A 57,671-nucleotide genomic window follows, 5' to 3' on the forward strand; every position below is an offset into this window, starting at 1 on the left:
GTTAAAGAGCTGTGCTTTTCAAGAAACTTTCTCTCAAAGCGGAGGTGCATTCTAGCGAGATAATTTGAAGAGTCAAACACTTTTTCAAACTTATTTTCTCAGAAGTTTTTTCACCTCTCCAACACTGCTGAAGCCTTGTGGCGTCTGCCGTGTCAGTGGGTGCGCATTATAGATAGGCGAGGAAAGAAGGCAAGCACAAAAATCGTTTTTTAGATAAAAAAACGCTTGAATGCCTATTAATCATTCAAGCGCTTATTTAGTACCAATTTATCATCACCTTATTGGCAATATACCCACAGAAGGCTGTGGATAACTAGTCATCAGTATCGAAGAAATAAGAGATCCTTGAGCGAGGATTTAAATACTCACGAACTTTATCTGGCAGTTTATTTGGCAAAATAGCATTGACTATCTTTATCTCTTTCTCTGCCAAATCGATGATGGGGGCTTGCGTTCTCGGAACGGAAGGATCATAAATAAGGACGTTTGGGAAAAGAATGTTACGTGCATTCACCGATATCACTAACCCCACCATATCGTTGGACAGTTGCACCACCGTTCCCGGAGGGTAGATACCCATGAACTTAATTAGGATATTTAGGTTCTCGTTGTTGTATAGGTTCTTACAGTTCTTATATAAATGAGAAAGTGCCACATAGGGTATCTTTTGCTCTGAAGGAACGTTGCTGTGGCACAGATTATCGTAAGCATTAGCTACCGAGATAATTTGCGTCAGCTCATCGATTTGCTCCCCTTTCAAGCCTTCTGGATAACCCGAGCCATCATTCAATTCATGGTGCTGGGCGATGACCGTTCGCGCACTTTCAGGAAAACTCTCCATATTATTCGCGATATCCAAACCGTATTTAGTATGCAGTTTAAGATAGTTCTTTTCTGGTTCACTTAAAGGGGTCTGCTTACGTACAATTGCAGAAGGGACTTTGACTTTTCCCATATCGTGGAAAAGAGCAGCAAAAGCGACTTCTTTAATTTTCTGCGCTTCAAGCTTCTTAGCTTGGGCTATCATCATGGCGATGACAGAAACATTGAGGCAATGGAAATAAATATCTTCAAATTCACTTTTACCGTTCATCAAGTGTAAAGTGACATGATCATCACTAAGCAGCTTATCAACGATATCATCAACCAACTGCGCAGCTTCATCCACAGCCTGTTCTGGTCGGTTGCGAATTTTATTCATGACCGCCCGCATTCTCGATAGTGAGCGCTCAAACTCTTTTTCGCAATTGATCACTCTACGCCGATACGCACTGAGCTTTTCAATCCGATCTTGTTTCTCTTTCCATAATTTCTGCGCTTCAAGATCGATCTCCTCTGCAGAGGTATCATCCTTTTTCTCAGTCTCAGTCGAAGGGGGAAGAGGTTGAGTATCACTTTGATTCGGATTCATAAAGACATGCTTAATGCCTAAGTGACGAATCAGACGGATCTGTTCCTCGTCTTTAATCTTAAAGCTATTAAACAAAAACGGGTGCTCATTCCATTTGACCGGGAGTCGGATATGCAACCCTGGCTGAAGTCTGTCTACTGTAATTTTGATACTAGCCACGATCTATATACAACTTAATCTTTATTAACCAATTTATAATTTTAGATGATTCAAAACCTGAATTCATCACTCGTAAGCTTTAGTGAGGTACGCGTGTGATCCGCTTAAACTTTGCATGTCATTTAACCAGATCGCAATGCAGCATCCAACGAATACCAAACTGGTCTTCAACTTTGCCAAAGCGTCCTCCCCAAAAGGTGTCAGCAAGAGGCATCATGATATGACCACCGTGTGATAGCTTATCGAACACTCTGGCCTGTTCATCGAGGTCGTCCAATACCAAAGATAATGCCATATGATTCCCAGAGCGCTCTTTTGCCACTAAACCATCTGAAAGCATCAGCTTCATCCCAAACGCTTCACATTCTGCATGCATGATCCAATCAGGATCAGCGCCCTCTATTTGTTGCGGTGCGTCCTTAAAATACTGCTTGGTGACAACAACCCCGCCAAAAGCTTTGCAATAAAACTCCAGAGCTTCATCACAACGTCCGGCGAAAAATAAATAGGGGGTGAGTTGATACATTAGTTTGGGTCCTTTCAGATAGTATTCCTCTCTAAAAGATAGACAACAATTGCTTAACTAGCAGAAAAAATTAAAGATTTTTGATATTTATGGGTACAACTGAAAGCACTAACAAAATAAATGAGACGGTAAAAATGCACGAATACAAGAAGGAAACGCTATGAGACGACTGCCTCCTCCGCATTGTTACTGGAATAGAAATCATAAACACCAGAAACAACAAAGCCCCGACTTTCGTCGAGGCTTTGTTGTTTAAATATGGTACCGGTGGGCGGACTTGAACCGCCACGCCCGAAGGCAACGGATTTTGAATCCGTCGTGTATACCAATTTCACCACACCGGCATCTTTGGGCTCTTGCCCTTTGATGTCTGGCATTATACGTAAGCAAAGTATTCGTGCAAGTGCAAAAGACTGAATTGATTGCCGTTTGCTGATAAAATCGCCACAAATTATTAAGCTGTGCGCAAAGTCTCTTTTCAGACTCACAGTGAAGCTATATTCTGACGCCTTCTAAAATTTGGGTAAGTTATTACTATGTCGACAACAGATACCCTGCCACCAGCAGGATTGATGCGCCGCCTCGGTGCGTTATTTTATGATGCTCTGATCGTGATTGCGATTGAAATGATGGCTGCAGGCATCGTGATTGCAGTTTTGCATGCGCTGGTTGCCATGGGTGGATTTAATGCTGCTCCGTATGCAGATGTCAGCGACTTTCTCACCAATCACCCGATATGGGGACCAGTTTATACTTTGTATCTCGCCGCCGTTTGGATCTACTTCTTTGTATTCTTCTGGACTCGCGCAGGGCAAACGCTGGGCATGAGAGCATGGAAAATACAGGTTCGCAATGCTGATGGTAGCGCAATTTCTGTGACTCAGGCATTAATCCGCATCGCGACATCAGGCTTTGGGCTGGCCAACCTTACTGTCCCCATTGACCCGAAAAAACGTGGCTTCCATGATATTTGGGCCAAGACACAAGTTGTTGTCTTACCTAAAGCTCAATAAAGAAGAGGAAGGCATTGCCTTCCTCTTGTTCTATCTATATCTGATTTAATCGACTTTCAGCTCTTTAAGCATTGACTCAGGTAAAGCTAACTCGTCATTGAGGTTAACTTTGATGCCTGCGTCAATGATAGCTTGAGCAATCTGTTTAGCTTCTTCAAGAGAGTGCATCGCAGCAGTGCCACATTGATATTCGTTTAGTTCAGGGATCTTGTTTTGGCTTTCAACTTTTAGCACATCTTGCATCGATGACAACCAAGACTGAGCTACCTGCTCTTCTGTTGGTGTGCCAATCAGGCTCATGTAAAAGCCAGTACGGCAGCCCATTGGTGAAATATCGATAATTTCTACGCTATCACCGTTTAAGTGACTGCGCATGAAACCTGCGTATAAGTGTTCCAGTGTGTGAATGCCTTTCTCAGAAAGAATGTCTTTGTTTGGCGCAGTAAAACGCAGGTCAAACACAGTAATGGTATCACCTTTCGGCGTGGTCATTGTCTTAGCCACTCTCACCGCTGGCGCATTCATACGAGTGTGATCCACAGTAAAGCTATCTAATAATGGCATTGTCCTTTTCTCCTTCATTCCGGGCTAGAACAGCCAGCTCCGGTTGCTTTCCAGTTCTTGTTGGCACTGTTTGAGTTGCCAACCATAATCCTTTGCCTGCTGCTCAACTTTACGAGCAACTTTGATCAATGAAGGTTTGGATTGATAAGATTTACGCTTATAACCACCACGTCCTTCATGATAGGCCAAATATTGATTGTAAGGATCCCATTTGGAGATTCCTAATTGCTTCTGGGTTTCACTGGTGTACCAACCAATAAACATCAATGAATCATCAAAGTTGGTTCTCGAACCACCATGGCTTGTCGCTTTTTGAAAATCTTCCCATGCTGGGTCTTGCGCCTGAGCGTACCCGTAAGCGCTACTGACTCTCCCCCAAGGAATGATTCCCAACAAGTAATCTTTCGGCGGACGTGCGTCATGGCGAAAACTACTTTCTTGCTTTACAAACGCCATCGCAACCTGAATAGGCGTACCCCACTCTTCCTGCATATCTGCCGCATCATCATACCAATCTTGATGCTCACGAAAAATCTCACACAGATTGCTTTGATTCTTAGGTGGCGCCGTCGAACAACCACCTAAAACCATCATACTGATTAGCAGTAAAGTCCTTTTCACAGCTTTTTCCTATGACTTTAAATAAGCAAAATAGTCATCTAGGAATTCATCGAAACTGAGAATATCAGCTTGCTCTGTGTCTACTTGTGCAGCACGGGAACGTTCAACTTCTTGCTCCATCACATGCGCACTGTACACTTGGAACGCATGGTTCAAATGTTTTTCGCGGTACTGTAAGCCGAATTCACAGCCAACTTTGCCCAGACCACCCAAGCGCTTAGTATCTTCCAAAAGCTGGCCAGAAATTGTCAGCTCTGGGTTATTTATCCAAGTCATCAGCTTATAACAAACCGACTGATAGGCTTCACCGCCAACTGCGGCATCCATCTTCTCTGCAATCAGAGCAATCTCATCGAATACACGTTGTGCCCAATCTTGCAGAGACAAGATTTCGCCTTTACAACCAATCTGCAGCTCTAGCCCCGGCTTACGCCCCGACTCGATCACTTTATTCCAGTTTTCACGCCAACATGCTTGCTCACAGAAATCCATCGGCTCTGATTCAGTGATCGTCGCCCAAGTCAGGAATAGGTCTAAGAAGCGAATCTGGTCTTCGTCGATTCCAATTGGGCTATATGGGTTAACATCTAATGCTCGCACTTCGATGTACTCAACACCTCCTCGCGATAAAGCCTCCGATGGTTTCTCACCACCTTTCGCTACGCGTTTAGGGCGAATCGGTGCGTACAGCTCATTTTCAATCTGCAGTACATTACTGTTTAGCTGGCGATATTCACCGTCAACCTTAACCCCAATTTCAGCAAACTCAGCAGACGGCGTGCGAATCGCTGCGTTAAGGCCATCCAAGTACTCTTCCAAGCTGTTGAAGCCAATTTTCAACACACTCTGAGCACTATTGGTGTAGCCCAAGTCACTCATACGTAAAGAAGTCGCATGAGGAAGATACAAAGTTTCACCAATATTTTCGAAAGGCAGCTTAGTATCTCTTCCTTGGATAAAGGAAGAACACAGCGCTGGCGAAGCACCAAAGAAATAAGGGATCAGCCAACCAAAACGGTAGTAGTTACGGATAAGTCCAAAGTATGCTTCAGACTTAGTTGTCTGGCGCTCTTGTTCAGATTGCTGACCGTGCAGCGCATCCCAGAAAGACTCTGGAAAAGAGAAATTGAAGTGTACACCAGAGATGATTTGCATCAGGCTACCGTAACGGCGCTTCAAACCTTCTCGATAGAGGGTTTTCATTTTGCCTGAATTGGAGCTTCCGTATTGTGCAAGATTGATGTCATCTTCTTGGCCGACATAACATGGCATGGAAAGCGGCCACATTTTCTCTTCACCCAATTTAGTTTGAGTAAAGTGATGAATGTCCTCTAACTGCGCAGTGAGAGTTTTGATGTCATTGGATACAGGCGTGATGAACTCCAGCAGCGACTCCGAAAAGTCTGTCGTAATCCAGTCATTCGCGTAAGCAGAGCCTAGCTCTTGTGGGTGAGGAGTCGTAGCCAGCCTGCCATCCTTTTTATAGCGCAGAGTTTCTCGCTCCACACCACGACCAAAGGATTGAAATACGTCAGGGGTTTGTGCAACTCGCTCCAGTCGCGCAGCAAAATCAGTCAAAATGATGGTTCGCTTATAGTCCTGGCCCAACTACTTCTGGACCGTTTGAATTATCAGAGGGCAGGAACTTCCCCAAACCCTCTCTCATGCTCTAATTTATGTGTACTCTAGCGGACGATTTCAAGCTCTTCTACTGGGATTTGCAAACTTTCTAGCTGAGGCTTTAGCGATTTTGCATCCCCTACTACAATGATCTGATATGCATCAGGGCTAAACCATTTGGCTGCCATTTGATTCAAGGTATCTTTACTCACCGTATCGACAATTTCATTGCGCTGCTTGAGGTAGTCTTCGTCCAGACTGTAAGCCAGAATACTACTTAACAGCTGTGCTTTCTGTGAAGGCGTTTCATACTTCAGAGCATCTTGTTGACCGACTGCTAAGCGTAAAAATTTCATTTCCTCATCTGTCATGCCTTTTTCACTGTACTGACTCAACTCTTTTTCTATCTCTTTGATAGAAGCAATCGTTGAGTCGGCACGAACTTGAGCAGAGAAAACAATGGCGCCAACTTCTCGGTTCGCCGCGAAGTAGCCACTTGCACCGTAGGTATAGCCTTTATCTTCGCGCAGATTCTGATTTATTCGACTATTAAAGTTGCCAGCCAAATTAAAATTCGCCAATTGCGTTAAATACACTTCGCCCGTCGCATCAAAAGGCAAGCCCTGACGTACAAAACGAACAATGCTTTGTGGTGAGCTTGGCTTGTCAATCAAGTAAATTTTCTGCGGGCCCTTTTCATTCACGAGCTGAGGTCGTAGTAGAGGCGCCTCCTGCCCTTGCCAGTTTTCCAAAAAGGCCAATTCATTCTTCACTTGGCGTTTGGTTATATCGCCGACCACGACAATCTGAGCGCCATGGGGGGTGTAATGTTGACGATAAAATGCTTTAACGTCATCCAAAGTTAATGTTTCAACAGACTCTTTCGTTCCATCGCTAGGGCGTTGGTAGATAGAGCCAGAGAACAGTACTTGTCTAGTGGCTTGAGACGCTAACCAACTTGGTTTCTGATGCTGGTAAACAATACCTTCTAGCATCTGTTGCTTATTACGTTCAAAGTCTGATTCATTAAACGCAGGTTTAAACAACACCTCTTCAACAATAGCCAAGGTTTGAGGTAAGTTTTTCTCAAGACTAGAAACGGAAATGCTGGTCGTGTAGTTCGCGGCACTGATAGATACAGTACTACCCAGTTTATCGAGCCTAGCCTGCAGCTGTTCAACCGTTGAATCTAGCGTCCCTTCTTCCATCATCGCAGCCGTTAGGTTTGCTAACCCTTCTTTGCCTTGCTGAACATAACGCTCACCAGCTGGGAAGCGAATTTCCAGTTGAACTGTAGGCGTTTCGCTACTTTGGGTACCCAATAGCTCAGCGCCATTATCGAAGTATAGTTTGTACAACTTAGGCATTTGCGCCTTCACGGCTTCAGCCACTTCAGGCATCACTGAACGATCAAAGTTATCGACTGGACGACGATAAGCGAGATCTTGATCTTTGATCTTCTTATGCTCAGGTAGTGTTCTTTCTGGTGTGACGAAAGTCGCGGGTTTAACGACGTAATCGAGCTTACCTTTAGGTACCACACTCAACGTCACTTTGTGATGACCGTTAACGAAGTCTTCATAAGCTTTCATGACAGATTCTGGCGAAACCGCACGTATTTGTTCTAGCTGAGTTTGCAGTCGATCAGGCTGTCCAAAGAAAGTCTGATTAGCAGCGAGTTGAGACACTTTGCCTCTCACGCTTTGCAGCGCAAATACAGCACTCGCTTCCACCATGCCAGTGATTTGATCTAGGCGAGCCTGATCTACCCCTTGGTCTTCAAACTTCTGCAACGTCTGCATCAGCTCTTCATAAAGCGGTTTCAGTTTGCCTTTCTCTCCTGATGGAGCCATCGCATACACATAGAAGTTACATGACAACTCAGAACATTCCTGGAAAGCACCTGCATCGACGGCTTTTTGAGTTTTCACCAATTCTTGATAAAGCAGGCTATTGGCACCTTTTCCTAGCACGTTGGCTAATGCGTTCAGAGACGCTTCTGTCTTCTCACCGCGGTAAGTTGTTGGCCACCCCAGCAAAACCATAGGTTGCTGAATACGGTCTTCCAAGGTGATGTATTTATCTTCCTTCAGCACCGCTGGCTGTTTTGGTGCCTGCTTAACCTCTGGGCCTTTCGGAATGGAACCAAAGTATTTGTTCACCCACTGCAGCGTTTGTTCGACATCGATATCACCACCAATCGTCAGTACGGCATTGTTTGGCCCATACCAGCGTAAGAAGAACGCTTTGAGGTCGTTGACATCAACACGATCTAAATCTTCCACATAACCAATTGTCTGCCAAGAGTACGGGTGACCTTCTGGGTAGAGCGCTTCACCCATCCTTTCCCACATCAGGCCATATGGTCGGTTATCAAAGTTTTGTGCACGTTCGTTTTTCACCGTATCACGCTGGATCTCAAACTTACGTTGTGAAACGGCATCAAGCAGGAAGCCCATTCGATCCGACTCCAGCCACAGCATTTTTTCCAGCTGATTTGAAGGCACGGTTTCAAAATAGTTGGTTCTGTCGCGGTTCGTAGTCCCGTTAAGGGTTCCCCCAGCTTCAGTAATGATCTTGAAATGCTCCTGATCACCAACGTGTTCGCTGCCTTGGAACATCATATGCTCAAAGAAATGGGCAAAGCCTGATTTACCAATTTCTTCACGTGCTGAACCCACATGGTAGGTCACATCCACGTGAACCAAAGGATCAGAATCATCGGGAGAAAGAATAACCGTCAGGCCATTATCAAGCTGATACTTAGAGTAAGGGATCATCGCCTTACCCGGTTCTGCTTTTACTTCCTCAATCAAAGAGACACCTTGAGGAAGCGAAGATAAATGAGAATCAGAAGAGAGTGGATTGTTTGCACAACCATAAAGAGCAACGAGAGAAAATGCACCTAGCCAGATTTTTCTCATGACATCTCCTAGAAAAAACCATAATAAAGGGCTGCCAACAGGCTGTATCGCAATGCTTTACCAATCATGATAAGCCACAAACAGGGCCAGAAGCGCATGCGTAACCAACCCGCAGCCAAACAAAGCGGGTCACCAATTACGGGCAACCAACTAAATAAAAGGGACCAATAGCCGTATTTGCTCAACCACTGTAGTGCTTTATGACCATGCTTTTCATTTTGAGTTCGATTTGGCAGCCATAAACCCAGCCAATAGTTAGTTAAACCACCGAGAGTATTACCCGCAGTAGCCACAGCGATGGTAGAAAGGGTAGAAAATGGATTGAGGCTCAGAGTAGCGATCAGTCCAGCTTCTGAGCCTCCGGGTAGTAGCGTTGCACTCAGGAAACCAGAAAGAAATAAAACCCAGAGTGCAGAATCAGAAAACCACAGAGCGATACTTTCAAACGCGGCGTTAAACGCCTCTAGCATTGCATATCAAGCAAGATCTTGCCTCGCGTATGCCCTGTTTCAATCTGTTTATGCGCGTCCATCACTTGATCCATAGGGTAGATATGCTGGATCTCAGTTTTCAGCAGCCCAACGCTGACCATATAAATCAACGCATCTAACTGCTCAGGGTTCGGATCAACTAGCATGCCGGTCGCCTCAAAACCAAGCAATTTGGCTTTTTCACAGATCAGCTCTGCTGTAATAGTCGGCACAGTGACCACTTTAGCACCATCTTTCAGACACTTGAGCGCATCCAGTGCAGCATCCCCACCCACTAAATCAATCAGTACGTCTGCTTCCTCAACACGTTCTGAAACAGGAGAGAATTGATAGTTCACGGCGTGAGCACCTAACGTCGCCATGTAATCAAGGTTTGTTTCGCTACAAGTCGTGAACACTTCGGCTTTAGCTGCCACAGCAACCTGAATAGCAATATGACCAACGCCGCCAGCGCCGGCGAGAATCAGCACTCTTTGTCCTTCCTGAACACTGGCTTTATCCAAAGCCTGAACCGCAGTTTGCCCAGCCAAAGGTAGCACCGCCGCGGCTTCTAGAGTGATCGACTCAGGCACTAAGCTAAGTTCGGCCTCCGGTACACATACGTACTGACTGTAACCGCCACCTTGGAGTGGGAAGCCAATAAAGCCAGCCACTTTGTCACCCGCAACAAATCGCTTTGCTTGCTCTCCACATGTCACCACTTCACCAGAAATATCGTACCCCGGCACCCAAGGTAGATTATCTTTGTTCTGTGAAGCCGCCCAGCCGAGGCCCGCGCGCGTTTTAACATCGATAGGGTTAACGCCTGCAAAGGCCACTTTCACTAACACCTCACCTTGTTGAGGTTCTGGTACCGCATTAGTTTGAACGGCTAAAACGTCAGGATCACCAAATTGAGTTATCGCGATTTGTTTATTTTCCATTTCATCATTTCCCTATCGATACGAAAAAGGGATGCGAAAGCATCCCTTTGAATATATACCATTTATTGCCAGCAAGTTAACTGCCTATTCTCAAATTGACTAATAACTTACGTTAATTCACCAATGCTAAGAGAATACCCGCTGCGACGGCAGAGCCTAAAACGCCAGCAACGTTAGGCCCCATTGCATGCATTAAGAGGAAGTTTTGCGGATTCGCATCCAAGCCAACCTTGTTCACCACACGCGCCGCCATAGGTACCGCAGATACTCCAGCTGCACCGATCAGTGGGTTAATATCTTCTTTGGAGAACTTATTGAGCAGCTTAGCCATTAAGACACCGCCCGCAGTTCCAATACTGAAAGCAACGGCACCTAAGGCAAGAATGCCCAAGGTCTCAACATTGAGGAATTCTTCTGCCTGAAGCTTGGAGCCAACGCCTAAACCAAGGAAGATGGTGACAATATTGATTAACTCGTTCTGCGCTGTTTTCGATAACCTATCCACCACACCAGCTTCACGCATCAAGTTACCAAGACAGAACATACCAACCAGCGGGGTCGCGGAAGGTAGGAACAAGATCGTCATCAACAGTACAGCAAGTGGGAAGAGAATTTTTTCAGCTTTGCCGACATGGCGCAGCTGAGCCATCTTCACCTTACGTTCCTCAGGTGTTGTCAGCGCTTTCATGATTGGCGGCTGAATGATAGGCACCAGTGCCATATAGCTGTATGCTGCTACCGCAATCGCACCGAGAAGATCCGGTGACAACTTGCTTGCTAAGAAAATAGCGGTTGGGCCATCAGCACCACCAATGATGGCAATCGAAGCCGCATCAGGCATGCTGAATTCCATACCCGGCACGTAGTTGAGCAGAATCGCGCCAAACAACGTAGCAAAGATACCAAATTGTGCAGCGGCTCCTAGCCATAAGGTTTTCGGGTTAGCGATCAATGCGCCAAAGTCGGTCATCGCTCCTACGCCCATGAAAATCAGTAACGGGAAGATCCCCGATTCAATCCCCACATAGTAGACGTAGTAAAGCAAGCCACCTTCATCGGTAAAACCCGCATTAGGTATATTCGCCAAGATGGCACCAAAACCAATTGGCAATAAAAGTAAGGGCTCAAAGCCTTTACGAATGGCCAAAAACAACAGGATACAACCGACCAGAATCATACATATCTGGCCAAACTCGAAGTTAGCAATCCCTGTTTCTGACCATAAGGTCATTAATCCGTCCATGATACTCCCTTACGCCAGACTCAATAGCGGTGCGCCGACCGTCACTGAATCACCTTCCTTAACGTGAAGATCTTGAACGATACCGCCACGGGCTGCGCGAACTTCAGTTTCCATCTTCATCGCTTCGAGGATCAGAAGTACTTCACCTTCTTCCACTTGAGCTCCACTTTGAACATTCACTTTGAAAATGTTCCCTGCCAATGGCGCAGGTACCATCTCTGAATTACCTGACTGAGCAGCAGGAGCTGGCGAAGCCTGTTGAGGCGTTGAGTTAGCCGGAGCAACCGATGTCAATTGACCTTGTGGGCCCACTTCTACGTCGTAAACCTGCCCATCGACTTTCACACTGTAAGTCTCAATCCCACCCTGAGTAGCTTGAGGAGCAGGTGCCGCCACTGGCTCTTCTTTACATGGAGCAGGCTCGAAAGCATCAGGATTATGGCGATTCTTAAGGAACTTCAGACCAACCTGAGGGAATAGTGCGTAGGTTAAGACATCATCGACCGTATCTTCAGCCAATGAAATACCATCTTGTTTCGCTTTAGCGAGCAAATCTTCGGTGAGAGTATCCAATTCAGCTTCCAGCAGATCCGCAGGGCGACAAGTGATGGCTTCAGCACCATCCAGTACTTTTGCTTGTAGTTCCGCATTTACTTCTGCCGGAGCTGCACCGTACTCCCCTTTTAGGACACCCGCCGTCTCTTTGGTGATGCTCTTGTAACGCTCACCCGTTAGCACGTTAATCACAGCTTGCGTGCCAACAATCTGCGACGTTGGTGTCACGAGAGGAATGAAGCCCAAATCTTCACGCACGCGCGGGATTTCGTCCAATACTTCATCAATACGATCTGCCGCACCCTGTTCTTTAAGTTGGCTTTCCATATTAGTCAGCATGCCACCTGGCACCTGAGCGATAAGAATGCGCGAATCGACCCCTTTTAATTGACCTTCAAATTTCGCATATTTTTTACGAACTTCGCGGAAGTAAGCGGCTATTGGTTCAATCTGGTCCAACTTAAGGTTGGTGTCACGCTCTGTACCTTGGAGCATCGCAACCACAGTTTCCGTCGGAGTGTGACCGTATGTACAGCTCATTGAGGAGATCGCAGTATCAAGAATATCGACCCCCGCTTCGACCGCTTTGACTGCTGTCGCAGTAGATAAGCCAGTCGTTGCGTGACAGTGAAGTGCTAAAGGAATATCGGTCGATGATTTGATACGAGAGATCAGCTCTTCCGCTTCATATGGCTTAAGCAAACCTGACATATCTTTAATGCATAAAGAGTGGCAACCAAGATCTTCAAGGCGCTTCGCCAGATCAACCCAAGTCTCGGTATTGTGAACTGGGCTAGTAGTATAAGAAAGCGTACCTTGTGCGTGAGCGCCTACATCGACTGCTGCCTTGACCGCTTTCTGGAAATTGCGCACATCGTTCATTGCATCAAAGATGCGGAACACATCCATACCATTGGCGTGCGCACGTTCGACAAATTTTTCAACCACATCATCTGCGTAGTGGCGGTAACCTAGCAGGTTTTGGCCACGAAGTAGCATTTGCATGGGTGTATTGGGCATCGCTTTTTTAAGCGCGCGTAGACGTTCCCAAGGGTCTTCTCCTAGAAAACGGATACATGCATCAAAGGTGGCACCGCCCCAGGTTTCTAAAGACCAGTACCCCACTTTATCGAGCTCCGCTGCGATAGGTAACATATCTTCAAGACGCATACGAGTAGCAAACAGCGACTGATGGGCATCACGAAGCACCACGTCGGTTAAAGCTAGTGGTTTAGACATGCTCATTAACTCCTTTTAATCCATTTAAATGCTACTTAGCAGTAGAAGTGCGATGTTGATGCACCGCAGCAGAAATCGCTGCAACTACCTTGGGGCTAATAGCAGAAGAGGTTGGTTGAATTTTATTATTTTGTTTCGGTGTAGCGATCGGCTCTGGCACTTCTTCTGGCACCAGCTTAGACATTAGCCGAACGAGATAGACGAGAATAGTTAGGAATATAAATACTACGGCCATCCCTGTAAGCATCAGGGTTGCAGCATCTACTAGCAGGCTTCCAATATTTTCCATTTTAAGCATCCTTTCTTTGTCATCCTGACAAGATATTGGCCATTTAATAATTGGGACTTCGTGTCCTAAATGACCTTTTTGACGTCAGTTCTGTGCTGACGTTTTCTTTCAGGAAAAGTAGTCAAATATCCTGATAAGAGGTCTAGGATTATCTCGATTGGTTAAACTTTGTCAATTTTGTTTAAAGCAGTCTTGATGATATTGCACATTTCTAGGGATGATTGCGTCATACAAATCACATAAATCTGCAATATGAGACGATATAAGGATAAATAACTGCCGATTTTATGACGTTATTAGATAAATCGGATGATTACTGCGATAGGGATAATGTTTCCCAAAAAAGTTCTTAGAAAACATTAACTTGTAAAAATAAAGTTAATAGAATGATAATGAAATGTTAACAAAAAAGCCCTACTATTTCTAGCAGGGCTTCTATATGATGGCGCGCTCGGAAGGATTCGAACCTTCGACCGCCTGGTTCGTAGCCAGGTACTCTATCCAGCTGAGCTACGAGCGCGCAATGTTTGATATCAATATAATCAATATCAGGTCAGTGACCTTAATGAGTGGCGCGTCCTGGAGGATTCGAACCTCCGACCGCCTGGTTCGTAGCCAGGTACTCTATCCAGCTGAGCTAAGGACGCACGGGGTGTTCAACAAGTTTTAAACTTACTAAACGAAGTAGTGGCGCGCTCGGAAGGATTCGAACCTTCGACCGCCTGGTTCGTAGCCAGGTACTCTATCCAGCTGAGCTACGAGCGCGCAATGTTCTCTCAAAAGAGAGTTGTGAAGTATATCACACTAATTTTTCTTTAAAACAAAAAAATTGACCATAGGCCAATTAATGGCGGTGAGGGAGGGATTCGAACCCTCGATGCGGCTACAAACCGCATACTCCCTTAGCAGGGGAGCGCCTTCAGCCTCTCGGCCACCTCACCGTTTTATTCCCTGGTAAGGAAATATGGCGCGCTCGGAAGGATTCGAACCTTCGACCGCCTGGTTCGTAGCCAGGTACTCTATCCAGCTGAGCTACGAGCGCGCAATGCTTGTTTTAAAGCAGCTCCGAAGAGCAATGCAAGAATGGCGGTGAGGGAGGGATTCGAACCCTCGATGCGGCTACAAACCGCATACTCCCTTAGCAGGGGAGCGCCTTCAGCCTCTCGGCCACCTCACCGTCTTGCGGAGGCACATATTACGATTTACCGAAAATATGTCAAACATTTTCTTGGCAAAATCAGCAAAAAGTTGGCCAACCGTTGGCTATTTAATCAAAGCGATGCTAATTCGCTCTTTTTGCTATAAATATGCCTATCAACAATACAAAAAAGGCTGACATAATGTCAGCCTTCTCGTGTAATTAGTAGTTGCCTGATGCAGTGTTACCATTACCTTTTTCTGCCTGAATGCGCATGTAGATTTCTTCACGGTGAACAGACACTTCTTTCGGCGCATTAACACCGATACGTACTTGGTTACCTTTCACGCCCAGTACTGTGACTGTGACTTCATCACCGATCATTAGAGTTTCGCCAACGCGGCGAGTTAAAATTAGCATTCTGTGCTCCTTGAGTAATCTCTGATTTTTCTTGCTACGAGGCTATTATCCAACAAAATTTATATTTTCGTAAACTCTATTCTCGAGCCTAATTAACCTAAAAAGGCATGTTTTTGCTGGCAGTCGAGCGCCTCTGCAGAAGTAATGTAAGCATCATGCAGTATGTTTGCCGCTTTGTCGACGTATTCTGGTTGCAACACCAACATCAACGACTGTGAATTCACTGCATAATGCATCACATCTATCCCCTGTTCAGACAACAAGGCATAAGACTGTTCAACCAATCCTTCGACCTGAAGACCTACTGCTGTGAGCAGGCTAACCTCTTCACTATTACGGATTTTGTCACCGAACACCAGTTCCAGCTTGGCATAAGCATCGTGTTTTATCACCGCACCTACCCATTCTGCATGGTCGATCACATTCCAAATCGTGACACCCAGCATCTGACACTGTTTCTCTAAGCCGCAGAATGCATCACGGTCAACCTTCAGCATTGTCAGTTCACGCTGGATTGCGACCCCACAGATCGCCTTTTGGCATTCACTGCCCTTGACCAGACTGCCTGTATTGCTATCAAACGTGGAGAGAACACGCAGTGGCACATTATGTCGCCAAGCGTACTGAACCGAAGGAAGGTGGAGCACTTTCGCTCCTTTACGTGCCATTTCCTCCATGGAAGGAAAATCAATCACATCCAACTTCTTGGCACTAGGAACCGTGCGAGGATCGCAAGTATAGATACCGTCGACGTCAGTAAAAATTTGGCACTCTTCTGCTTGCAGAGAGCCCGCCAAAGTGACGGCACTGGTATCAGAGCCCCCTCGGCCTAACGTGGTGATATCCCCATTCTCATTCATACCCTGAAAACCCGCGACAATGACAATATTGTCTTGCGCCAGCCATGATTCAATTGTTGAGGTATCAATGTGTTTAATCGTCGCGTCATTGTGTTGATTGTCCGTCACAATGTTCGCTTGTGCTCCGGTAAGTGAGCGTGCGGCATAACCTAGTTTATTCAGAGTCATTGCCAGCAGTGCCATCGACACCTGCTCACCAGCAGAGAGCAAAACATCAAGTTCTCGGGCAGTTGGCACGCTGTCTACCTGCTTTGCCAAATCCAATAGTCGGTTTGTCTCTCCAGACATAGCAGACACAACGACTACAACTTGATTACCATCATTTTTCGCCTTAATGATGTGCTCAGCGACTTTGTGGATCCTTTCAATTGAACCCACAGAGGTTCCACCAAACTTTTGCACGATAAGGGGCTTTTTCACCAGTCTTCACCTTCCCAAGACCAAAGTCTCATTAGGCCACATTCAATCAATTGAATATTGTTTGCAGCATTAATAACAAAAACCAAGCTGCTTAATCAGCACAGAGTAACTGAGCTATTAAACCACTTGGTTAGTAGAAAAAAATTACGCCCAATCAAACAATTGATTGAGCGTATTTATATACAAATCAGATTTTACAGGCGCTCTTCAAGCCATGGCTGAACAGACTTAATTGCGTCAGGAAGCGCTTCAACGTCTGTGCCGCCAGCCTGAGCCATGTCAGGTCGACCGCCACCTTTACCGCCGACTTGCTCAGCAACCATTTTCACTAAGTCGCCCGCTTTAACTTTGCCGATAAGATCTTTTGTGACACCCGCAATCAAACCAATCTTCTCACCATTGATGTTCGCCAGCATGACTACACCACTGCCCAGTTGGTTCTTGATGTCATCAACCATAGTACGCAGGTTCTTAGGATCAGCATCTTGCATCGCAGCGATAAGGACTTTAACGCCGTTGATTTCCTGAGCTTTGCCCATGATGTTCGCACTTTCCGCAGCCGCCATCTTGTCTTTCAGCTTTTGGATCTCTTTCTCAAGAACTTTCGCTTTAGATGCAGACTCTGCAAGCTTCTCTTCGTACTTAGCTTGTTGCTGCTCGATTGCGTCTAGCGCAGCTTCTCCAGTGACGGCTTCAATACGACGAATACCTGCGGCAATACCACCTTCAGATGTGATCTTGAATAGACCGATGTCGCCGGTGTTCTCTGCATGGATGCCACCACAAAGCTCGGTTGAGAACTCACCCATAGACAGTACGCGAACTTCATCGTCGTACTTCTCACCGAACAGTGCCATTGCACCTTTCTGCTTGGCAGATTCGATGTCCATGATGTTGGTTTCGATGTTGTGGTTGCGACGCACTTGTGCGTTAACCAGACGCTCAACTTCTTTCAATTCAGCTGGTGTTACCGCTTCTAGATGAGAGAAGTCAAAACGTAAGTTTTCAGGCTTAACAAGCGAGCCTTTCTGCGTTACGTGCTCACCTAGCACCTTACGCAATGCAGCGTGCAATAGGTGCGTAGCAGAGTGGTTTAGTGAAATAGCCGCGCGACGCTCAGCATCCACGACAGCTTCTACATCATCACCTTTCGCTAAAACGCCTTCGGCAAGAACACCATGATGTGCGATGGCGTTACCAAGCTTCTGGGTATCTTGTACGTTGAACACTCCAGATTCAGTCTTCAGTACACCGGCATCCCCACATTGACCACCTGACTCGGCATAGAATGGCGTTTCACCTAGGATAAGAATGGCTTGATCGCCTGCTGATAAAGACTCCGCTGCTTCACCTTCAACGAAGATTTCTACAACTTTACTCTTACCTTCAGTAGCGGTGTAGCCACAGAACTCAGAATCTACATCAGACTTGATGGTCGCGTTGTAGTCAGTGCCGAACTGGCCTGCTTCACGAGCGCGTTGACGCTGCGCTTCCATCGCCTTCTCGAAACCCGCCTCATCGATAGTGAACTCACGCTCACGAGCCACATCGTTAGTAAGGTCTGCTGGGAAACCGTAAGTATCGTACAGCTTGAAGACGGTTTCGCCATCTAGCACTTTACCGTCTAGATTATCGAGAGCTTCAGACAGAATTGTCATACCACGTTCAAGCGTACGTCCGAAGTTCTCTTCTTCGATACGTAGTACTTTTTCAACAACCGCTTGTTGCTTTTTAAGCTCTTCGCCTGCAGTGCCCATCACTTCAGCAAGCACACCAACCAGTTTATGGAAGAATACGCCTTTCGCACCTAGTTTGTTACCGTGACGAACTGCACGACGAATAATACGACGTAGTACGTAGCCACGACCTTCGTTCGAAGGCATAACGCCGTCAACGATAAGGAATGAACAGGAACGGATGTGGTCAGCGATAACGCGTAGCGATTGATTTGATAGGTCTTCGTAACCGATGGTTTCTGCCGCAGCTTTGATTAGCTTTTGGAATACATCGATTTCGTAGTTTGAATGAACACCTTGCATGATTGCAGAGATGCGCTCAATACCCATACCTGTATCAACAGCAGGCTTAGGAAGCGGTTCCATTGTGCCGTCAGCATGGCGGTTGAACTGCATGAATACGTTGTTCCAGATCTCAATGAAGCGGTCACCGTCTTCTTCAGGTGTGCCCGGGCGGCCGCCCCAAATGTGTTCACCGTGATCATAGAAAATCTCAGTACATGGACCACAAGGACCTGTGTCACCCATTGTCCAGAAGTTGTCAGACTCGAACTTCTTGCCGCCTTCTTTATCACCGATGCGGACAATTTTGTCTGCTGGAATACCGACTTTTTTGTTCCAGATATCGAATGCTTCGTCATCAGTCTCGTAAACCGTGACCAGTAGGCGATCTTTTGGCAGCTGTAGTGTTTCTGTCAGGAATTCCCAAGCGAATGCGATTGCATCTTCTTTGAAATAGTCCCCAAAACTGAAGTTACCCAACATTTCGAAGAAAGTATGGTGACGAGCGGTAAAGCCAACATTTTCAAGGTCATTGTGTTTACCACCTGCACGTACACAACGCTGAGCCGTAGTTGCTCGCGTGTAGGCTCGCTTTTCGGCGCCTAAGAAGCAATCTTTGAATTGGTTCATACCTGCGTTAGTAAATAGCAGGGTTGGATCGTTATGTGGAACCAACGATGAACTGTCTACGATTTGGTGTCCTTTGCTTTCAAAGAACTTGAGGAACGAATTACGAACCTCATCAGTGCTCATGTACATGCAGCTCTTCCTGAAAATAGTCGAGTTAGAATTTTGCCGTATTGTAGATCAAGCAATCAGCCACGACTAGCTTTCTTGTAGAAAAGAGCCTTTTCAACGCGATTTTCGCAACAAATCAAAAAATGAGCGCATAAGCACTGTTTATGATCCGTCTTCATTACTCAGGGCATAGCTGATTTGTTCAAAGCTGTAGCCGCGATATTGAAGAAATCGCACCTGTTTTGCATACTCTTTCTGATCGTTCGCTTTGACGCCTTTGAACTTTTTTTTGGCAGCCTGTTTCGCCAACTCAAACCAGTCTTGAGGCTCCTCTTCAAATGCCTTTTCAATAACGGACTCACTGACACGTTTCTGATTAAGCTCCTGACGAATACGTCGTTCACCATGACCTTTGTATACATGCTGTCGGATCTGGCTTTTGGCGTAACGTAGGTCGTCTAAGTAATTGTGATCAAGACAGAAGTTAACCGCTTCTTGAATCGCCTCTTCTTCATAGCCTTTCATCGCAAGCTTCTGGTACAGCTCATACTCACCATGATCACGCCGACTAAGCAGTTGAATGGCAGCTTCTTTACTGGATAAAGTGGGAGGTTTGCGTTGAAACATAAGCACTCAAACATTATTCGGTTACGCTAAATACAACAAAGCCCCGCAATTGCAGGGCTTCAAAACTCTGAGCAATGAGTACTTACAACTCTTCTTGCTCTGGCATTTCACCTAGCTCAGCGTCGTCTGGCTGGATTTCTGCCGGTGTTAACAACAACTCACGCAGTTTCGTATCGATTTGCTGAGCCGCCGCTGGATTTTCACGCAGGTACTTACACGCATTTGCTTTACCCTGGCCAATCTTATCACCATTGTAGCTATACCAAGCACCCGCTTTTTCAACCAGCTTATTCTTCACGCCTAGGTCAATCAACTCACCTTCACGGTTAAAGCCTGCGCCGTACATGATTTGCGTTTCCGCTTGTTTGAACGGTGCCGCGATCTTGTTCTTAACCACTTTAATGCGAGTTTCGTTACCTACCACTTCGTCGCCTTCCTTGATAGAGCCTGTGCGGCGAATATCAAGACGAACAGAAGCGTAGAATTTTAGTGCATTACCACCTGTGGTCGTTTCAGGGTTACCAAACATCACACCGATCTTCATACGGATCTGGTTGATGAAGATACACATACAGTTTGACTGCTTCAGGTTACCCGTCAGCTTACGCATTGCTTGAGAAAGCATACGCGCCTGAAGCCCCATGTGGCTATCGCCCATTTCGCCTTCGATTTCCGCTTTCGGTGTCAATGCAGCCACAGAGTCGACAACCATAACGTCAATCGCACCTGAGCGCGCCAGAGCGTCACAAATTTCTAATGCTTGCTCACCCGTGTCCGGCTGAGAAACCAATAGTGCATCAATATCTACACCTAGCTTCTTAGCGTAGACAGGATCAAGAGCGTGTTCTGCATCAATAAAGGCACAAGTTTTACCTTCACGTTGTGCAGCAGCAATCAGCTCAAGAGTTAATGTCGTCTTACCTGATGACTCTGGGCCATAAACTTCAACGATACGACCCATTGGCAGACCACCAGCACCCAATGCGATATCAAGAGAAAGTGAGCCTGTAGAGATGGTTTCAACATCCATAGCGCGGTTATCACCAAGACGCATAATAGAGCCTTTACCGAATTGCTTTTCAATCTGACCGAGCGCAGCGGCGAGCGCTTTCTGTTTGTTATCGTCCATCACTTTCTCCGATTTGTTCATCAACGCATTGATGATCTTTGAATTCTTCTCTTCTTCCCCAGAATCCTCTGAGGCAATCAATGAAAATCATTATACTGTTGATTCATACAGTGTCTATAGCTGTGTGAATTTTTTTTAGATTTAGATCATATCTCTTTAATTTTATTAACTTTTAAATTATCAGCCAGAATATGTACTGCGTTGTTCCAACTCTTCGTACAGTACTTTCATCGCCACTTCAACGGCCTTCTGACGAACCTCAGCTCGATCACCATCAAAGTGATAAGTGGCGACTTTCAGCCAACTGTTTTCATCGGCCCAAGCAAAACAAACCGTTCCTACTGGCTTTTCAGCGCTACCACCTCCTGGCCCCGCAATACCACTGATTGAAACACCAATATTGGCACTGGAATGTTCAATCGCACCTCGCACCATTTCAATCACCGTCTCTTCGCTGACAGCGCCATGAGAAACAAGCGTCGATTCTGCTACGCCTAACATCTCCATTTTCGCTTCATTACTGTATGTAATAAAAGCACGGTCAAACCAGGCCGAACTGCCCGCAATATCGGTAATTGCGGCTGATACACCACCACCTGTGCAAGACTCTGCTGTGGTAAGGATTAAATTATGATGATTTAGGTGTTCACCTAGTTTTTGAGATAGTTTTTGCAATGCCTTCATATCTAAAACTCTCATTGTGACTTTTCGCCAATCAGTGATTCACGTATCCTAAGCCGCAATAGAAATAAACAAAAGATCTTAACCGTGAAAGCTGAACAAAAACACACTCCCATGATGCAGCAGTACCTCAAATTGAAGGCTGAAAATCCGGATATATTGCTGTTCTATCGAATGGGAGATTTCTATGAGCTTTTTTATGACGATGCCAAGCGTGCATCTCAGTTGCTTGATATCTCGCTGACCAAACGTGGTGCCTCCGCTGGTGAACCCATTCCTATGGCAGGTGTCCCATTTCATGCGGTAGAAGGGTATCTGGCTAAGCTCGTTCAGCTCGGTGAATCAGTGGCTATCTGTGAGCAGATTGGCGACCCGGCCACCAGTAAAGGACCGGTGGAACGACAAGTCGTTCGTATCGTGACGCCAGGTACAGTCACTGACGAAGCACTGCTCTCGGAACGGATTGATAACCTCATTGCGGCGATTTATCACCACGATGGTAAGTTTGGCTATGCCACGCTGGATGTGACCTCTGGCCGCTTCCAACTGATGGAACCGGAAACCGAAGAAGCGATGGCGGCAGAACTGCAACGTACAGCACCTCGTGAACTGCTCTTTCCAGAAGACTTCGAGCCTGTAGAATTGATGGCCGCGCGTAACGGTAATCGTCGTCGTCCGGTGTGGGAGTTCGAACTGGATACCGCTAAACAGCAGTTAAACCAGCAGTTTGGTACTCGTGATTTGGTCGGGTTCGGCGTGGAACAAGCACACCTCGGGCTATGCGCCGCTGGCTGTCTGATCCAGTACGTGAAAGACACACAACGTACCGCTCTGCCTCATATCCGCTCCCTAACTTATGATCGTCAGGATCACTCCGTTATTCTCGATGCGGCCACTCGTCGCAATCTGGAAATCACTCAAAACTTAGCCGGCGGCACTGACAATACTCTCGCTGAGGTCATTGATCATACTGCGACCCCTATGGGTAGCCGAATGTTGAAACGTTGGCTTCATCAGCCAATGCGTGACATCAATACGCTCAACCATCGCCTAGACGCGATCAGTGAACTGAAAGAACTGACTCTGTTTGCTGACTTATACCCGGTTCTTAAACAGATTGGCGACATCGAACGTATCTTAGCACGTCTTGCTTTGCGTAGCGCTCGCCCGCGTGACATGGCGCGCTTACGCCATGCTATGCAGCAATTGCCTGAGTTGGCAGAAACAATGGGCACACTTGCTCATCCTTATCTCACCAAGCTGGGGCAATATGCGGCTCCACAAGAAGCCGTTTGTGAGTTGCTTGAACGTGCCATTAAAGAGAACCCACCGGTGGTGATCCGAGATGGTGGTGTAATTGCTGAAGGATACAATGCCGAGCTCGACGAATGGCGAAAATTGGCCGACGGTGCGACTGAATATCTGGAAAAGATGGAACAGGATGAGCGTGAGCGCCACGGCATCGATACGCTCAAAGTCGGCTACAACAATGTTCACGGATTCTTCATCCAAGTCAGCCGCGGACAAAGCCACCTAGTACCTCCGCATTATGTACGCCGTCAAACGTTGAAAAATGCAGAGCGCTACATCATTCCTGAGCTGAAGGAGCATGAAGATAAGGTTCTTAATTCCAAATCGAAGGCACTGGCGCTTGAGAAACAGTTGTGGGAAGAACTGTTTGACCTTTTGATGCCCCACCTAGAAAAACTGCAGAATTTAGCTTCAGCTATTTCCCAAATAGATGTGCTGCAAAACCTTGCAGAGCGGGCGGACAGCTTAGATTACTGCCGACCTGTGATGAGTCAGGAGCCTGGTATTCACATTCAGTCAGGACGCCACCCTGTCGTCGAACAAGTAATGGATGAGCCATTTATTGCCAATCCGATAGAGCTCAACCCACAACGTAAGATGCTGATCATCACCGGCCCGAACATGGGCGGTAAATCGACCTACATGCGCCAAACTGCCTTGATTGCGCTAATGGCCCATATCGGCTCTTACGTACCGGCTGAATCGGCTCAAATTGGCTCGATCGATCGCATTTTTACCCGTATTGGCGCATCCGATGATCTGGCCTCCGGTCGTTCTACTTTCATGGTAGAGATGACGGAAACAGCCAACATTCTCCATAATGCGACGACCAATAGCCTAGTGCTGATGGATGAAATCGGTCGAGGCACCAGTACTTACGATGGTCTCTCACTTGCTTGGGCGAGTGCCGAATGGTTGGCAAAAGAGCTTGGTTCAATGACCTTGTTTGCCACCCACTACTTTGAGTTGACCGAGCTGCCAAACCAGATTCCTCATTTAGCGAACGTTCACTTAGATGCAGTGGAACACGGCGATACGATAGCCTTCATGCACGCCGTTCAAGAAGGTGCAGCGAGCAAATCGTACGGCCTTGCTGTAGCTGGGCTGGCTGGTGTGCCAAAGAGTGTCATTAAAAATGCCCGAGCAAAACTAACTCAGCTTGAACAACTCAGTCAGGGAGAAAGTAGCAGCGTCACCAGCAGTGCGGTCGATATTGCTAATCAACTGAGTCTTATTCCGGAGCCAAGCGAAGTGGAAGAAGCTCTGTCTGGCATCGACCCTGACGATTTAACGCCACGTCAGGCACTGGAAGAATTGTACCGATTGAAAAAATTGCTGTGATAAACAGTAAAACGGCTGCCAATGGCAGCCGTTTTTTATTTCGGAAGTCGCGTTTAGAGCTTTCTTCTCAAGAGGGCTAATGCCACGGTAAGGAAGACAATACTTGGCATCACAGCACCAAAAACTGGCGGGATGCTGTAAACCAGACTGAGGGGGCCAAAGAACTCACTGGAGATATAGAAGGTAAAACCCGCCACTACACCAGATAGGATACGAGCCCCCATGGTAACACTACGCAGCGGCCCAAAGATAAACGACAGCGCCATCAACATCATAACGGCAATGGAAAACGGCTGAGTCACTTTGCGCCACAGAGCTAGCTCATAACGCGAAGCATCCTGCTCTGAAGCTTTCAAATACGTCACGTAATCATAAAGACCACTGAGTGATAACTCTTCGGGTTTCACTGTCACAACAGCGAGCTTGTCAGGCGCTAAAGAGGTCGTCCAACGATACTCAGGCAAACTGGTTTTGGTGATTTCCACTTCATCCGCCATTTCAGTCAACTGCACATCTTTCATCACCCAAGTGTTGTCAGATAAGTAATCCACTTCGGCTGCATGCACCACACTTTCCAACTGTTTGTCGTCGTTGTAACGCCACATGCTCAAACCGTATAGCTTGTCGTCTTCAACTTTACCGATGAAGATAAAATCGTTGGCATCCCGGGCCCACACACCAGTTCGTACTGACATTATCGCACCACCCGATGTAGTAAACGCACGCAGATCGCGCGCCATTTTCTGTGCCTGAGGTGCGCCCCATTGACCAAGTAAAGTCACCAGAACCATCAAAGGAACCGCCGTTTTCAAGACCGACAGGCCGATATCCAGCTTGGAATAGCCAGCGGCCTGCATCACTACCAACTCGGAACTTGACGCCAACATACCTAAGCCGATCAAAGCCCCCAGTAATGCTGCCATTGGGAAGAACATTTCGATATCACGAGGAATACTCAGTAACACGTAAAACAAGGCTTGTAGCAAGTCATAACTGCCCTGCCCCACTTTGCGCAGCTGTTCAACGTATTTGATGATGGCAGACAGGCCAACAAAGGTCGCCAGTACGAGCGACGTCGTGGCGATAATGGTTCTGCCAATATAAAGATCGAGAATTTTAAACACGGCTTATGCTGCCTTCTTTCTTTGTCTTAGTTTGTCTTTAAAGCGTCGCATTGGAATGCTGTCCATCGAATTGATCCCTATCGCGGTCAGCAGCAAGGCCGCGTTAATCGGCCACATACCGATAAACGATGGGATAGAACCATCTTCTAGCGCCGACTTAGTGGCACTGATCGAAAGGAAATACGCCAAATAGATAAGAATCGCTGGGCCCATTTTAGCAAAGCGTCCCTGACGCGGGTTAACCGCTGACAACGGGACGACCAGCATGGTCAGGAGCGGAATACAGACAACCAGAGAAATACGCCATTGCAATTCGGCCTGAGCACGCGGATCTGGGTTAGATACCAACTGCATCGTCGGGATAGCTTCCCAGTCACGCCCTTTCGGCTTCACATCTCGCTGGCCAATCAGGCCTTCATACTGGTCAAAATCGGTCACCATGTAATCAACGCGCGTTGGCACACCTTCATAACGCGTACCATCGTACATGCGAATAACCTGACGTCCGTCACTCAGTTCTTTCACCTCACCAGATTGCGAGAAGGACACACTTGGTAGAATTGAATCACGTGGGCGCATCTGAGCTACAAACACATGCTTGAGCTGCTTGCCTTCAATATCGTCGATAAAGACCACAGAAGAACCATCCGGAGTACCCTGGAATTGACCTTTCTGCAATAGGTCAACACTGTTCTCCGCTTCGACTTCTTCCTGAAGCTGAATCAGCTTTTCCTGACTCATCGGAGAAAATACAAACGCATTGGCTGCAGCAATCACGCCAGTGATCACAGCAAGATAGAGTGCAGCACGGATTAGAAACTTATTCCCTATTCCGGTCGCATTCATGACGGTTATTTCACTTTCTGCATACAGTCGGCCAAAAGTGAGCAAAATACCGAGGAAAAGACTCAACGGCAGCATCAAAAGCCCCATTGACGGCATGCTCAAACTCACATAGTGCATAACCAGACTGGCAGGAATATCTCCATCCGAAGCATCCGCTAAAACTTTGATCAATTTTTGGCTTAAAAACACTAAAAACAGGATAAAAAATATCGCTAACTGGCTCTTGAGTGTCTCGCGGATCAAATATCTAACAATAATCACGCTGAAATTACCTATACAAAACTTGTTTTTTTAATTGAATCACTATAATTTCCCGTTGAACCTTTTATTTTTAAATTTTTTGGCTAACTGTTAACGCGCTTATTTAAAAGTAGTTCCGATTAAGGAATCAACAAGTAAGACGCCATTATCTAACATTTAGTTCTATTTGTCTTCAGGATGTAGGAGTACGCATGGAGTTCAGTGTAAAGAGTGGTAGCCCGGAAAAGCAACGTAGTGCATGTATCGTTGTGGGTGTATTCGAACCACGTCGCCTTTCTCCAGTTGCTGAACAGCTCGATAAAATCAGCGACGGCTATATCAGTTCACTACTTCGCCGTGGTGATCTGGAAGGTAAACCAGGGCAGATGCTACTGCTGCATCAAGTACCAGGTGTTTTGTCTGAGCGCGTTTTGCTTGTCGGTTGCGGCAAGGAACGTGAACTTGGCGAACGTCAGTACAAAGAAATTATTCAAAAAACCATCAACACCTTGAACGAGACAGGTTCAATGGAAGCGGTATGCTTCCTGACAGAGCTGCACGTGAAAGGTCGTGACACTTACTGGAAAGTACGTCAGGCAGTCGAAGCAACCAAAGATGGCTTGTACACTTTCGATCAGTTTAAGAGCGTTAAGCCGGAAACTCGTCGCCCGCTACGTAAGCTGGTCTTTAACGTACCAACACGTCGTGAGCTGAACCTAGGTGAAAAAGCGATCACACACGGTCTGGCGATCTCTTCAGGTGTAAAAGCATCGAAAGATCTTGGCAACATGCCGCCAAACATCGCAAACCCTGCTTACCTTGCTTCTCAGGCTCGTCGTCTGGCTGATGACTATGACACCATCACAACCAAGATTATTGGTGAGCAAGAGATGGAAAAACTAGGTATGACTTCATACCTAGCGGTAGGCCGCGGCTCTAAGAATGAATCTATGATGTCTATCATGGAGTACAAGGGCAACCCAGATCCAGAAGCGAAACCAATCGTGCTGGTTGGTAAAGGGCTGACTTTTGATTCAGGCGGTATCTCACTTAAGCCTGGAGAAGGCATGGATGAGATGAAGTACGACATGTGTGGTGCGGCATCTGTTTTCGGTACCATGAAGTCTCTGGCGAAACTGAACCTACCAATCAACGTCATTGGTGTTCTTGCTGGCTGTGAAAACATGCCGGGCAGCAATGCTTACCGCCCTGGTGACATTCTGACAACGATGTCAGGCCAAACTGTTGAAGTACTTAATACTGACGCTGAAGGCCGTTTGGTTCTTTGTGATGCACTGACTTACGTCGAGCGCTTCGAACCAGATTGTGTTGTAGACGTAGCAACGCTAACAGGCGCTTGTGTAATTGCACTGGGCCACCACATCAGCGGTGTTATCTCAAACCACAACCCACTGTCTCACGAGCTAGTGAACGCTTCTGAACAAGCAAGCGATCGTGCATGGCGTCTACCAATGGCGGACGAGTACCATGAGCAACTGAAGAGCCCATTTGCTGACATGGCAAACATCGGTGGTCGCCCTGGCGGTACGATTACAGCGGGTTGCTTCCTGTCTAAGTTTGCTAAGAAATACAACTGGGCACACGTCGACATCGCAGGTACTGCGTGGAAGTCTGGTGCAGCTAAAGGCTCAACAGGCCGCCCAGTCTCAATGCTTGTCCAGTTCTTACTGAACCGCAGTGGCCAAGAGACAGAAGAGTAATTTCTGAACAAATTCTAAAGGGCCGAAAGGCCCTTTTTTATTCGGAATGATTATGCCAAACGCGACGTTTTACATCATTAAGCCTGATTCACCGCAAGCCAACCGACAAGGCTTTGAACAATATGTTTTGTTTCTGGCAGGTCACTTTGCCAAACAAGGCGCTAAGGTGTATCTCCATTGCCATGATAAGCAGCATGCTGAGCAGTTAGCGGAATGTTTCTGGCAAGTGGATGCCGAACAATATCTGGCTCACAACCTCACTGGTGAAGGGCCTAAATATGGCACAGGCATTGAAATCGGATACCAAGGTGTTAAGCCCTCATGGAATCGTCAACTGGTAATAAATTTGGCGGAAAATGAGACAACCTTTGCGAACAAGTTTGCAGAGGTGGTAGACTTCGTCCCTTGCGAAGAAAAAGCCAAGCAACTGGCGCGAGAACGATATAAAATCTATCGCCAAGCGGGTTATCAGCTACAAACGATCGACATCGCACACAACTAATGGTCAATCCTTATAGCTAAGCTCTCCTTCTAGAGAGTTCACTTATAAAGATTGACTTAGAATTAAACCAGACCTATCTGCAGAATATCTATAGCTATGGAAAAGACATACAACCCAACTTCAATCGAACAAGCTTTATACCAAGCTTGGGAAGAGAAAGGCTACTTTAAGCCACACGGTGACACGACGAAAGAATCATACAGCATCATGATCCCGCCACCGAACGTCACTGGTAGCCTACACATGGGCCACGCGTTCCAAGATACAATCATGGATACTCTGATCCGTGCTGAACGTATGAAGGGCAAAAACACCCTTTGGCAGGTAGGTACTGACCACGCTGGTATCGCTACTCAGATGGTTGTTGAGCGTAAAATCGCAGCAGAAGAAGGCAAAACCAAACATGACTACGGTCGTGATGCCTTCATCGACAAGATCTGGGAATGGAAAAACGAATCTGGTGGCACCATCACTAAACAGCTTCGTCGTCTAGGTGCATCGGTAGACTGGGACCGTGAGCGCTTCACGATGGACGATGGCCTATCTAACGCGGTTCAAGAAGTGTTTGTTCGCCTGTACGAAGAAGACTTAATCTACCGCGGTAAGCGTCTAGTAAACTGGGATCCTAAACTGCACACTGCAATTTCTGATCTTGAAGTTGAGAACAAAGACAAAAAAGGCCACATGTGGCATTTCCGCTACCCATTAGCGGATGGCGTTAAAACAGCGGAAGGTAAAGACTACATTGTTGTTGCGACAACTCGTCCAGAAACCATGCTTGGCGATACTGGTGTCGCAGTTAACCCAGAAGATCCACGTTATAAAGATCTGATCGGCAAAGAAATTCTTCTTCCTGTCGTTGATCGTCGCATCCCTATTGTGGGTGACGAGCACGCTGATATGGAGAAAGGCACTGGTTGTGTGAAGATCACGCCTGCACACGACTTCAATGACTATGAAGTAGGTAAACGTCACCAGCTACCGATGATCAACATCCTAACTTTCAACGCTGACATTCGTGATGCTGCGGAAGTATTCACCACTAACGGTGAAGCAAGTGATGTGTACTCAACAGAGCTACCTGCTAAGTACCACGGCATGGAGCGCTTTGCTGCGCGTAAAGCTATCGTTGCAGAATTTGAAGAGCTAGGCCTTCTAGACGAAATCAAAGATCACGACCTGACTGTTCCTTACGGCGACCGTGGTGGCGTGGTTATCGAACCAATGCTAACTGACCAGTGGTACGTACGTGCTGCACCTCTTGCTGAACCTGCTGTTAAAGCGGTTGAAGATGGTGAGATTCAGTTCGTGCCTAAGCAGTACGAAAACATGTACTTCTCTTGGATGCGTGACATTCAAGATTGGTGTATCTCTCGTCAGCTTTGGTGGGGCCACCGTATCCCAGCATGGTACGACAACGACGGCAACGTCTATGTAGGTCGTACTGAAGAAGAAGTACGTGCAAACAACAACCTTGCACCTGTTGTAGTTCTTCGCCAAGACGACGACGTACTTGATACATGGTTCTCTTCTGCGCTTTGGACGTTCGGTACCCAAGGCTGGCCAGAGCAAACTGAAGACCTGAAGACATTCCACCCTTCAGACGTTCTAGTAACGGGCTTCGACATCATTTTCTTCTGGGTTGCGCGTATGATCATGATGACCATGCACTTCAACAAAGATGAAAACGGTAAGTCACAAGTACCATTTAAGACAGTTTACGTAACGGGTCTAATCCGTGACGAAAACGGCGACAAGATGTCTAAGTCTAAAGGTAACGTACTTGACCCTATCGACATGATCGATGGTATCGACCTTGAATCTCTAGTAGAGAAGCGTTGTGGCAACATGATGCAGCCTCAGCTAGCGAAGAAGATCGAGAAGAACACGCGTAAGACTTTCGAAAACGGTATCGAACCATACGGTACTGACGCATTGCGTTTCACATTGGCTGCTATGGCTTCTACTGGCCGTGACATCAACTGGGATATGAAGCGTCTTGAAGGTTACCGTAACTTCTGTAACAAGCTATGGAACGCGAGCCGTTACGTACTGATGAATACAGAAGAGCACGATTGTGGCATGTCACTGTCTGCTGAAGAGCGCGCTAACCTAGAGTTCTCTCTAGCGGACAAATGGATTGAATCTCAGTTTGAGCTAGCTGCGAAAGAGTTTAACGCTCACCTAGACAACTTCCGTCTAGACATGGCAGCAAACACACTTTACGAATTCATCTGGAACCAATTCTGTGACTGGTACCTGGAGCTGACTAAACCAGTTCTTTGGAAAGGCACTGAAGCTCAGCAAGTTGCAACTCGCCACATGCTGATCACGGTACTTGAGAAAACACTTCGTCTAGCTCATCCAGTGCTTCCTTACATCACTGAATCTATCTGGCAGAGTGTGAAGCCACTAGTAGATGATGTTGAAGGCGACACCATCATGACTCAAGCACTACCTCAGTTTAACCAAGAGAACTTCAACGCTGAAATCGTAGAAGACATCGAATGGGTTAAGACCTTCATCACCGCAATCCGTAACCTACGTGCCGAGTACGACATCGCACCTAGCAAAGGTCTGTCGGTAATGGTTAAGGTCGCTGATGAGAAAGATGCGGCTCGTATCGAAGCAAACAAGACAGTACTGAGCTCACTGGCTAAACTAGATGAAATCAAAGTACTGACTGAAGGTGAAGAGACGCCAGCTTGTGCAACTAAACTGGTTGAGAAATCTGAGCTGATGATCCCTATGGCGGGTCTGATCGACAAGGATGCTGAGCTTGCTCGTCTTGATGGCGAAATCAAGAAAACGCACGGCGAAATCAAGCGTATCGAAGGTAAGCTAGGTAATGAAGGTTTCGTTGCTAAAGCGCCTGAAGCGGTTGTTGCGAAAGAGCGTGAAAAGCTAGAAGGTTACCAAGAAACCTTAATCAAGCTTGAAGAGCAGAAGACAACCATCGCGGCACTGTAAACCAGTACCATAGATAAAGAAAAGGCAGCGAATTCGCTGCCTTTTTTATCTCTGTGATTCGTTATTCGCGTGCGGCCTGGATGCGCAGCTCAAAACCAGGGTGACTACTCATCCATTCTGGCATTTCCAACATTTCTTGTTGCCTGAACAGCTCAAACATCTCTGCCATCGGTTCACTACTGCCGTATATATCTACCATTGCTTGTCGAGCATAAGCGTCAGCTTCCAGTTCAGCGTCACGAGAGTGACCATTGGAAAGGAAGAAAACCCCTAGCCCAGCCAAGTTATCCACCACTCCCGAGCTTTCACCGGTTAAGACGGCAACCCCAACTGAAAGCAAGCTCGAATGGACCAACCTTTTGATCATATGTCGATGATGAACATGGCCTAGCTCGTGAAGGATAATGCTATCGAGTTGTTGTTCATTCTCAGCCAGAGTAACCAAATCGTCGAGTAATACGATTTTCCCACCCGGCAATGCAAATGCATTGGCGCCAAGCTCTGAGGAGCGAAACACCACCTCAATCGGATAAGGTAACGCTTCCAACTGTGTGACATGCTTAGCCACGCGTTGGCGGATCGCTTGCTGCTCTTGCAGGCTCAACTCGCTCTCTTCCCAGCTATCACCAAAACTTTCGAGCACTTTATCGCCTAGCGCCACAGCAACGTAATCAGGGATAGCATTAGCGACCTTCTCACTGGTCCATGGTAAGACGTAAAAATAACTGCCTAATACCACTCCGATACACACTACCGCTGACAACAACCACGCTAACCAGTTAGCTTCCATTTTATCAATGGTACTGCTTCTGCGATTTCGCTCCAGCCAGTGGCTAACTTCTGCCGTTCTTTCAACCACAAATACCCAGCCATCGGGGAACTTAAAACGCACGGGCAGATTACCAACAGGGACACTAATATCGGCGTATTGCTGATCACAACTGATGATTTTCCCGTCAACACGCAAACTTAATGCATTGGCTTGAGTGACATCCAACTTGGCAGGATGACGCTCCGAGCTGCGTGGCGGAAACGCCACCCCGTCAAATAGCATTAGCTGATTCCGATACCTAGATCAAAGGCCTGTGCCACTTCATCCGATACTGCAGATTTGACATTTGAATCTTGGTCTGTCGCCTTCAGCGCACTCATATCGCCAAACACCACGGTGTTATCAGCAACATAGCGAGATGTTCTGACCATAACCCAAGGTCTGGCAATACTTAGTGTCACCACCTGTAGTAAGAAGTTAGAGATCACCAACCAAGTGTACCCTCTCGCAGTCAATGACGACTCAAAAGTGTATTGATTGTCTGACTCTTGCTCCAACTTCGCTTGCAGTTGATCAAAGATGTAATTACGTAATCGTGTTGTGGTGTAGGCTGTCAGGCCGATAGTCAGAGTGATGATCGCTAGGTAGGCCACAATAAACACCGTAACCTGAGATACGCCCATCAACGAGCTGAAGTCCCCATTCTGAAGCGCGGTAAAATCGAAACCGCTAAATACCGTCAAAGACATCGCAATCAAAAGAACAATAGACGCGACAATACCTAAGCCTATCGCTTTTAGATAAGTTTTGAAAAAGAAGCCCGTTTCCAGTTCCGCACTGAACTCCCAATCTCCGTATCGATAGCCATTAGAAAAATACTTATGCGCGCCAGCCACAACCCATGCATACAACACAGCCATGAACACCAAAGACGCAATACCTAATACCGTTGCAGCGACTGCAGAAACACTGGATACCGCCACGACCACGCCAATATAGATAGCCATCGCTAGCAAAGCACCTAAACCGCGCCCCATAAGCGCTACATAGGCATCTTTCAATGAAGAGTCAAAAGAGAAATGAACATTGCGGTAACTCGTCATTGCAGCATCAAAGCGGGCATTGCTCCATAACAACCAAGGTAAAGCAACGTAAAAAACCAGTAATAGAGCGGCGCTCGCTGCTGGGAAAAAGGCGTTCGCCACGGCCCAAATCACTAGAACTGCAACAGCAACTAAACGACCTTTGAGGATTTGCATAGGTTCAGCATGATACTCAAAGTTATCGCTATCGACATAAGTATTGCCGTAGAAATAACGCTTAGTTCTGACCTTCGCCCAAGCCGAATAGATACCTAAAGTGATGATGGTCAGCAGAACATTGACTATCCAAATGCCAAAGAATTCGCCTCCCTTTCCCTTAAACTCAACGGGATTTGTTATATGTTTTTGTTCCATTTATTACATTTCCTGACGTAGTTGACTAAAACACAAGGCAAATAATTTCTTACATTTCATTCTTAGCGTCTATGTCTTAATAACAAGAAAGTGCAACCAGTTGATGTACATCACAAATAATATGGAGTATTAGCACAATAATTTTACATATAATGGACGTCAAAAACATTTTCCTAATGAATATTAAAAGCTTATTAGTTGAATCTGACCTTGTTTCACTTCGCTTTTGAGCAGTAATGATCCAATTGAGCCTGTCTCTTCTAGAATTACTTAGAGGCCACCAAATAAGGAGCCAAGATGTTGAAGAAATCCTTGTTAGTTATTCCCCTGCTTCAATGCTTGTTTGTCTTGTCAGCCTACGCCGAAAGCACACCTCAAACCGTCAAGATCACAGCCGGAGATTGGCCACCGTTTATTGGTCAGAACCTTGAGGGCTATGGTGTCGTAGCACAAACCATCAAACAAGTTTTCGCGTTGCAAGGCTATGAGGTGGCTTTCGCTTTTTATCCTTGGGCTAGAGCTTATGAGAAAGCTCAAAGTGGAGAGTATGATGCCACTGCGGTATGGATGTTTGATGAAGAGCGGACGGAGCATTTCTATTACAGTGAACCAGTCTCGCAAGAGCAATTTGTCTTCTTTCATCACAAAGACTTAGCGTTTGATTGGTCTAAGATAGACGATCTCAAGGGATACAAGATAGGTGGAGGGTTAGGTTACAGCTATGGGGAAGCTTTGGATGCCTTAATCGATGCAAAAGAGGTCAGCATAAGCCGAGTCAACAACCCTAGCCAGAATCTGCTGCGCCTTAATCATAAACGTATCCAAGTCTATCCAGAAGAACGTCAAATCGGCATGTATCACCTGAGCCAGCAACCAGAAGAGATTCGAAATAACATTACCTATCACCCGAAACCCTTTCTTAATAACGACGGTTTCGTGATGTTCTCCAAACAAAGCCCTAGAGGAAAAGAGCTATTAGAGATCTTTAACCAAGGGCTTATCAAGTGGCACCAACAAAAATCTAAAGGCCACTAAACGACACGGTTTTGTTCCTGCCCTTGATGAAAGGCAGTGATGTTATCCATCAGGATGTTAGCTAGATTCTGAATCGATGAATCACTGCCCCACGCAACATGTGGAGTCAGGAGCAAATTAGGCAGATTCATATTAGCGAGCAACGGGTTGCTGTCGTCCGCTGGCTCTTGGCTAAATACATCGACACCAGCACCAGAAATCGTACCTCGTTTTAAGGCCTCAACCAGAGCCGCTTCATCAACCAACCCACCTCGACCAGTATTGATCAGCACACTGCCAGGCTTCATTTGAGCCAGTTCATGACGCCCAATCAAATGATGAGTCCGTTCATTCAACGGACAATGTAGCGTCAAGACATCAGCCATCATCAACACCTGCTCAAATGGCAGGTAACCTTTTCGGCAATGATGCGCACCTTTATGTTCTGCATAAATGACTTGCATACCAATCGCCTTCGCCAGCGCGGCAGTAGCCTGACCCAAAGCTCCAGAGCCGACAACGCCCAGCGTCGAGCCAGCTACGTCACCAATTGGGTGAGTAAAAAAACAAAACTGTTTATTGCGTTGCCATTCCCCTTTGGCAATATCATTGTGGTAGCCCATCAAATTGCGCTTAAGAGCGAATATCATCCCAATCACATGCTCAGGCACCGATTGGGTGGCGTAGCCCTGCACGTTTGTGACGGCTATGTTTTGCTCACGGCAGTAATCAATGTCGATGTTGTTGAAGCCAGTAGCCGAGACAGCGATCAGCTTGAGATCCGGTAGTTGGCGCAACACTGCCGCATCTAATACGACTTTATTCGTGATGACGATATGAGCGTTTTTCAGCCGTTCTACCACCAGCTCAGGGCTGGTGAAATCATATTCAATCCATTGGTGATCAAAAGGAAGGTGAGGTAATTCGATATGAGTTGGGATCGTCGCACGATCCAAGAACACAACATTAGGCAGCGACATGGTTTCTCCTTTCGCTGCCTATAATGAAATCATGGACGCGGCAGCGTTTTATAGTCCGGCAATTCTCGCACAGGATCGAAATAGTTAAAGATCAACGCCTCCGCTTCAGGATAGAAATCACAAGGAACAAAAATACTGCGTAGACGTTCATCTTGAGGATGGTAAAAACTCAATTCAGCCGCATGCAGTTCAAGACGGCTTGAGAATTCAAAGGCTTCTCCCTGTGAATAGAACTCATCTCCGACAATCGGATGTCCTAAAGCCTGCATATGCACACGCAGCTGATGTGAACGCCCAGTTATAGGCAGTAGCCTGACGATGGTGGTCTGCTCTTCCCGCTTCGCCACCTCAAATAAGGTTTTTGATGGCTTACCCTGTTCAAAACAGACTTTCTGCTTCGGCCGATTTGGCCAATCACAAATCAGTGGAAGATCCACTTCTCCCTCTTGTTGTTCAACGTGTCCCCATACACGAGCATAGTAGACCTTATGCGTGAGGCGAAACTGAAACTGTTTTTTTAACGCCGATTCTGTGGGCTTGTTCTTGGCAAACAGCATCAAGCCTGAAGTTGACATATCAAGACGATGAACCGGTTGGATGTCAGGATAGATGTCTTTCAAGCGGCTCCACATGCTGTCGTAATGTTCTTCAGCCCTGCCTGGCACAGACAAAAGACCCGACGGTTTATTCACCACAAGGATACCTTCATCTTCAAATACTCGCTCAATCCATGGCTCGGTGGGAGGATGGTATTGCTGCATAGCCATAAAACATCTCAATAAGATTTATAACTCAGCCAGTATATCAGAGTCATGCCTGTGACGGCGTTTCCACATCCTAGTATGTTTTAGCTTTTTTCATGTAAATAATATTTAACGCCTTGATTGCATATGATATTCATACCCACCATTGACAAGACACAATCACTAACAACAAAAACATCAAGGAACACAAATGGAAACGATCTCCGCTTCAGAGAGCCAACCCAAATACTCTCTGTCACAACTCGTCCGTTCGCTAGGCCCAGGGATCATGATGGCCGCTGCCGCGGTAGGGGGCTCCCATCTGGTGGCTTCAACAAAAGCCGGGGCGATTTACGGGTGGCAGCTAGCCGCACTCATTTTGTTAGTTAACTTTTTTAAATATCCATTTTTCCGCGCCAGTATCCAATACACCATGGGAACCGGAGAAAGTCTGGTCGAAGGTTATGCAAAGCTTGGCCGACCTTACCTATGGCTGTTTGTCGCACTCAGCGTTATTTCCGGTATCGTCAATACAGCCGCCTTACTGCTCTTCAGTGCTAGCTTGCTGGGTTACTTCATTCCCTTCGACCTCTCGACCACAAGCTTGTGCTTAATCATCTTAGCCACCTGTTTAACAATTCTATTTGCAGGTCACTACAAAGCCCTCGACTCCTTATCCAAAATCATTATGGCGGTACTGACCATTGCAACCCTGACTGCGGTCGCTATTGCCGCAGGTAACCCTGTCGAAGCGGTTCCTGCTTTTGAAGCGCCCTCACCTTGGTCCATTGCCGCCATCGGCTTTATTGTTGTAACCATGGGTTGGATGCCAGCACCGATTGAAATTTCCAGCCTGACATCAATGTGGCTTAAAAGTCAGCAACGCCACCAAAAGGTAACGGCTCGTTCCGCTTTGTTTGATTTCAATGTGGGCTACATCGGTACAGCAATTTTGGCGATTGTTTTCCTTGCGCTGGGTACTTTGGTCTTACACGGGAGCAATATTGAATTATCTCAATCGGGTGTGGGCTTTTCGCATCAGCTGGTTGGACTCTATGCATCAACCATTGGCGAATGGTCACGTTACCTGATTGCAGCCGTAGCGTTCTTCTGTATTTTTGGCAGTACGATTACGGTGATTGATGGCTACGCTCGAGTGATTTCAGAGTCTCAACGACTACTGCGTAAGCAAAAAGAGATGAAGCCTAAAGTAACTCAGGGTTGGATGTTACTTATCTCTGCAGCGGCACTATCGATCATCGTATTCTGGGCGGCAGCACTACTACCAATGCTTGATTTTGCGATGATTTTGGCCTTTATGACCACACCGTTTTTTGCACTGCTTAACTATATTCTGGTTTCAAAATCTAAGTTGCCAGAACCTTTGGCGCTCAGTAATAAACTGAAATGGCTTTCTATCACTGGCCTTGTCTACCTGTTTGGTTTCTTGGCGGTATTTGTGTGGTGGAAGTGGCTGATGTAGTCAAATAGCGACCAACAAAAAAGGCCTTCAAATGAAGGCCTTTTACTGCAAGTTGCGTAAAATCAGTTGTGGGACACAACAATCATACGCAGCGAGTCCAACTGGTACTGAGCTTGAGCAATGTAGCCATTCAGCTCTTTAATCTGCGCTTCAATCGCTGCAAGTTCTTCATCACGGATGTTTGGGTTAACCGCTTTCAATGCTTGCAGTCGTTCCAGCTCCGCATTCAAGCTCGCCTGCATTTCTTGTTGTGCTTCAGCACGTACAGCTTCGACTTTTTCGACAATCAGCGCTTCACCTGCGGTGATCATTTGATGGACCTGAGCCTGAACTGACGACACCAGTTTGGTCGCCATATGACGGCCTACCGGGCTAAGCTGGCGGTTAAAACTTTCAAACTCAACCTGCTGAGATAAGTCACTGCCTTTGCCATCCAACATCAGACGGATTGGTGTTGTCGGCAGGAAACGGCTGATTCCACTGCGTTTTGGCGCCTGAGCATCGACTTTATACACTAGCTCAAGCAGCATGGTACCTACTGGCAATGCTTTGTTCTTCAGTAAAGAAACCGCGGTTGCACCGACGCCTTCACTCATCAGTAAGTCAATACCACCCTGAATCATCGGGTGCTCCCAACTAATGAAGTTCATGTCTTCGCGAGACAACGCCGTTTCACGATCAAAAGTGATCGTCGCGCCTTCATAAGGCAGACCAGGATAACTTGGCACCATCATGTGTTCAGATGGCGTCACTACCAAGGCATTTTCCCCTTTGTCGTCCTGATTAAGGCCAATGGTATCAAACAGACTCAACGCAAAGGTCACCAGATTAGTATCACCATCGGTTGCCGCAATCTTATCGACGATCTGTTGCGCTTTTTCACCACCATTGGAATGCATTTCCAATAAACGGTCACGCCCTTGCTCAAGTTGAGATTTGAGCTCTTTATTCATCGCTGCCGATTCGCTGATCACATCATCGAGTTCGGTAACGTCACCCGAAGCCAGCATTTCAATCAAACGATCAGAGAACTTGTCATACACCGCGCGACCTGTCGGGCAAGTTTCAGCAAACGCATTTAGACCTTCATCGAACCAACGAGCCAGAATCGCCTGTGAAGTTTGCTCCAGATAAGGAACGTGAATATCAATATCACGGCTCTGACCAATACGGTCCAGACGACCAATACGCTGCTCAAGTAAGTCAGGGTTGAACGGCAAATCGAACATCACCAGTTGGTTTGCAAACTGGAAATTACGACCTTCTGAGCCAATTTCACTACAGATAAGGACCTGAGCGCCACCCTCTTCCTGTGCAAAGTATGCAGCAGCTTTATCACGTTCAAGAATAGACATACCTTCGTGGAACACGGTGGCACGGATACCTTCACGCTCACGCAGCGCCTGCTCTAGCTGTAGCGCTGTGCTAGCACGAGAAGCAATAACCAAGATCTTGTCACTGCGCTTTTGTTTGATCTTATCAATCAACCAATTGACACGTGAATCAAACTGCCACCAGCTAGCATCATCACCTTCAAACTCTTGGAAGATTTCTTCTGGATAAAGATTTTTCAGCGCACGTGCTTCAGGGCTGATTTTGCCACCAATCATGCCCGATACGCGCATAGAAGTCGTGTACTGCTGAGGGATAGGCATTGGCAATAGGTTCACGTTACGTACCGGGAAGCCTTTGATCGCTGCTCGGGTATTACGGAACAGCACGCGTCCGGTACCATGACGGTCCATCAGGTTGTCGATCAGTTCCTGACGAGCTGCGGCTTTGGCATCTTCTTCGCTATCGCTTTCAATAATGCGGAACAGAGGCTCAACATCCTGCTCGGACAACAACTCAGTAATCTGATTTTTAGCGTTATTCTCAAACTGTTGACCAGAGAACAGCGCACTCACCGAGTCCGCTACTGGCGCGTATTGCTCTTCTTCTTCAACAAACGCTTGGTAGTCATAGAAGCGGTCTGAATCCAACAAACGCAGACGGGCAAAGTGACTCTCACGTCCTAGTTGCTCTGGGGTTGCGGTCAGAAGAAGTACCCCTGGAGTGCGCTCTGCCAGCCCCTCAATCACCTGATATTCACGGCTTGGCTGCTCTGGGCTCCATTCTAGATGGTGCGCTTCATCGACAACCAACAGATCCCACTCACCTTCAAGTGCTTGCTCAAAACGCTTACGACTCTTACGTAAGAAATCCAGTGAACACAGTACATATTGCTGGGTATCAAACGGGTTATCTGAATCAGCAAACGCCTCAATACAGCGCTCTTCATCAAAAATCGAAAAATGCAGATTGAAGCGGCGCATCATCTCCACTAACCATTGATGCTGCAACGTTTCCGGTACCACAATCAAAATACGCTCCGCTCGGCCCGCTAACACCTGCTGGTGGATGATCATCCCAGCTTCAATGGTTTTGCCTAGACCTACTTCATCGGCTAACAAAACGCGAGGCGCATGACGACGACCGACTTCATGAGCAATGTATAGCTGGTGAGGAATCAAACCAGCACGCATACCACAAAGGCCGCGCATCGGGCTCTTATGCTGTTCATATTGGTTCATCAATGCACGATAACGGAGCACAAAGTTGTCCATGCGATCAATCTGACCGGCGAACAATTTATCTTGCGGCTTGTTAAAACGGATTTGGTTACTGAGCATAATTTCGCGCAGCATCACCTCTTGCTCTCCGCTGTCTTCGCGGGTACCGATGTAGGCAAATAGACCTTGGTCCTCGACCACTTGCTCAATCTTAAGTGACCAGCCTTGCTGACTGTCAACGACATCACCAGCGTTAAAGGTTACTCGGGTAACAGGCGCATCATTACGAGCGTACACTCGGTTCTCTTCTGAAGCTGCAAACATAAGTGTCACAGTGCGAGCATCCAGTGCTACTACAGTCCCTAAACCTAAATCGCTTTCTGTATCGCTAATCCAGCGCTGGCCCAAAGCAAATGTCATGAATCGACTACCTCATCTGTTTAATTCAAAAATGGGTCTATTTATCTTAGTTGTTCTTGCGTGACTTGAAAGGCAACTGACGGGGAAGTGAATGGTCAGCAGTCACGCCAAAAAGGTCGCTCATATTACTCGAAGCTGTGATATTGGTCACGCACAAACACCTCAAAAAACAACAAATTTTTCTCTATCTTTTGCATGACATCAAAGTGTAAGAAAAGAGTGGCAAATCTAAAAAAGAGAGTTGGAAATCTGACTTATACTCACAAATGAGAATGCAGGCGATGGTGTCAATTTTTCGACTGGCACGAGAGATGCATTATTTCGGATGACGATCAACACGGGTTTGTAGCATATCAGCTAACCGACAGCGATCTCTGAGCGACTTAGCGACATGCTGCAAGCAACCGCAGGTAGGCCATCATCACAAGCGATTGTGAATGGCAAACAAGCCGCATCACGGCAAGGAGACGCTTATGGGTGACACGGATCGGAAACTTTTTGTCCTAGACACCAACATCCTTCTTCATGAACCTTTAGCCATCTATTCCTTTCAAGAACACGACGTGGTCATTCCTATGACCGTCCTCGAAGAACTCGACCGAATCAAAGACAGCAAACGCGACGTTGCCCGCGATGCCCGAGTGGCCATCCGCGCAATGGAAGCCATGTTCAAAGACGCCACACCAGATGAAATCTCTGACGGCATTCCGATTAACCGCGATAAAGAAAACACCGGACATATCTCTATTCTCGCCGATTTTGAGCTGCAAGAAACTGTTAAGGCTTTTGCAGACAAAGCAGGCGATAATCGCATTCTTAATGCGGTGCTTTATCTGCAAAACAAACGTGCACCACGTGAAGTGGTTCTGATCACCAAAGACATTAATATGCGCTTGCGCGCCAAAGGCGCTGGCGTTCGCTTCGTTGAAGATTACCGTACCGACCAATTGATTGATGACGTTCAGTACCTAACTAAAGGCTTCCAACAAATCGAAGGCGACTTCTGGAGTAATATCGAAGAAGTCGAGAGTAAGAACCTTGGCGGTCACACGTTCCACACTATAGACCGAGAACCTTTTGAGCCGACATACATCAATCAATATGTTATTGATGAAGAAAGTGACTTTGCAGGGCGAGTGGAAGAAATAACCCCTGAAAAAGTGACACTCAAAGATCTCAGCCGCGAGCGTATGATGCATCGCCGAGCGTGGGACATCACGCCGAAGAACATTTATCAGGGCATGGCGTTAGATGCCTTACTCGATCCTGATATTGATTTGGTGATTCTCACCGGGGCTGCGGGCAGTGGTAAAACGCTACTTGCTATGGCTTCCGCTTTGGAGCAAACCATTGAACACGGTATGTTCGACAAAATCATCGTCACACGTAATACGCCAGATATCGGCGAATCGATTGGCTTCTTGCCCGGCAGTGAGGAGGAAAAAATGCTGCCTTGGTTAGCGGCGGTAACGGACACGCTGGAAGCACTACATAAGCACGACCACTGTACGGAAGGCTCATTGAAGTACATCTGCGACAAAGCCAATATACAGTTTAAGTCGATAAACTTTATGCGTGGCCGCTCAATCCAAAACGCGTTTGTGTTGCTGGATGAATGCCAGAACCTAACCGCTTCGCAAATCAAAACCATCATTACTCGCTGTGGTGAAGGTACTAAGATAGTCTGCTCGGGTAACCTGGCGCAGATTGACTCCCACTACCTCACCCCTGTTACCTCAGGATTGACCTACATAGTTGAACGCTTCAAGAACTTCGAAGGCAGCACTAATGTCCACCTAAATGGCGTCGTGCGTAGCCGTCTGGCGGAGTTTGCAGAAGAGAATTTATAGTCATAAAAAGCGGGATATTATTTATATCCCGCCGTATTTTTAAAATAATTATTCACAAGCATCACATAACTATGTTTAACTAGTCCTATTAAAATAATGAGCAATGAAGGACTGAAGCATGGCTTTCAATCTACGTAACCGAAATTTCCTTAAGCTTCTCGATTTCACCCCAAAAGAGATCCAGTTTTTACTCGATCTATCTGCGGATCTTAAGAAGGCAAAATACGCGGGCACAGAACAGAAAAAGCTCGTAGGCAAAAACATCGCCCTGATCTTTGAAAAAGCCTCCACTCGCACCCGATGCGCGTTTGAAGTAGCAGCCTTCGACCAAGGCGCACAGGTATCTTACATCGGCCCATCCGGTTCACAGATCGGTCATAAAGAGTCGATGAAGGACACCGCGCGTGTATTAGGCAGAATGTATGACGGCATTGAATATCGAGGGTTCGGCCAAGAGATCGTAGAAGAGCTGGGGCAATACGCTGGTGTCCCCGTGTGGAACGGTTTGACCGACGAATTTCATCCCACTCAAATACTGGCCGATTTTCTCACCATGCTTGAACACAGCCGCGGTAAACTGCTCCATGAAATCAAGTTTGCTTATTTAGGCGATGCACGCAACAACATGGGTAACTCTCTACTGGTAGGTGCAGCCAAAATGGGCATGGATATACGTCTCGTCGCCCCTAAAGCTTTCTGGCCAGAAGAGGAACTGGTGGCAAACTGCCAGCTGATTGCTCTACAAACCGGGGCAAACATCACGCTGACTGAAAGCGTTGATGAAGGCGTTAAAGATTGCGACTTCCTTTATACTGACGTGTGGGTTTCGATGGGTGAAGCTCCAGAAGCTTGGGATGAGCGAGTTGCACAAATGAAGCCTTATCAAGTCAATATGGACACCCTAGATAAAACCGGTAACCCGCAAGTCAAGTTCATGCATTGCTTACCGGCATTTCATAATGATGAAACCACCATAGGCAAGGAAGTAGCAGACAAATACGGTATGAATGGGCTTGAAGTCACCGAGGAAGTGTTCGAATCTGACCACTCGATTGTGTTTGATGAAGCAGAGAACCGCATGCACACGATTAAAGCTGTGATGGTCGCAACACTCGGTTCATAACACCAACAAAAATTGCACCATAAAGCTTCGATGTAATCGCTTGCGTTAACAAATCTTCAGCGTATAATGCTCGGCAATTTGTCTGGAGGTAGTGATCAAATGCCACGTAAAACGTGTTCTACAAAACGATTTACATTAGGTAAGCCAAAACGCTTACTGGCTGGTCTTTTTACTATTTCCACCGATTTTTAAAGCCTCCCTGTTGGGAGGCTTTTTTATTGCCTAAATTGCAGATGGGACGATGATTATGACGAACACGCTTTATAACAAGCACATTATCTCAATTCCTGAGCTTTCTCGTGAAGAGCTGGAACTGATTGTCAAAACCGCAGGTCAACTCAAAGCAGAGCCTAATCCTGAGCTGATCAAGAATAAGGTGATCGCCAGCTGCTTCTTTGAGCCTTCTACCCGTACTCGTCTGTCTTTTGAAACCGCTATCCAGCGTGTCGGTGGCAGCGTAATCGGTTTTGATAATGGTGGTAACACATCGCTCGCCAAGAAAGGAGAAACCTTATCGGACTCGGTTCAGGTTATCTCTTCTTATGTCGATGCATTTGTTATGCGTCATCCACAGGAAGGCGCTGCACGATTAGCTTCTGAATTCTCCAATGGTGTACCTGTCATCAACGCAGGTGACGGAGCGAACCAACACCCAACCCAAACTCTGCTCGACCTGTTCTCTATTGCCGAAACACAAGGCCATCTTGATAACCTCAATGTTGCCTTTGTTGGTGACCTGAAATACGGCCGTACTGTTCACTCTCTGACGCAGGCTCTGGCGAAGTTTAACAATGTTCGCTTCTACTTCATCGCTCCAGAGGCACTGGCGATGCCAGATTATATTTGTGAAGAGTTGGATGAAGCTGGCATTGAATACAGCATGCACACGGACATGGAAACGGTCATCCCTGAGCTAGACGTGCTGTATATGACCCGTGTTCAGAAAGAGCGCTTTGACGAATCGGAATACGCACACATCAAATCCGCCTACATCCTTACTGCAGCCCTGCTGGAAGGCGCGCGCGATAATCTAAAAGTGCTACACCCACTACCTCGTGTGGATGAAATCACTGTTGATGTCGATAAAACGCCACACGCCTATTACTTTGAACAGGCTGAAAATGGCGTCTATGCGCGTGAAGCCCTACTTGCCCTTGTTTTAAACCAATCGCTGTAATCGGGAGAATCATCATGGCTAAAGAAACTCAATTGCAGGTTGAAGCAATCAAAAACGGCACCGTTATTGACCACATCCCAGCTCAGATTGGTATTAAAGTTCTCAAGCTCTTTTCAATGGATAAGTCAGAGCAGCGCGTAACTGTTGGCCTCAATTTGCCGTCTTCGGCCCTCGGCCACAAAGACCTGCTTAAGATTGAAAATGTTTTTATTAGTGAGGAGCAGGCAAGCAAGCTGGCCTTATACGCACCGCATGCCACGGTTAACCAAATTGAAAACTACGAGGTTGTGAAGAAACTGGCACTGGATTTACCAGAACAGATCAACAACGTGTTTGAATGCCCAAACAGTAACTGCATTACCCACGATGAACCGGTAGAAACCAGCTTTAAAGTGTTCGAGAAAAAAGATAACGTGCGATTAAAATGTAAGTATTGTGAGAAGGTCTTCTCACGAGAAATCGTTACTGAACGTTAATCGTCGCTTAATCATAAATTATCAATCCCTGCTCTCTGATAGCAGGGATTTTTCTTTACGCCGCTCTGCTTTCACGGCACACTGACTTCCCTTAATTACGTTAACCCTCAACAGATGGAACATAATAATGACTAAAGTACTTCATACAGAATCCGCTCCTGCTGCTATTGGCCCATATGTACAAGGTGTAGACCTAGGTAACATGGTACTGACTTCAGGTCAGATCCCAGTAAACCCTGCAACAGGTGAAGTATCAGCAGACATCGCTGAACAAGCTCGTCAGTCTCTGGATAACGTAAAAGCGGTGGTTGAAGCATCTGGCTTGTCTGTTACTGACATCGTTAAAATGACAGTTTTCGTAAAAGACCTTAATGACTTCGGCACAGTTAACGAAGTGTACGGTAAATTCTTCGATGAGCATAACGTAGCAAACTACCCTGCACGTTCATGTGTGGAAGTGGCTCGTCTACCTAAAGATGTGGGTATCGAAATTGAAGCTATTGCTGTTCGTAAGTAATTTGCAAATACCATAAAAAAAGCGAGCATTGAGCTCGCTTTTTTATGGTCAGGAATCAATAGTACTTGTCACAACCTATATGCAGTTGTGGATCATCCATTAATTCGCTGATGTCAGCGGCAAACTGCTGATGTGAATCACGCTCCTCAATAAGAATCGCATGGTTCTTCTTATCAACGGCCAAGACTCTTCCGACGCCCTGTTTACATTCCACCAGCATACCTTTTTCGATTTCAGTAATATCCATATTCCACTCCCCTTGTTGTTTATCTATTTACAACCTAAGGGATAAAAAGGATCAAAAAAGCCGACTCAAAGTCGGCTTTTTATAATATTAATTTATGGCTTACTTAACGAAATCCACACCCGTTTGGATGTCGCCGTTCAGTGTTTCTAACATGCCATCAAGTGCTGATTTTTCGAATGCACTCAGTTCACCGTAGCTCAGGATCTCTTCAACGCCATCTTTACCCAGCTTCACTGGTTGTGCGAAGAACGGTGCATGCTCACCATCACCTTCAACGTAAGCGTACTCAACCACATCTTCACCTTGAAGTGCTTTCACTAGAGCAAGACCAAATCGGCAAGCCGCCTGACCCATAGACAGAGTTGCGCTACCGCCACCCGCTTTTGCCTCTACCACTTCAGTACCCGCATTCTGGATACGCTTAGTCAGTGCTTCTACTTCTTCTGCCGTGAACTCAACACCTTCTACCTGAGAAAGCAGAGGAAGAATCGTTACACCTGAGTGACCACCGATAACCGGTACACGTACTTCACCTGGATCTTTATCTTTTAGATCCGCAACGAAAGTTTCAGAACGAATAACATCCAGAGTTGTTACACCAAACAGGCGACGCTTATCATAAACGCCCGCTTTCTTAAGAACTTCTGCCGCAATTGGCACGGTAGTGTTGACTGGGTTAGTGATGATACCGATCATCGCTTTAGGACAAACGTGAGCGATTTTCTCAGCAAGAGACTTAACGATACCAGCGTTGACGTTAAATAGGTCCGCACGATCCATACCAGGCTTACGTGCAACACCCGCTGAAATAAGAACAACATCCGCACCTTCAAGTGCTGGCGTTGGATCTTCGCCCGCATAACCTTTGATTGATACAGGCGTTGGGATGTGGCTTAGATCAGCAGCAACACCCGGAGTAACCGGAGCGATGTCGTAAAGTGCTAAATCTGAACCAGCAGGAAGACGGTTTTTTAGTAAAAGGGCTAGGGCTTGACCGATGCCTCCAGCGGCACCAATAACGGCTACTTTCATCGTAGTTCTCCTTGAGATGAATCTCTTTATAAGTCTTGGGGTGATTTGAAATCAACGCTGTCCAAAGCTATAGCAATCACATACTGATTACAATCAATTAACGTCAGCTTTGCGACCTTGCGCAACTCGGTAACAGCGTGCTACACACAAGTGTTTATTATCCTTACATTTACCTTTATTGACAAAGGGTTAAGTAATTAAAAATTGCAATCTTACATCCCCGTTTACAGTGACACGTTAGACAGATTTTAGGGATAGCATTGGCACAATGTGCATAGCTATGCGAGAATATTCACTTGATTTTTATAAAACTACGGTTGAGAGAGAACCATGCGTCATTCAGAAAAACAAGATAACCTCGTCCGTGCCTTCAAAGCGCTATTGAAAGAGGAACGATTTGGCTCCCAGGGGGATATTGTTGAGGCTCTGAAAAATGAAGGCTTCGAAAACATCAACCAGTCTAAAGTTTCCCGTATGTTGACCAAATTCGGGGCAGTGCGTACTCGCAACGCTAAGATGGAGATGGTCTACTGCTTACCTGCAGAATTGGGTGTACCAACAGTATCCAGTTCTTTGCGTGAACTGGTACTGGATATTGACCGAAACAATGCTTTAGTGGTTATCCATACTGGACCGGGCGCTGCTCAGCTTATCGCTCGCTTGTTGGACTCGTTAGGTAAAGCAGAAGGCATTTTAGGTGTAGTGGCTGGTGACGATACTATCTTCATCACTCCGACACTGAATATGACCACGGAACAATTGTTCAATTCAGTCTGCGAACTATTTGAATATACTGGATAAGTTTCAGATATAACCCCTTATTATTGAGTCACTCGATGGCATTCTTCTTGTGACTCAAATCACATCTTAGATAAATCTCTTCTTCTAAATACACACTAAGCTAAACCCTTGATTCACCAGTAGTTTAACCTGCTAATTCAGGTTAAATTTTCGCGCAAAAACCAGCCAATTTCGCTACATTTTTTAACAATCGTGTAATTATGTGTCAATTTTTTGGTATTATTCAGCCACTTTTTCAACATACGGATTGAAAAAGATGCCGTTTCCATAATAGGAAACTCCCGTAGCGACTACACTTGCTATGGGGTTAATAATGAATAAAGGAAGGGAAATTCATGGCATTGAACAAACTTATTAAAGTTGGTGCTATTGCAGCTGCTGTAATGGGTGCTGGCGCGGTTAACGCTCAAGAGTTCATCACTATTGGTACAGGTTCTGTAACTGGTGTTTACTACCCAACTGGTGGTGCAATTTGTAAGCTGGTTAACAAAGGCCGTAAAGATCACAACATTCGTTGTTCTGTAGAATCGACAGGTGGTTCGATCTACAACGTCAACACTATCCGTGCGGGCGAACTGGACTTCGGTATCGTTCAGTCTGACTGGCAGTACCATGGTTACAACGGTACAAGTAAGTTTGCTGAACAAGGCCCGTACAAAGAGCTACGTGCAATGTTCTCTCTACACACAGAACCATTCAACATCATCGCTCGTTCTGACTCTGGTATCGAAAACGTTGCAGACCTAAAAGGTAAGCGCGTAAACATCGGTAACCCAGGTTCTGGTGACCGTGCAACTATGGGTATAGTAATGGAAGCAATGGGCTGGACTAACGACAGCTTCAAGCTTGCTTCTGAGCTAAAAGGTTCTGAGCGTTCACAAGCCTTGTGTGACAACAAAATCGACGCGTTCGTTTATGTTGTTGGCCATCCAAACGGATCAATCAAAGAAGCAACCACTTCATGTGATGCGAAGCTAGTATCAGCGACTGGCGCGAAAATCGATGAAATCGTTGCCGACAACCCATACTACGCATTCAGTACAGTTCCAGCGGGCATGTACCGTGGTACAGATAAAGACGTAAACAGCTTTGGTGTTGCCGCTACTATGGTAACTACAACAAACGTTTCTGACGAAGTTGCTTACAACGTTGCAAAATCTGTATTCGAGAACTTCGATACCTTTAAGCGTCTGCACCCTGCGTTTGCAAACCTTAAGAAAGAAGACATGGTGAAAGCTGGTCTTTCTATCCCTCTACACCCAGGTGCTGAGAAATACTACAAAGAAGTAGGTCTACTTAAGTAACCTCTCTTTGTTCACCAAGGAGGTCACAACCTCCTTGGTGCATCAAGCTCTAAGGTATTGAGCAATATCGTATTATTTGGAGTTTCACATTTTTGAAACTCCTCTTTATTTCTATCTATCAAAAACTTACAACCGAGCAATATTTCATCTTTTCACTAAACTGAAAGATGCAAAATCAGGTTCTGACAATCATAAAAAGACAGGCCATTTATAATAAGGATTAAGTACATGTCGAAGACAACATCTCCGTCTCAAGACGTGCAAGAAATGGTAGCTCAAGCCGACACAGGTGCCCGTGCCCCATTGGGGATTCCTGGCCGCATCTTATGGTTTGTGCCACTATGTTGGTCATTATTCCAACTTTGGTACGCATCCCCTCTGCCGTTCATATTTAATTTTGGCGTACTCAACGACACTGAAGCACGTTCGATACATTTGATGTTTGCCGTGTTCCTAGCGTTTACCGCTTACCCTGCTCTAAAAACTTCTCCTCGTGATCGAATCCCTGCTCTGGATTGGCTACTGGCGTTAGCCGGCAGTTTCTCCGCTGCTTATATCTATATTTTCTACACCGAGCTGGCTGGCCGCTCAGGTGCTCCAACAACATTTGACATTGTGGTTGCAGTTATAGGAATGGTGCTCCTACTGGAAGCTACACGTCGTGCACTGGGTCCACCGCTGATGGTTGTTGCTGCAGTCTTCTTGCTGTACACCTTTGGCGGTCCGTACATGCCGGATGTTATCGCGCACAAAGGAGCAAGTCTGAACAAAGCCATGTCGCACCTATGGCTAACAACGGAAGGTGTATTTGGTGTTGCATTAGGCGTTTCGACATCATTCGTATTCCTGTTTGTACTGTTTGGTGCAATGCTAGAACGTGCTGGTGCAGGCGCGTACTTCATTAAAGTCGCTTTCTCTCTACTCGGTCATATGAAAGGTGGGCCAGCGAAAGCGGCTGTTGTGGCATCAGGTTTGTCAGGTCTAGTTTCAGGCTCTTCAATTGCTAACGTTGTGACCACTGGTACCTTCACTATCCCACTAATGAAACGTGTCGGTTTCCCAGGGACAAAAGCAGGCGCAGTAGAAGTTGCCGCTTCAACCAACGGTCAACTAACGCCACCTATCATGGGTGCAGCAGCATTCCTGATGGTTGAATATGTGGGTATCTCGTATGTAGAAGTGATTAAAGCCGCGATTCTTCCAGCTCTAATCTCATACATCGCTCTGATCTACATTGTTCACCTAGAAGCGTGTAAAGCGGGTATGACTGGCCTTCCGCGTCGTCACAATCCGACGCTAATCGCGAGCTTGCTGTCATTTACTGGCACCATCCTCGGCTTGTGTGTCATCAGTGCCGTGGTGTACTACGGTATCGGGTGGACAAAAGACGCCTTCGGCGATGCAGCAACACCAATCGTCACCGTTGCGCTCCTCCTTTCTTACGTCGGCTTGGTCAATGTCTCAGCCAAATATGCCAAAGAAGGGGCGATTGAAATTGATGCTGAATTGACTGAAGTGCCGGATCCAGGTCCAACAATTAAATCGGGCTTGCACTACCTACTACCAATCGTGGTTCTAGTATGGTGTTTAACGGTAGAGCGTTTCTCTCCAGGTTTGTCTGCGTTTTGGGCAACGGTATTCATGATCTTTATCCTGATTACTCAACGTCCTCTAATGGCCGTAATGTCAAAGCAAGGATCGATTGCTGAGCAAACCAAAGAAGGCTTTATTGATTTGCTAGAGAGCCTAGTCTCGGGTGCACGTAACATGATCGGTATCGGTGTGGCCACTGCAGCAGCTGGTACGGTTGTTGGTGTTGTCACACTTACGGGTATCGGTCTCGTGATGACGGACTTCGTCGAGTTTATCTCGGGCGGTAACATTATCCTGATGCTACTGTTCACCGCAGTGATTAGCCTAATCTTGGGGATGGGCCTACCGACGACTGCAAACTACATCGTAGTATCCACGTTGATGGCACCTGTTATCGTGACGCTAGGTGCACAAAGCGGCCTGATTATCCCTCTAATCGCCGTGCACTTGTTTGTGTTCTACTTCGGTATTCTGGCAGACGATACACCTCCAGTTGGTTTGGCTGCCTTTGCAGCAGCGGCGATCGCAAAATCGGATCCAATTCGAACGGGTATTCAAGGCTTCACCTACGATATTCGTACTGCCATCTTGCCATTTATGTTCATCTTCAATACTCAGCTTCTTTTGATGGGTATTGATAGTTGGTGGCATTTGTTGCTCACGATCATATCTTCCGTCATCGCAATGCTGATATTCTCTGCAGCAACACAAGGCTGGTGGTTTACTAAGAACAAGTGGTGGGAAACGGTTCTGCTCTTGGTTCTGACGTTTACTTTCTTCCGCCCTGGTTTCTGGTGGGATCAAATTTACCCAGCCAAAGTACTTCACCCAGGTACAGAGATCGCGCAAATCACTGAACAGCTGCCAGTTGGTCAAGAGATTGAGCTTCTTGTTGCGGGTGAGAACCTTGAAGGCGATTTCATCTCGAAGACCGTCCGACTACCATTCGAGGACAGCGCAAAGTCCGCTGAAGATCGTATCTCATCTATGGGTCTGATGCTAAATAACAGCAATGGCCGTATGTTGGTAGATATGGTCGAGTTCGGTAGCCCAGCAGAAGCAGCTGGTGTTGATTTCGACTGGGAAATTCGCTCGGTTGTAGTGGATGCAGATCGACCAATGAAAGAGTGGGTCTTCGTTCCTGCACTGCTACTGCTCATCGGTCTAGGTATGAACCAGAGAAGACGAGCTCGTAAGGATGAACTGAGCGCGTAACTTAGTTAGCCTCGCTCCATAGAAGGAAGTGAGGCTACACTTATACTAAACCACTTAAATCTGGTGGATTTGGTATTAACTAAGGATGCACATCTCAGCCATTTTCATGGTTGTGACTGAATAGAGAGCTATCGATGTATAAGCAAATTCTTGTTCCTGTCGATCTGAACGACAAAGGCTTTTCTGATAAAGCACTTGAGCTGGCTGTCTGGCACGCCAAGCACTCCAATGCTCAAGTTCATCTTCTGAACGTATTACCAGGTATTCACATGTCAATGGTTGCGACCTACTTTCCAAAGGATGCCGCAGCAAAAATGAAAAATGACGTTGAGAGTCAGCTGAAACAGTTCGCTGTCCAGCACATTCCTGAAGAAGTCGTCTATAAAGCGCACGTAGCCGAAGGCAAAGCGTACGCGACTATTCTCGACTATGCGGAAAAGCTTGGTGCCGACCTGATTGTGATGCCAAGCCATAAACGTTCTAAACTGGATAAAGTGGTATTAGGTTCCGTCGCCAGTAAAGTGGTTCAGAACTCACCCATCAATGTCTTGGTGGTAAAACCGCAAGGTTAAGTGGATTGAATAAAGATAAAAGGCGCTCAATTGAGCGCCTTTTTTAATAGTTACTAACGATTGATATTATAGTTTCAATCGATTTTAACTAATGATAATAATTATCAATAATGATCCTATTAAAACCAAAGACTGGATCACATCATGAAAAAGACACTAACCTTTGCTGCTATTCACTTCACAATCGCGTTCACGGTTGCGTATCTATTAACGGGTGATATCTTGATCGGCAGTCTGATTGCCATGATCGAACCTATGGTAAACACCGTGGCGTTTTATTTTCATGAACGAGTGTGGCAAGCCTCACCCCAGTTGAAAAAACGTGAGAACGCTACAGCACTGAAAACCACCAGCTTTGCCGTTGTACACTTTAGTGTGGCGTTCAGTGTGGCTTATCTTTTGACAGGGAGCTGGTTAGTTGGTGGAGTCATGGCTGCAATTGAACCAAGTATCAATACTCTCGCCTATTATTTCCATGAACGAGTGTGGCAACGTAAACAAAGCCCGCTATTTTCACAGCAAGCTGCTCACGTTTAAAAACCACTACACCGGAAAATGGGTCACGCAGAGATCTTCACTCAATCCGATATTAAATTTCTGCGTTTGACCATCCAACATCACTTCTAGCTGATATAGATCATTGGGATCAGGCTGACTAGCATCGAAATAGATCGGCGCTTCGACCTGAAACAGAGCGCTCGCATGATCATTTCGTACATCAATAGGCAGGTGATACGTCATTCCGTTAAACTTAACCGACGCAGAAATCAGCCCTGGTGAATAGGTTTTGTAATGCAGATCGACCATAAACTCACAGCCACCGCCGTGGTGCCAGATCTGCTCGGTTACAACATGATCTAAACGCACATGGCGGATAAACTGCAGGTAAGGCTCTTTCCAGATACCCACTCGTGAGTCAAACTTCTGATGAGGTTGTTCACCTAAAGGACAAATATCCAGCCTGTCTTCTTCGAACAAAAGCTCTTCTTCTTCTTCGAGAAATAGGATCTCAAAGCGATTTCGACCTAACTGCATGTAAGGGCGAATGTCCTTTTTGTATTCCACCTGTGAGCCATCACAATCAAACAACGCGATACCATTAAGTCGCACTTCAGCATGGTAATCTACGCCACCGAGCACCAAGTCAACGGCTGGGAACGCCAGCATAGCCTCGTCAACTTCAATATCGTGCATCAAGTGCCACTCTTGCTCCGCAATCTCTTGTTCGGACAATGTATCAGGTAAGCGCGCGCTCAACGCTGCAGGGAAAGTAATGTCATCCTGAGGAACAGAAAGGTCAGTAAGCGGAGAGATCTGCCATAAGCCTGCGAGTGATAGCTGCATGTTTCCCTTATTAAAATTGCGCTAGATCAAGTTTGGGTGATTATAAAGAATCGTCTGAATGAAAGATACTTATCCCTCGACGAAATACAGCGACAAAAAAACCAGCCTTTGGGCTGGTTTCTTCAACAACTCTTTACTCTTCGTCGTCATCTTCTTCTGGGTACAGCGCATCTTCGCCTTCGTAGTAGGTACCCCATCCGTCGTAGATGATGTCGTATTTCTCTGCAAGGTGAATCAGCTTCTCTACTTGAGCATCAATCGCTTCTGCATCAAGAGCGGATTCCATTGTGGCGTCACAACACAGCAGTTTGTTGCCATCTTCATCTTCTGTTTCTTCAGCTTCCAATACTTCAAAGCCCATTTTAAACGCTTCAACAACGGCTTTTTCTAGCGTATCGAAATCTTCTGCAAACAGGTGATGTTCAATTTCATACAGCGCATCTGGATCACTGCCATCTTCACGTAAGGCTTGGATGATCTCGCGAGTCTCTTCCTTTTGAATCTCAATTAATTCTTCAACTGATAGATATTCGTCTTCATGAGACATAAGTCGGCTCCAGATAGTGACAACATTGATCGATTTTTACCGCAACGGAATATCGCATGGATCCAGCGAAATTACTACCCGCAATCCATTCGGATCGTCATCTTTATTGAGGCAATCATTAACGATCTCACCGGATCCAGCTCACAACATCGGAAACTTAACATTTTTTTATCATCAGCGTGATTCAGAATTATCTGTGGTCGTCGATCACAGTTTCCTCCCCTTAGTTATGCGTTTTTATTTTTCATCACTGCATATCTTAGGAAAAATGAGATCTGCATAGAAATATACCTTTCTGCCACCAGTTGGCAAAGTTGTGAATAGCTATGCTGAATTCAATTTTAATTTGTCAAAATCCCTCTAATAGCGTGGCGAATAGAGTCGCAAAGTCAGCGCACATATTTTACAGTTGAATTTTTAGTTAAAAAAATCACAAAAAACCAATACGTAAGAATTAAAAACCACGAATTTAATAAAAACCAGTTTTTGAACCCAACATTACTGCTTGCATCTTGATAACAACCTTGTCATAAATACGCACTGGATATTATTGTAAGGACGCAAAATGAGTAAGTTGTACGTAGGCTCAGAAGTAGGCCAGTTAAGACGTGTATTGTTAGCCCGCCCAGAGCGAGCGTTAACCCACCTCACCCCTTCAAACTGCCATGAGCTACTGTTTGACGATGTTCTTGCTGTGGAAGCAGCAGGTAAAGAACATGATCAGTTTGCACAAACTCTGACAAATCAGGGCGTCGAAGTATTACTGCTTCACGACCTCCTAGTAGAGACCTTGGCAGTGAAAGAAGCCAAGGAGTGGTTACTGGATACTCAGATTTCTGACTTCCGCTACGGCCCGACGTTTGCTCGCGACCTACGCCATTACTTATCGGATATGGATAATGAGCATTTAGCAACGATCTTGCTCGGTGGTCTAGCTTATTCAGAGCTACCAATACAGTCTTCATCAATGTTACCTAAGATGCATCGTCCGCTGGACTTTGTTATCGAGCCATTGCCAAACCATCTCTTCACTCGTGACACTTCATGTTGGGTTTACGGTGGTGTTTCTCTTAACCCGATGATGAAACCAGCACGTCAACGTGAGACAAACCATCTACGAGCGATTTATCGCTGGCACCCAGTATTTGCAGGGCAAGATTTCATCAAATACTTTGGTGATGATGACCTGCATTATGACAATGCCAATATTGAAGGTGGCGATGTACTGGTAATCGGTAAAGGTGCGGTGTTGGTCGGTATGTCTGAACGTACGACGGCACAAGGTGTTGAGAACTTAGCGGCAAACCTATTTAAGAATGGTCAAGCAAAAGAAGTGATTGCCATCGATTTGCCAAAACACCGTTCTTGCATGCACTTGGATACGGTCATGACCCATATGGATATTGACACTTTCTCCGTTTACCCAGAGATCATGCGTAAAGACCTTGATACTTGGCGCCTGACTCCTAAAGGAGACAGCGAAGACGATGAAATGAAAGTCGAGCAAGTCCCAAGCTACACTCATGCGATTGAAGAAGCACTTGGTGTCGATTACCTCAAGATCATCACAACAGGTGGTGACAACTATGAGGCAGAGCGTGAACAGTGGAATGACGCGAACAACGTCCTCACAGTGAAGCCCGGTGTAGTGATTGGTTATGAACGCAACGTCTACACTAATGAGAAGTACGACAAAGCTGGTATCGAAGTTCTGACTATTCCAGGTAATGAACTGGGCCGCGGGCGCGGTGGTGCTCGTTGTATGAGCTGCCCAATTGAGCGCGACGATATCTAGTTCTACATAACAAAAAGATACTGAGAGGGCTGGCGTAAAAACGCCAGCCCTCTTTTTTCTGATCTAGAAAATGATTATCACCAGAGACAAAAAAGCCCCAGTCTATACTGAGGCTCAATTTCGTTATTTCATTTACTAGAAGTTAAGCTTTTACGCCCGCTTGCTGATTGAGCATTGCTACTTCTTTATCCAGAGATTCGAGCTTATCTTTCATCTGTTCACGACATAAATTTGCCAGCTCGCGGATGTTTTCCTTACCGTATTCTTCTGTACTGATAGGTGGCAGCATTTCAACAATCACATGGCCATTATTCCAGCGGTTGAGTTTAAGCCCACTGGTAGAACTACACACAATAGGAACGATAGGCAACTTAGCGCCAATCGCAGCGTGGAACGCGCCCGTCTTAAACGGCAATAAGCCACGGCCACGTGAACGGGTTCCTTCTGGGAACATCCATACAGAAACGTCACTTTGATTCATGCTGTCGACCACCTGATCGATCGTTCCTTTCGCTTTAGAGCGGTTAGCACGATCAATCAGAATATTACCCGTCAACCAGTAAAGCTGGCCAAACAGCGGCATCCACGCCAAGCTCTTTTTGCCTACCGTGACAACTTTTGGCGTCACAGCAGAAGAAACGGTAAACAAATCCCAGTTGTTCTGGTGGTTAGCAATATAAATATGCTGGCCACGTTTGTATGCGTCCTCTGGTAAACGCAGTTCTAATGTGATGCCAAATACTCGTGACATCTTGCCAAACAGGCGACCAAAGGTAAAAACGTGTTTTGGGTTACGCGGGCTAAGTAAACAATAGCCGCATCCAAACACAAACATCACAATTGCAAAAATCGCGACAGCTAATACACGTAGTAGTGCAATCATTGGTTGTTCTCCAAGAACAAAACAGTCAATAACATATGCCCAAGACTCTAACTGATCTAGCGCTCATAAAAAAGCCGAAACTCTCGTTTCGGCTTACAAATGTTAGCTGA

At 46.3% G+C, this 57,671-nt stretch carries 47 protein-coding genes and 7 tRNA genes; 18 read left to right on the top strand and 36 right to left on the bottom strand.

Going from position 1 to position 57,671, the window contains the following annotated elements:
- Positions 1-313: 313 nt before the first annotated feature.
- The 3 genes from IX95_RS24060 to IX95_RS24070 all read right to left on the bottom strand — a co-directional run bounded on the left by IX95_RS24060 (position 314) and on the right by IX95_RS24070 (position 2,440).
- Positions 314-1,570: an HD-GYP domain-containing protein gene (locus IX95_RS24060; RefSeq protein WP_029236357.1), complete on the bottom strand. Its 1,257-nt coding sequence runs from the start codon at positions 1,568-1,570 to the stop codon at positions 314-316.
- 118 nt (positions 1,571-1,688) lie between these two features.
- Positions 1,689-2,096, bottom strand: coding sequence for a VOC family protein (locus tag IX95_RS24065; RefSeq protein WP_006957092.1), 408 nt, complete (start codon positions 2,094-2,096; stop codon positions 1,689-1,691).
- 259 nt (positions 2,097-2,355) lie between these two features.
- A tRNA-Leu gene (locus IX95_RS24070) sits at positions 2,356-2,440 on the bottom strand.
- Positions 2,441-2,632: 192 nt separating this feature from the next.
- Here IX95_RS24070 and IX95_RS24075 point away from each other — a divergent pair.
- The gene (locus tag IX95_RS24075) at positions 2,633-3,109 is read left to right on the top strand and encodes an RDD family protein (RefSeq protein WP_038164643.1); all 477 of its coding nucleotides are present in this window, start codon (positions 2,633-2,635) and stop codon (positions 3,107-3,109) included.
- 45 nt (positions 3,110-3,154) lie between these two features.
- Here the strand turns inward: IX95_RS24075 and luxS are convergent, their stop codons facing one another.
- From luxS to pncC, 21 genes are all read right to left on the bottom strand, one after another.
- Entirely contained in the window at positions 3,155-3,673 is a 519-nt protein-coding gene (gene luxS / locus IX95_RS24080; RefSeq protein ID WP_006957088.1) for an S-ribosylhomocysteine lyase, read from the bottom strand.
- Positions 3,674-3,697: 24 nt separating this feature from the next.
- A complete protein-coding gene (locus IX95_RS24085) occupies positions 3,698-4,294 on the bottom strand; it encodes a transglycosylase SLT domain-containing protein (protein ID WP_038164645.1) in 597 nt (198 codons plus the stop codon).
- Between the two features lie 9 nt (positions 4,295-4,303).
- Positions 4,304-5,872, bottom strand: coding sequence for a glutamate--cysteine ligase (gshA, locus tag IX95_RS24090; RefSeq protein WP_038164702.1), 1,569 nt, complete (start codon positions 5,870-5,872; stop codon positions 4,304-4,306).
- A 107-nt stretch (positions 5,873-5,979) separates the two neighbouring features.
- Positions 5,980-8,838 (bottom strand): M16 family metallopeptidase, encoded by a 2,859-nt coding sequence (locus tag IX95_RS24095; protein WP_038164647.1) that lies wholly within the window; start codon positions 8,836-8,838, stop codon positions 5,980-5,982.
- An 8-nt stretch (positions 8,839-8,846) separates the two neighbouring features.
- Positions 8,847-9,308 carry a YqaA family protein gene (locus IX95_RS24100; protein ID WP_038164649.1) on the bottom strand — a complete coding sequence of 154 codons (462 nt, stop codon included), beginning with the start codon at positions 9,306-9,308 and terminating at the stop codon, positions 8,847-8,849.
- Positions 9,302-10,252: an NADP-dependent oxidoreductase gene (locus IX95_RS24105; protein WP_021458468.1), complete on the bottom strand. Its 951-nt coding sequence runs from the start codon at positions 10,250-10,252 to the stop codon at positions 9,302-9,304. The genes IX95_RS24100 and IX95_RS24105 overlap by 7 nt, the downstream gene beginning before the upstream one ends.
- 112 nt (positions 10,253-10,364) lie before the next feature.
- A complete protein-coding gene (locus IX95_RS24110; RefSeq protein ID WP_006957074.1) occupies positions 10,365-11,495 on the bottom strand; it encodes a sodium ion-translocating decarboxylase subunit beta in 1,131 nt (376 codons plus the stop codon).
- Between the two features lie 9 nt (positions 11,496-11,504).
- On the bottom strand, positions 11,505-13,289 hold the full coding sequence (gene oadA, locus IX95_RS24115; protein WP_038164651.1) for a sodium-extruding oxaloacetate decarboxylase subunit alpha: 1,785 nt from the start codon (positions 13,287-13,289) through the stop codon (positions 11,505-11,507).
- A 31-nt stretch (positions 13,290-13,320) separates the two neighbouring features.
- Complete coding sequence (locus IX95_RS24120; protein WP_019278131.1) at positions 13,321-13,578, bottom strand: oxaloacetate decarboxylase subunit gamma; 258 nt, start codon at positions 13,576-13,578, stop codon at positions 13,321-13,323.
- A 443-nt stretch (positions 13,579-14,021) separates the two neighbouring features.
- Positions 14,022-14,098 (bottom strand) — tRNA-Arg (locus IX95_RS24125).
- A gap of 50 nt (positions 14,099-14,148) precedes the next feature.
- Positions 14,149-14,225 (bottom strand) — tRNA-Arg (locus IX95_RS24130).
- A 41-nt stretch (positions 14,226-14,266) separates the two neighbouring features.
- A tRNA-Arg gene (locus tag IX95_RS24135) sits at positions 14,267-14,343 on the bottom strand.
- An 83-nt stretch (positions 14,344-14,426) separates the two neighbouring features.
- Positions 14,427-14,519, bottom strand: a tRNA-Ser gene (locus IX95_RS24140).
- 24 nt (positions 14,520-14,543) lie between these two features.
- Positions 14,544-14,620, bottom strand: a tRNA-Arg gene (locus tag IX95_RS24145).
- A gap of 42 nt (positions 14,621-14,662) precedes the next feature.
- Positions 14,663-14,755: transfer RNA gene (locus IX95_RS24150), tRNA-Ser, on the bottom strand.
- A gap of 183 nt (positions 14,756-14,938) precedes the next feature.
- Positions 14,939-15,136 carry a carbon storage regulator CsrA gene (csrA, locus tag IX95_RS24155; RefSeq protein WP_006963114.1) on the bottom strand — a complete coding sequence of 66 codons (198 nt, stop codon included), beginning with the start codon at positions 15,134-15,136 and terminating at the stop codon, positions 14,939-14,941.
- A 92-nt stretch (positions 15,137-15,228) separates the two neighbouring features.
- Positions 15,229-16,416: an aspartate kinase gene (locus IX95_RS24160; protein ID WP_038164652.1), complete on the bottom strand. Its 1,188-nt coding sequence runs from the start codon at positions 16,414-16,416 to the stop codon at positions 15,229-15,231.
- 194 nt (positions 16,417-16,610) lie between these two features.
- Positions 16,611-19,193: an alanine--tRNA ligase gene (alaS, locus tag IX95_RS24165; RefSeq protein ID WP_038164654.1), complete on the bottom strand. Its 2,583-nt coding sequence runs from the start codon at positions 19,191-19,193 to the stop codon at positions 16,611-16,613.
- A 141-nt stretch (positions 19,194-19,334) separates the two neighbouring features.
- The gene (gene recX, locus IX95_RS24170) at positions 19,335-19,799 is read right to left on the bottom strand and encodes a recombination regulator RecX (protein ID WP_038164655.1); all 465 of its coding nucleotides are present in this window, start codon (positions 19,797-19,799) and stop codon (positions 19,335-19,337) included.
- A gap of 82 nt (positions 19,800-19,881) precedes the next feature.
- On the bottom strand, positions 19,882-20,928 hold the full coding sequence (recA, locus tag IX95_RS24175; RefSeq protein ID WP_031343405.1) for a recombinase RecA: 1,047 nt from the start codon (positions 20,926-20,928) through the stop codon (positions 19,882-19,884).
- Between the two features lie 180 nt (positions 20,929-21,108).
- A complete protein-coding gene (gene pncC, locus IX95_RS24180; protein ID WP_038164657.1) occupies positions 21,109-21,612 on the bottom strand; it encodes a nicotinamide-nucleotide amidase in 504 nt (167 codons plus the stop codon).
- An 84-nt stretch (positions 21,613-21,696) separates the two neighbouring features.
- Between pncC and mutS the strand changes: the two genes are divergently transcribed.
- Positions 21,697-24,261 carry a DNA mismatch repair protein MutS gene (mutS, locus tag IX95_RS24185; protein ID WP_038164659.1) on the top strand — a complete coding sequence of 855 codons (2,565 nt, stop codon included), beginning with the start codon at positions 21,697-21,699 and terminating at the stop codon, positions 24,259-24,261.
- Between the two features lie 53 nt (positions 24,262-24,314).
- Here mutS and lptG read toward each other — a convergent pair whose 3' ends face one another.
- Together lptG and lptF are read right to left on the bottom strand one after the other, a co-directional pair.
- Entirely contained in the window at positions 24,315-25,385 is a 1,071-nt protein-coding gene (gene lptG, locus IX95_RS24190; protein WP_006963120.1) for an LPS export ABC transporter permease LptG, read from the bottom strand.
- A gap of 3 nt (positions 25,386-25,388) precedes the next feature.
- On the bottom strand, positions 25,389-26,492 hold the full coding sequence (gene lptF / locus IX95_RS24195; protein WP_006963121.1) for an LPS export ABC transporter permease LptF: 1,104 nt from the start codon (positions 26,490-26,492) through the stop codon (positions 25,389-25,391).
- 191 nt (positions 26,493-26,683) lie between these two features.
- On the opposite strand from lptF, the gene pepA reads away from it, so the two are divergent.
- From pepA to IX95_RS24210, 3 genes are all read left to right on the top strand, one after another.
- Positions 26,684-28,192 (top strand): leucyl aminopeptidase, encoded by a 1,509-nt coding sequence (pepA, locus tag IX95_RS24200; protein WP_019277979.1) that lies wholly within the window; start codon positions 26,684-26,686, stop codon positions 28,190-28,192.
- 52 nt (positions 28,193-28,244) lie between these two features.
- Entirely contained in the window at positions 28,245-28,694 is a 450-nt protein-coding gene (locus tag IX95_RS24205; protein WP_006963123.1) for a DNA polymerase III subunit chi, read from the top strand.
- Between the two features lie 96 nt (positions 28,695-28,790).
- A complete protein-coding gene (locus IX95_RS24210; RefSeq protein ID WP_038164662.1) occupies positions 28,791-31,664 on the top strand; it encodes a valine--tRNA ligase in 2,874 nt (957 codons plus the stop codon).
- A gap of 61 nt (positions 31,665-31,725) precedes the next feature.
- Here the strand turns inward: IX95_RS24210 and IX95_RS24215 are convergent, their stop codons facing one another.
- Positions 31,726-32,718, bottom strand: coding sequence for a M48 family metallopeptidase (locus tag IX95_RS24215; protein ID WP_038164663.1), 993 nt, complete (start codon positions 32,716-32,718; stop codon positions 31,726-31,728).
- Positions 32,718-33,893, bottom strand: a complete 1,176-nt coding sequence (locus tag IX95_RS24220) for a YjgN family protein (protein WP_038164665.1) — start codon at positions 33,891-33,893, stop codon at positions 32,718-32,720. Before IX95_RS24220 ends, IX95_RS24215 begins: the two co-directional genes overlap by 1 nt.
- A 297-nt stretch (positions 33,894-34,190) precedes the next feature.
- Here IX95_RS24220 and IX95_RS24225 point away from each other — a divergent pair, with 297 nt between their 5' ends.
- A complete protein-coding gene (locus IX95_RS24225) occupies positions 34,191-34,928 on the top strand; it encodes a substrate-binding periplasmic protein (RefSeq protein WP_038164667.1) in 738 nt (245 codons plus the stop codon).
- Here the strand turns inward: IX95_RS24225 and IX95_RS24230 are convergent.
- Positions 34,925-35,887 (bottom strand): D-2-hydroxyacid dehydrogenase, encoded by a 963-nt coding sequence (locus IX95_RS24230; protein ID WP_038164669.1) that lies wholly within the window; start codon positions 35,885-35,887, stop codon positions 34,925-34,927. The two genes, IX95_RS24225 and IX95_RS24230, sit on opposite strands and share 4 nt — an antisense overlap.
- 29 nt (positions 35,888-35,916) lie before the next feature.
- Positions 35,917-36,654 (bottom strand): pseudouridine synthase, encoded by a 738-nt coding sequence (locus IX95_RS24235; protein ID WP_038164672.1) that lies wholly within the window; start codon positions 36,652-36,654, stop codon positions 35,917-35,919.
- A gap of 187 nt (positions 36,655-36,841) precedes the next feature.
- Here IX95_RS24235 and IX95_RS24240 point away from each other — a divergent pair, with 187 nt between their 5' ends.
- Positions 36,842-38,113, top strand: coding sequence for an NRAMP family divalent metal transporter (locus tag IX95_RS24240; protein WP_006963130.1), 1,272 nt, complete (start codon positions 36,842-36,844; stop codon positions 38,111-38,113).
- A 62-nt stretch (positions 38,114-38,175) separates the two neighbouring features.
- Here IX95_RS24240 and rapA read toward each other — a convergent pair whose 3' ends face one another.
- Entirely contained in the window at positions 38,176-41,085 is a 2,910-nt protein-coding gene (rapA, locus tag IX95_RS24245; RefSeq protein ID WP_038164674.1) for an RNA polymerase-associated protein RapA, read from the bottom strand.
- 473 nt (positions 41,086-41,558) lie between these two features.
- On the opposite strand from rapA, the gene IX95_RS24250 reads away from it, so the two are divergent.
- The 5 genes from IX95_RS24250 to IX95_RS24270 all read left to right on the top strand — a co-directional run bounded on the left by IX95_RS24250 (position 41,559) and on the right by IX95_RS24270 (position 46,228).
- The gene (locus tag IX95_RS24250) at positions 41,559-42,935 is read left to right on the top strand and encodes a PhoH family protein (protein ID WP_038164676.1); all 1,377 of its coding nucleotides are present in this window, start codon (positions 41,559-41,561) and stop codon (positions 42,933-42,935) included.
- Between the two features lie 118 nt (positions 42,936-43,053).
- Positions 43,054-44,058, top strand: coding sequence for an ornithine carbamoyltransferase (locus tag IX95_RS24255; protein WP_021456673.1), 1,005 nt, complete (start codon positions 43,054-43,056; stop codon positions 44,056-44,058).
- A 247-nt stretch (positions 44,059-44,305) separates the two neighbouring features.
- Positions 44,306-45,235 carry an aspartate carbamoyltransferase gene (gene pyrB, locus IX95_RS24260; RefSeq protein WP_038164704.1) on the top strand — a complete coding sequence of 310 codons (930 nt, stop codon included), beginning with the start codon at positions 44,306-44,308 and terminating at the stop codon, positions 45,233-45,235.
- A gap of 14 nt (positions 45,236-45,249) precedes the next feature.
- Entirely contained in the window at positions 45,250-45,711 is a 462-nt protein-coding gene (gene pyrI / locus IX95_RS24265) for an aspartate carbamoyltransferase regulatory subunit (RefSeq protein ID WP_006963135.1), read from the top strand.
- A gap of 127 nt (positions 45,712-45,838) precedes the next feature.
- Positions 45,839-46,228: a RidA family protein gene (locus tag IX95_RS24270; RefSeq protein WP_004747250.1), complete on the top strand. Its 390-nt coding sequence runs from the start codon at positions 45,839-45,841 to the stop codon at positions 46,226-46,228.
- Positions 46,229-46,283: 55 nt separating this feature from the next.
- On the opposite strand, the gene IX95_RS24275 is transcribed toward IX95_RS24270, so the two are convergent.
- Positions 46,284-46,475 carry a hypothetical protein gene (locus IX95_RS24275; protein WP_006963136.1) on the bottom strand — a complete coding sequence of 64 codons (192 nt, stop codon included), beginning with the start codon at positions 46,473-46,475 and terminating at the stop codon, positions 46,284-46,286.
- Positions 46,476-46,574: 99 nt separating this feature from the next.
- Positions 46,575-47,507 (bottom strand): malate dehydrogenase, encoded by a 933-nt coding sequence (gene mdh, locus IX95_RS24280; RefSeq protein ID WP_019274196.1) that lies wholly within the window; start codon positions 47,505-47,507, stop codon positions 46,575-46,577.
- A 330-nt stretch (positions 47,508-47,837) separates the two neighbouring features.
- On the opposite strand from mdh, the gene argR reads away from it, so the two are divergent.
- From argR to IX95_RS24305, 5 genes are all read left to right on the top strand, one after another.
- Positions 47,838-48,308, top strand: coding sequence for a transcriptional regulator ArgR (gene argR, locus IX95_RS24285; protein ID WP_006963138.1), 471 nt, complete (start codon positions 47,838-47,840; stop codon positions 48,306-48,308).
- 335 nt (positions 48,309-48,643) lie between these two features.
- Positions 48,644-49,612: a TAXI family TRAP transporter solute-binding subunit gene (locus tag IX95_RS24290; RefSeq protein ID WP_038164677.1), complete on the top strand. Its 969-nt coding sequence runs from the start codon at positions 48,644-48,646 to the stop codon at positions 49,610-49,612.
- A gap of 228 nt (positions 49,613-49,840) precedes the next feature.
- Positions 49,841-52,420 (top strand): TRAP transporter permease, encoded by a 2,580-nt coding sequence (locus IX95_RS24295; RefSeq protein ID WP_038164679.1) that lies wholly within the window; start codon positions 49,841-49,843, stop codon positions 52,418-52,420.
- 134 nt (positions 52,421-52,554) lie between these two features.
- Complete coding sequence (locus tag IX95_RS24300) at positions 52,555-52,992, top strand: universal stress protein (protein WP_021456669.1); 438 nt, start codon at positions 52,555-52,557, stop codon at positions 52,990-52,992.
- Positions 52,993-53,136: 144 nt separating this feature from the next.
- On the top strand, positions 53,137-53,529 hold the full coding sequence (locus IX95_RS24305) for a DUF2061 domain-containing protein (RefSeq protein ID WP_019274199.1): 393 nt from the start codon (positions 53,137-53,139) through the stop codon (positions 53,527-53,529).
- Between the two features lie 6 nt (positions 53,530-53,535).
- Here the strand turns inward: IX95_RS24305 and IX95_RS24310 are convergent, their stop codons facing one another.
- Together IX95_RS24310 and rraB are read right to left on the bottom strand one after the other, a co-directional pair.
- A complete protein-coding gene (locus IX95_RS24310; protein ID WP_006963144.1) occupies positions 53,536-54,336 on the bottom strand; it encodes a glycosyl hydrolase 2 galactose-binding domain-containing protein in 801 nt (266 codons plus the stop codon).
- Positions 54,337-54,469: 133 nt separating this feature from the next.
- On the bottom strand, positions 54,470-54,883 hold the full coding sequence (gene rraB, locus IX95_RS24315; RefSeq protein ID WP_006963145.1) for a ribonuclease E inhibitor RraB: 414 nt from the start codon (positions 54,881-54,883) through the stop codon (positions 54,470-54,472).
- 565 nt (positions 54,884-55,448) lie between these two features.
- Between rraB and arcA the strand changes: the two genes are divergently transcribed.
- Complete coding sequence (gene arcA, locus IX95_RS24320) at positions 55,449-56,678, top strand: arginine deiminase (protein WP_038164681.1); 1,230 nt, start codon at positions 55,449-55,451, stop codon at positions 56,676-56,678.
- 142 nt (positions 56,679-56,820) lie between these two features.
- On the opposite strand, the gene IX95_RS24325 is transcribed toward arcA, so the two are convergent.
- Entirely contained in the window at positions 56,821-57,561 is a 741-nt protein-coding gene (locus tag IX95_RS24325) for a 1-acylglycerol-3-phosphate O-acyltransferase (RefSeq protein ID WP_006963147.1), read from the bottom strand.
- Positions 57,562-57,671: the final 110 nt, after the last annotated feature.

It is taken from the genome of Vibrio sp. B183 (assembly GCF_000740665.1).
GTDB lineage: Bacteria > Pseudomonadota > Gammaproteobacteria > Enterobacterales > Vibrionaceae > Vibrio > Vibrio coralliilyticus.

Bases quoted from the DNA above. Each gene is read 5' to 3' on its own strand.
- IX95_RS24065 (WP_006957092.1), bottom strand. From the start codon at position 2,096: ATGTATCAACTCACCCCCTATTTATTTTTCGCCGGACGTTGTGATGAA.
- IX95_RS24075 (WP_038164643.1), top strand. From the start codon at position 2,633: ATGTCGACAACAGATACCCTGCCACCAGCAGGATTGATGCGCCGCCTC.
- luxS (WP_006957088.1), bottom strand. From the start codon at position 3,673: ATGCCATTATTAGATAGCTTTACTGTGGATCACACTCGTATGAATGCG.
- IX95_RS24095 (WP_038164647.1), bottom strand. From the start codon at position 8,838: ATGAGAAAAATCTGGCTAGGTGCATTTTCTCTCGTTGCTCTTTATGGT.
- IX95_RS24100 (WP_038164649.1), bottom strand. From the start codon at position 9,308: ATGCTAGAGGCGTTTAACGCCGCGTTTGAAAGTATCGCTCTGTGGTTT.
- IX95_RS24105 (WP_021458468.1), bottom strand. From the start codon at position 10,252: ATGGAAAATAAACAAATCGCGATAACTCAATTTGGTGATCCTGACGTT.
- IX95_RS24110 (WP_006957074.1), bottom strand. From the start codon at position 11,495: ATGGACGGATTAATGACCTTATGGTCAGAAACAGGGATTGCTAACTTC.
- oadA (WP_038164651.1), bottom strand. From the start codon at position 13,289: ATGTCTAAACCACTAGCTTTAACCGACGTGGTGCTTCGTGATGCCCAT.
- IX95_RS24120 (WP_019278131.1), bottom strand. From the start codon at position 13,578: ATGGAAAATATTGGAAGCCTGCTAGTAGATGCTGCAACCCTGATGCTT.
- csrA (WP_006963114.1), bottom strand. From the start codon at position 15,136: ATGCTAATTTTAACTCGCCGCGTTGGCGAAACTCTAATGATCGGTGAT.
- alaS (WP_038164654.1), bottom strand. From the start codon at position 19,193: ATGTACATGAGCACTGATGAGGTTCGTAATTCGTTCCTCAAGTTCTTT.
- recX (WP_038164655.1), bottom strand. From the start codon at position 19,799: ATGTTTCAACGCAAACCTCCCACTTTATCCAGTAAAGAAGCTGCCATT.
- recA (WP_031343405.1), bottom strand. From the start codon at position 20,928: ATGGACGATAACAAACAGAAAGCGCTCGCCGCTGCGCTCGGTCAGATT.
- pncC (WP_038164657.1), bottom strand. From the start codon at position 21,612: ATGAAGGCATTGCAAAAACTATCTCAAAAACTAGGTGAACACCTAAAT.
- pepA (WP_019277979.1), top strand. From the start codon at position 26,684: ATGGAGTTCAGTGTAAAGAGTGGTAGCCCGGAAAAGCAACGTAGTGCA.
- IX95_RS24205 (WP_006963123.1), top strand. From the start codon at position 28,245: ATGCCAAACGCGACGTTTTACATCATTAAGCCTGATTCACCGCAAGCC.
- IX95_RS24210 (WP_038164662.1), top strand. From the start codon at position 28,791: ATGGAAAAGACATACAACCCAACTTCAATCGAACAAGCTTTATACCAA.
- IX95_RS24215 (WP_038164663.1), bottom strand. From the start codon at position 32,718: ATGCTATTTGACGGGGTGGCGTTTCCGCCACGCAGCTCGGAGCGTCAT.
- IX95_RS24220 (WP_038164665.1), bottom strand. From the start codon at position 33,893: ATGGAACAAAAACATATAACAAATCCCGTTGAGTTTAAGGGAAAGGGA.
- IX95_RS24225 (WP_038164667.1), top strand. From the start codon at position 34,191: ATGTTGAAGAAATCCTTGTTAGTTATTCCCCTGCTTCAATGCTTGTTT.
- IX95_RS24230 (WP_038164669.1), bottom strand. From the start codon at position 35,887: ATGTCGCTGCCTAATGTTGTGTTCTTGGATCGTGCGACGATCCCAACT.
- IX95_RS24235 (WP_038164672.1), bottom strand. From the start codon at position 36,654: ATGGCTATGCAGCAATACCATCCTCCCACCGAGCCATGGATTGAGCGA.
- IX95_RS24240 (WP_006963130.1), top strand. From the start codon at position 36,842: ATGGAAACGATCTCCGCTTCAGAGAGCCAACCCAAATACTCTCTGTCA.
- rapA (WP_038164674.1), bottom strand. From the start codon at position 41,085: ATGACATTTGCTTTGGGCCAGCGCTGGATTAGCGATACAGAAAGCGAT.
- IX95_RS24250 (WP_038164676.1), top strand. From the start codon at position 41,559: ATGGGTGACACGGATCGGAAACTTTTTGTCCTAGACACCAACATCCTT.
- IX95_RS24255 (WP_021456673.1), top strand. From the start codon at position 43,054: ATGGCTTTCAATCTACGTAACCGAAATTTCCTTAAGCTTCTCGATTTC.
- pyrB (WP_038164704.1), top strand. From the start codon at position 44,306: ATGACGAACACGCTTTATAACAAGCACATTATCTCAATTCCTGAGCTT.
- pyrI (WP_006963135.1), top strand. From the start codon at position 45,250: ATGGCTAAAGAAACTCAATTGCAGGTTGAAGCAATCAAAAACGGCACC.
- IX95_RS24270 (WP_004747250.1), top strand. From the start codon at position 45,839: ATGACTAAAGTACTTCATACAGAATCCGCTCCTGCTGCTATTGGCCCA.
- IX95_RS24275 (WP_006963136.1), bottom strand. From the start codon at position 46,475: ATGGATATTACTGAAATCGAAAAAGGTATGCTGGTGGAATGTAAACAG.
- mdh (WP_019274196.1), bottom strand. From the start codon at position 47,507: ATGAAAGTAGCCGTTATTGGTGCCGCTGGAGGCATCGGTCAAGCCCTA.
- argR (WP_006963138.1), top strand. From the start codon at position 47,838: ATGCGTCATTCAGAAAAACAAGATAACCTCGTCCGTGCCTTCAAAGCG.
- IX95_RS24290 (WP_038164677.1), top strand. From the start codon at position 48,644: ATGGCATTGAACAAACTTATTAAAGTTGGTGCTATTGCAGCTGCTGTA.
- IX95_RS24295 (WP_038164679.1), top strand. From the start codon at position 49,841: ATGTCGAAGACAACATCTCCGTCTCAAGACGTGCAAGAAATGGTAGCT.
- IX95_RS24300 (WP_021456669.1), top strand. From the start codon at position 52,555: ATGTATAAGCAAATTCTTGTTCCTGTCGATCTGAACGACAAAGGCTTT.
- IX95_RS24305 (WP_019274199.1), top strand. From the start codon at position 53,137: ATGAAAAAGACACTAACCTTTGCTGCTATTCACTTCACAATCGCGTTC.
- IX95_RS24310 (WP_006963144.1), bottom strand. From the start codon at position 54,336: ATGCAGCTATCACTCGCAGGCTTATGGCAGATCTCTCCGCTTACTGAC.
- rraB (WP_006963145.1), bottom strand. From the start codon at position 54,883: ATGTCTCATGAAGACGAATATCTATCAGTTGAAGAATTAATTGAGATT.
- arcA (WP_038164681.1), top strand. From the start codon at position 55,449: ATGAGTAAGTTGTACGTAGGCTCAGAAGTAGGCCAGTTAAGACGTGTA.
- IX95_RS24325 (WP_006963147.1), bottom strand. From the start codon at position 57,561: ATGATTGCACTACTACGTGTATTAGCTGTCGCGATTTTTGCAATTGTG.